53 protein-coding genes, 4 tRNA genes, 1 other RNA gene and 1 pseudogene (1 of these 59 only partly in view) are annotated in these 55770 nt (G+C 73.1%); 27 read left to right on the top strand and 32 right to left on the bottom strand.

From position 1 onward, the window contains the following. From ACGFMM_RS29005 to ffs, 4 genes are all read right to left on the bottom strand, one after another. Positions 1–1555: the 5' portion of a hypothetical protein gene (locus ACGFMM_RS29005; protein ID WP_393649416.1), read on the bottom strand. It extends 200 nt beyond the left edge of the window; the window shows 1555 of its 1755 coding nt (coding positions 1–1555); the start codon lies at positions 1553–1555; the stop codon falls past the left edge of the window. A gap of 285 nt (positions 1556–1840) precedes the next feature. Continuing rightward, positions 1841–3091 carry a phosphoribosylamine--glycine ligase gene (gene purD / locus ACGFMM_RS29000; RefSeq protein WP_393649415.1) on the bottom strand — a complete coding sequence of 417 codons (1251 nt, stop codon included), beginning with the start codon at positions 3089–3091 and terminating at the stop codon, positions 1841–1843. 61 nt (positions 3092–3152) lie between these two features. Further along, positions 3153–5258: a DNA polymerase III subunit gamma and tau gene (locus ACGFMM_RS28995; RefSeq protein WP_393649414.1), complete on the bottom strand. Its 2106-nt coding sequence runs from the start codon at positions 5256–5258 to the stop codon at positions 3153–3155. A gap of 43 nt (positions 5259–5301) precedes the next feature. Next, an RNA gene (gene ffs / locus ACGFMM_RS28990) (signal recognition particle sRNA small type) lies at positions 5302–5400 on the bottom strand. A 107-nt stretch (positions 5401–5507) separates the two neighbouring features. Between ffs and ACGFMM_RS28985 the strand changes: the two genes are divergently transcribed. Then, a tRNA-Ser gene (locus tag ACGFMM_RS28985) sits at positions 5508–5595 on the top strand. A gap of 66 nt (positions 5596–5661) precedes the next feature. Here the strand turns inward: ACGFMM_RS28985 and ACGFMM_RS28980 are convergent. Together ACGFMM_RS28980 and ACGFMM_RS28975 are read right to left on the bottom strand one after the other, a co-directional pair. Beyond that, on the bottom strand, positions 5662–6057 hold the full coding sequence (locus ACGFMM_RS28980) for a peptidase inhibitor family I36 protein (RefSeq protein ID WP_393649413.1): 396 nt from the start codon (positions 6055–6057) through the stop codon (positions 5662–5664). Between the two features lie 39 nt (positions 6058–6096). Then, on the bottom strand, positions 6097–6954 hold the full coding sequence (locus tag ACGFMM_RS28975) for a hypothetical protein (protein WP_393649412.1): 858 nt from the start codon (positions 6952–6954) through the stop codon (positions 6097–6099). Positions 6955–7181: 227 nt separating this feature from the next. Here ACGFMM_RS28975 and ACGFMM_RS28970 point away from each other — a divergent pair, with 227 nt between their 5' ends. The 4 genes from ACGFMM_RS28970 to ACGFMM_RS28955 all read left to right on the top strand — a co-directional run bounded on the left by ACGFMM_RS28970 (position 7182) and on the right by ACGFMM_RS28955 (position 10096). Then, positions 7182–7556 carry a YciI family protein gene (locus ACGFMM_RS28970; protein WP_393649411.1) on the top strand — a complete coding sequence of 125 codons (375 nt, stop codon included), beginning with the start codon at positions 7182–7184 and terminating at the stop codon, positions 7554–7556. A 5-nt stretch (positions 7557–7561) separates the two neighbouring features. Further along, on the top strand, positions 7562–8812 hold the full coding sequence (locus ACGFMM_RS28965; RefSeq protein ID WP_393649469.1) for an RNA polymerase sigma factor: 1251 nt from the start codon (positions 7562–7564) through the stop codon (positions 8810–8812). 156 nt (positions 8813–8968) lie between these two features. After that, on the top strand, positions 8969–9529 hold the full coding sequence (locus ACGFMM_RS28960; protein ID WP_393649468.1) for a DUF5937 family protein: 561 nt from the start codon (positions 8969–8971) through the stop codon (positions 9527–9529). Positions 9530–9679: 150 nt separating this feature from the next. Beyond that, complete coding sequence (locus ACGFMM_RS28955; RefSeq protein WP_393649410.1) at positions 9680–10096, top strand: YciI family protein; 417 nt, start codon at positions 9680–9682, stop codon at positions 10094–10096. An 18-nt stretch (positions 10097–10114) separates the two neighbouring features. On the opposite strand, the gene ACGFMM_RS28950 is transcribed toward ACGFMM_RS28955, so the two are convergent. Beyond that, on the bottom strand, positions 10115–10726 hold the full coding sequence (locus tag ACGFMM_RS28950) for a rhodanese-like domain-containing protein (protein WP_393649409.1): 612 nt from the start codon (positions 10724–10726) through the stop codon (positions 10115–10117). Positions 10727–10808: 82 nt separating this feature from the next. On the opposite strand from ACGFMM_RS28950, the gene ACGFMM_RS28945 reads away from it, so the two are divergent. Next, entirely contained in the window at positions 10809–11096 is a 288-nt protein-coding gene (locus ACGFMM_RS28945; RefSeq protein ID WP_393649408.1) for a metal-sensitive transcriptional regulator, read from the top strand. A 32-nt stretch (positions 11097–11128) separates the two neighbouring features. On the opposite strand, the gene ACGFMM_RS28940 is transcribed toward ACGFMM_RS28945, so the two are convergent. From ACGFMM_RS28940 to wrbA, 3 genes are all read right to left on the bottom strand, one after another. Beyond that, complete coding sequence (locus ACGFMM_RS28940; RefSeq protein ID WP_393649407.1) at positions 11129–11932, bottom strand: sulfite exporter TauE/SafE family protein; 804 nt, start codon at positions 11930–11932, stop codon at positions 11129–11131. After that, positions 11926–13290, bottom strand: coding sequence for a rhodanese-like domain-containing protein (locus tag ACGFMM_RS28935; protein ID WP_393649406.1), 1365 nt, complete (start codon positions 13288–13290; stop codon positions 11926–11928). Before ACGFMM_RS28935 ends, ACGFMM_RS28940 begins: the two co-directional genes overlap by 7 nt. Before the next feature lie 173 nt (positions 13291–13463). Continuing rightward, the gene (gene wrbA / locus ACGFMM_RS28930) at positions 13464–14075 is read right to left on the bottom strand and encodes an NAD(P)H:quinone oxidoreductase (protein ID WP_393649405.1); all 612 of its coding nucleotides are present in this window, start codon (positions 14073–14075) and stop codon (positions 13464–13466) included. A gap of 196 nt (positions 14076–14271) precedes the next feature. On the opposite strand from wrbA, the gene ACGFMM_RS28925 reads away from it, so the two are divergent. The 5 genes and pseudogenes from ACGFMM_RS28925 to ACGFMM_RS28905 all read left to right on the top strand — a co-directional run bounded on the left by ACGFMM_RS28925 (position 14272) and on the right by ACGFMM_RS28905 (position 18389). After that, complete coding sequence (locus tag ACGFMM_RS28925; protein WP_393649404.1) at positions 14272–14919, top strand: TetR/AcrR family transcriptional regulator; 648 nt, start codon at positions 14272–14274, stop codon at positions 14917–14919. 125 nt (positions 14920–15044) lie between these two features. Then, entirely contained in the window at positions 15045–15632 is a 588-nt protein-coding gene (locus tag ACGFMM_RS28920) for an RBBP9/YdeN family alpha/beta hydrolase (RefSeq protein ID WP_393649403.1), read from the top strand. Positions 15633–15635: 3 nt separating this feature from the next. Next, positions 15636–16121, top strand: a pseudogene (locus ACGFMM_RS28915) (prolyl aminopeptidase); the annotation flags it as partial. Further along, entirely contained in the window at positions 16118–16711 is a 594-nt protein-coding gene (locus tag ACGFMM_RS28910; protein WP_393649402.1) for an HhH-GPD-type base excision DNA repair protein, read from the top strand. The pseudogene ACGFMM_RS28915 and the gene ACGFMM_RS28910, both read left to right, overlap by 4 nt. A 115-nt stretch (positions 16712–16826) precedes the next feature. Then, on the top strand, positions 16827–18389 hold the full coding sequence (locus ACGFMM_RS28905) for a M28 family metallopeptidase (protein WP_393649401.1): 1563 nt from the start codon (positions 16827–16829) through the stop codon (positions 18387–18389). Between the two features lie 51 nt (positions 18390–18440). Here ACGFMM_RS28905 and ACGFMM_RS28900 read toward each other — a convergent pair whose 3' ends face one another. Then, the gene (locus tag ACGFMM_RS28900; RefSeq protein WP_393649400.1) at positions 18441–20021 is read right to left on the bottom strand and encodes a helicase HerA-like domain-containing protein; all 1581 of its coding nucleotides are present in this window, start codon (positions 20019–20021) and stop codon (positions 18441–18443) included. A gap of 107 nt (positions 20022–20128) precedes the next feature. Here ACGFMM_RS28900 and ACGFMM_RS28895 point away from each other — a divergent pair, with 107 nt between their 5' ends. Continuing rightward, positions 20129–20425, top strand: a complete 297-nt coding sequence (locus tag ACGFMM_RS28895) for a type II toxin-antitoxin system VapB family antitoxin (protein ID WP_393649399.1) — start codon at positions 20129–20131, stop codon at positions 20423–20425. Positions 20426–20540: 115 nt separating this feature from the next. Then, positions 20541–21173, top strand: coding sequence for a LytR C-terminal domain-containing protein (locus ACGFMM_RS28890; RefSeq protein ID WP_393649398.1), 633 nt, complete (start codon positions 20541–20543; stop codon positions 21171–21173). Between the two features lie 46 nt (positions 21174–21219). On the opposite strand, the gene upp is transcribed toward ACGFMM_RS28890, so the two are convergent. Continuing rightward, a complete protein-coding gene (gene upp / locus ACGFMM_RS28885; RefSeq protein WP_393649397.1) occupies positions 21220–21855 on the bottom strand; it encodes a uracil phosphoribosyltransferase in 636 nt (211 codons plus the stop codon). 113 nt (positions 21856–21968) lie between these two features. Here upp and ACGFMM_RS28880 point away from each other — a divergent pair, with 113 nt between their 5' ends. The 9 genes from ACGFMM_RS28880 (at position 21969) to ACGFMM_RS28840 (ending at position 27334) form a co-directional block, all read left to right on the top strand. Further along, complete coding sequence (locus ACGFMM_RS28880) at positions 21969–22142, top strand: hypothetical protein (protein ID WP_393649396.1); 174 nt, start codon at positions 21969–21971, stop codon at positions 22140–22142. A gap of 243 nt (positions 22143–22385) precedes the next feature. Further along, entirely contained in the window at positions 22386–22919 is a 534-nt protein-coding gene (locus tag ACGFMM_RS28875; RefSeq protein ID WP_393649395.1) for a hypothetical protein, read from the top strand. Positions 22920–22921: 2 nt separating this feature from the next. After that, positions 22922–23458, top strand: a complete 537-nt coding sequence (tadA, locus tag ACGFMM_RS28870; RefSeq protein WP_393649394.1) for a tRNA adenosine(34) deaminase TadA — start codon at positions 22922–22924, stop codon at positions 23456–23458. Positions 23459–23568: 110 nt separating this feature from the next. Beyond that, positions 23569–23653, top strand: a tRNA-Ser gene (locus ACGFMM_RS28865). A 166-nt stretch (positions 23654–23819) separates the two neighbouring features. Beyond that, positions 23820–23984 (top strand): hypothetical protein, encoded by a 165-nt coding sequence (locus ACGFMM_RS28860; protein ID WP_393649393.1) that lies wholly within the window; start codon positions 23820–23822, stop codon positions 23982–23984. 22 nt (positions 23985–24006) lie between these two features. Beyond that, positions 24007–24300 (top strand): Dabb family protein, encoded by a 294-nt coding sequence (locus tag ACGFMM_RS28855; protein WP_393649392.1) that lies wholly within the window; start codon positions 24007–24009, stop codon positions 24298–24300. 212 nt (positions 24301–24512) lie between these two features. Further along, entirely contained in the window at positions 24513–25367 is an 855-nt protein-coding gene (locus tag ACGFMM_RS28850; protein ID WP_393649391.1) for an RNA polymerase sigma factor SigF, read from the top strand. 236 nt (positions 25368–25603) lie between these two features. Continuing rightward, positions 25604–26461 (top strand): RNA polymerase sigma factor SigF, encoded by an 858-nt coding sequence (locus ACGFMM_RS28845; protein WP_393649390.1) that lies wholly within the window; start codon positions 25604–25606, stop codon positions 26459–26461. 126 nt (positions 26462–26587) lie between these two features. Next, positions 26588–27334 (top strand): hypothetical protein, encoded by a 747-nt coding sequence (locus ACGFMM_RS28840; RefSeq protein WP_393649389.1) that lies wholly within the window; start codon positions 26588–26590, stop codon positions 27332–27334. A 13-nt stretch (positions 27335–27347) separates the two neighbouring features. Here the strand turns inward: ACGFMM_RS28840 and ACGFMM_RS28835 are convergent, their stop codons facing one another. After that, positions 27348–27566: a hypothetical protein gene (locus ACGFMM_RS28835; protein ID WP_393649388.1), complete on the bottom strand. Its 219-nt coding sequence runs from the start codon at positions 27564–27566 to the stop codon at positions 27348–27350. Between the two features lie 168 nt (positions 27567–27734). On the opposite strand from ACGFMM_RS28835, the gene ACGFMM_RS28830 reads away from it, so the two are divergent. Both ACGFMM_RS28830 and ACGFMM_RS28825 read left to right on the top strand, forming a co-directional pair. After that, the gene (locus ACGFMM_RS28830; protein WP_393649387.1) at positions 27735–28178 is read left to right on the top strand and encodes a MarR family winged helix-turn-helix transcriptional regulator; all 444 of its coding nucleotides are present in this window, start codon (positions 27735–27737) and stop codon (positions 28176–28178) included. 15 nt (positions 28179–28193) lie between these two features. Further along, positions 28194–29777 (top strand): MDR family MFS transporter, encoded by a 1584-nt coding sequence (locus ACGFMM_RS28825; RefSeq protein ID WP_393649386.1) that lies wholly within the window; start codon positions 28194–28196, stop codon positions 29775–29777. 111 nt (positions 29778–29888) lie between these two features. On the opposite strand, the gene ACGFMM_RS28820 is transcribed toward ACGFMM_RS28825, so the two are convergent. From ACGFMM_RS28820 to ACGFMM_RS28770, 11 genes are all read right to left on the bottom strand, one after another. After that, the gene (locus ACGFMM_RS28820; RefSeq protein WP_393649385.1) at positions 29889–30671 is read right to left on the bottom strand and encodes a TetR/AcrR family transcriptional regulator; all 783 of its coding nucleotides are present in this window, start codon (positions 30669–30671) and stop codon (positions 29889–29891) included. A gap of 37 nt (positions 30672–30708) precedes the next feature. After that, positions 30709–32247: a DHA2 family efflux MFS transporter permease subunit gene (locus ACGFMM_RS28815; RefSeq protein WP_393649384.1), complete on the bottom strand. Its 1539-nt coding sequence runs from the start codon at positions 32245–32247 to the stop codon at positions 30709–30711. 108 nt (positions 32248–32355) lie between these two features. Next, on the bottom strand, positions 32356–34536 hold the full coding sequence (locus ACGFMM_RS28810; protein WP_393649383.1) for an ArnT family glycosyltransferase: 2181 nt from the start codon (positions 34534–34536) through the stop codon (positions 32356–32358). Beyond that, positions 34533–35795, bottom strand: coding sequence for a glycosyltransferase (locus ACGFMM_RS28805; protein ID WP_393649382.1), 1263 nt, complete (start codon positions 35793–35795; stop codon positions 34533–34535). The genes ACGFMM_RS28810 and ACGFMM_RS28805 overlap by 4 nt, the downstream gene beginning before the upstream one ends. 26 nt (positions 35796–35821) lie before the next feature. After that, positions 35822–37483: a sensor histidine kinase gene (locus ACGFMM_RS28800; RefSeq protein ID WP_393649381.1), complete on the bottom strand. Its 1662-nt coding sequence runs from the start codon at positions 37481–37483 to the stop codon at positions 35822–35824. A gap of 75 nt (positions 37484–37558) precedes the next feature. Then, entirely contained in the window at positions 37559–38299 is a 741-nt protein-coding gene (locus tag ACGFMM_RS28795) for a response regulator transcription factor (RefSeq protein WP_393649380.1), read from the bottom strand. A 40-nt stretch (positions 38300–38339) separates the two neighbouring features. Further along, the gene (locus tag ACGFMM_RS28790) at positions 38340–39242 is read right to left on the bottom strand and encodes an amidohydrolase family protein (RefSeq protein WP_393649379.1); all 903 of its coding nucleotides are present in this window, start codon (positions 39240–39242) and stop codon (positions 38340–38342) included. After that, complete coding sequence (locus ACGFMM_RS28785; protein WP_393649378.1) at positions 39232–39579, bottom strand: antibiotic biosynthesis monooxygenase family protein; 348 nt, start codon at positions 39577–39579, stop codon at positions 39232–39234. The genes ACGFMM_RS28790 and ACGFMM_RS28785 overlap by 11 nt, the downstream gene beginning before the upstream one ends. 109 nt (positions 39580–39688) lie before the next feature. After that, positions 39689–40417 (bottom strand): DUF2797 domain-containing protein, encoded by a 729-nt coding sequence (locus ACGFMM_RS28780; protein ID WP_393649377.1) that lies wholly within the window; start codon positions 40415–40417, stop codon positions 39689–39691. Positions 40418–40736: 319 nt separating this feature from the next. Beyond that, positions 40737–40809 (bottom strand) — tRNA-Arg (locus tag ACGFMM_RS28775). A gap of 173 nt (positions 40810–40982) precedes the next feature. Continuing rightward, positions 40983–41073, bottom strand: a tRNA-Ser gene (locus ACGFMM_RS28770). 197 nt (positions 41074–41270) lie between these two features. Here ACGFMM_RS28770 and ACGFMM_RS28765 point away from each other — a divergent pair. Together ACGFMM_RS28765 and ACGFMM_RS28760 are read left to right on the top strand one after the other, a co-directional pair. Then, positions 41271–41726 (top strand): SSI family serine proteinase inhibitor, encoded by a 456-nt coding sequence (locus ACGFMM_RS28765; protein ID WP_393649376.1) that lies wholly within the window; start codon positions 41271–41273, stop codon positions 41724–41726. A gap of 251 nt (positions 41727–41977) precedes the next feature. Further along, positions 41978–46114, top strand: a complete 4137-nt coding sequence (locus ACGFMM_RS28760; RefSeq protein ID WP_393649375.1) for a PAS domain-containing protein — start codon at positions 41978–41980, stop codon at positions 46112–46114. A 61-nt stretch (positions 46115–46175) separates the two neighbouring features. Here the strand turns inward: ACGFMM_RS28760 and ACGFMM_RS28755 are convergent, their stop codons facing one another. The 8 genes from ACGFMM_RS28755 to ACGFMM_RS28720 all read right to left on the bottom strand — a co-directional run bounded on the left by ACGFMM_RS28755 (position 46176) and on the right by ACGFMM_RS28720 (position 54021). Beyond that, positions 46176–47822 carry a long-chain fatty acid--CoA ligase gene (locus ACGFMM_RS28755; protein WP_393649374.1) on the bottom strand — a complete coding sequence of 549 codons (1647 nt, stop codon included), beginning with the start codon at positions 47820–47822 and terminating at the stop codon, positions 46176–46178. A 159-nt stretch (positions 47823–47981) separates the two neighbouring features. Then, a complete protein-coding gene (locus ACGFMM_RS28750; protein WP_393649373.1) occupies positions 47982–48548 on the bottom strand; it encodes a SigE family RNA polymerase sigma factor in 567 nt (188 codons plus the stop codon). A gap of 213 nt (positions 48549–48761) precedes the next feature. After that, on the bottom strand, positions 48762–49931 hold the full coding sequence (locus tag ACGFMM_RS28745; RefSeq protein ID WP_393649372.1) for a lipid-transfer protein: 1170 nt from the start codon (positions 49929–49931) through the stop codon (positions 48762–48764). Next, positions 49928–50311, bottom strand: coding sequence for a MaoC family dehydratase (locus ACGFMM_RS28740; protein ID WP_393649467.1), 384 nt, complete (start codon positions 50309–50311; stop codon positions 49928–49930). Before ACGFMM_RS28740 ends, ACGFMM_RS28745 begins: the two co-directional genes overlap by 4 nt. A gap of 32 nt (positions 50312–50343) precedes the next feature. Continuing rightward, complete coding sequence (locus tag ACGFMM_RS28735) at positions 50344–51390, bottom strand: acyl-CoA dehydrogenase family protein (protein WP_393649371.1); 1047 nt, start codon at positions 51388–51390, stop codon at positions 50344–50346. A gap of 2 nt (positions 51391–51392) precedes the next feature. Beyond that, positions 51393–52349 (bottom strand): bifunctional MaoC family dehydratase N-terminal/OB-fold nucleic acid binding domain-containing protein, encoded by a 957-nt coding sequence (locus tag ACGFMM_RS28730; protein ID WP_393649370.1) that lies wholly within the window; start codon positions 52347–52349, stop codon positions 51393–51395. Then, positions 52346–53572 (bottom strand): acyl-CoA dehydrogenase family protein, encoded by a 1227-nt coding sequence (locus ACGFMM_RS28725; RefSeq protein ID WP_393649369.1) that lies wholly within the window; start codon positions 53570–53572, stop codon positions 52346–52348. Before ACGFMM_RS28725 ends, ACGFMM_RS28730 begins: the two co-directional genes overlap by 4 nt. 140 nt (positions 53573–53712) lie before the next feature. Continuing rightward, positions 53713–54021 carry a hypothetical protein gene (locus ACGFMM_RS28720; RefSeq protein ID WP_393649368.1) on the bottom strand — a complete coding sequence of 103 codons (309 nt, stop codon included), beginning with the start codon at positions 54019–54021 and terminating at the stop codon, positions 53713–53715. 370 nt (positions 54022–54391) lie between these two features. On the opposite strand from ACGFMM_RS28720, the gene ACGFMM_RS28715 reads away from it, so the two are divergent. Next, a complete protein-coding gene (locus ACGFMM_RS28715) occupies positions 54392–55264 on the top strand; it encodes a bifunctional DNA primase/polymerase (protein ID WP_393649466.1) in 873 nt (290 codons plus the stop codon). Positions 55265–55770: the final 506 nt, after the last annotated feature.

Below are 55770 nucleotides of genomic sequence, written 5' to 3'. Positions count from 1 at the left end.
AGACCATGGCCGTCACGTGATCGGCGAGCAACTCGCGCCCGGTGCGGGGCGGCTGCAGCGGGAAGAGCGGGAGCGCGTCGTAGCCGGAGACGGCGTGCGAGGAGCCGGGTGCGCCGGGCAGGGCGACGGGCGCGGGGGCGGGCCGGCGGGCCTCCTCCCGCGCCGCCTCGGCGGTGAGCGCGGCGGCGAGCACGTCGGCGGGGGGCGCGTCGGCAGGCGGATCGACGGGGGACGCGTCGGCGGGGCGCGCGTCGGCGGGCGGGTCCGCGGGGCCCTGGGCGCCTCCCGCGGTCGAGAGGTGGCCCAGGACCCGGGACAGGGTGGGGCCGTCCACCGCATCGGCGGGGGCCGGGGACGCCTCCAGGACACCGAGCCGGTCCAGTACGGCGAGCAGACGCGCCGCGTCCGTACGCCACTTCCGGTCCACGACCTCGTCCGGGTACTGCTCCCAGTCCACCGGCGACCAGTCGGGTCCGGGCTCCGCCGGGCCGCCGTGGAAGAGCCGGGCAGCCAGCAGCGAGGCGGCCTCGTCGACGGTGCCGGGTTCTTCGAGCAGGTCGCAGGCCGGGCGCTCGCCGAGCCGTGACGTGAAGCTGTCCGCCAGCCGGTCGCGGCGGGACAGCTCGGTCAGCGCCGAGACCACGCCCGCGTCCAGCCGGGAGGGCCAGCGGCCCATCCGCCAGGCGGGCAGCGCCACCCGGGTCAGCAGCCGGTCCCAGCCCGCGTACGCGAGCCCGACCTGCTCCTGGGCGACGATCCGCACCCCGTAGTCCACCGCCTGGGCCCGCTCCGAAGCGGCGGCGGCGACGCCCCGCTCCATCTCGGCGGCATGACCGCGGCAGCTGCGCAGCAGCACCCGGGCGACCGCGCCGACCCCGCGCGCGCCGAACCGGCGGACCGGGTCGAGACCGGGGTGCCGGGGCGCGGCCACCGCCGCGTCCAGGCCCTGCACGAAGCGCCGGGCCGCGGCTATGTCGGGATGCGCGGACGGCCCCGTGCCGGCGACCACCGGCGCGAGCACCGCGCGCAGTTCGCCGACCCTCATCCACCAGAGAAACGGCGAGCCGATGACCAGCACCGGCGCGTCGGGCGATCTGCGCAGCCCGTTGCCGCGCCCGCCGCCGTGCGCCGGGTGCGTACGGTCCTCCAGCCAGCTGTCGCAGTCCGGCGTGAGGGCTATCGCGGACGGCGCGGGGACCCCGAGCCGGTCGGCCAGGTCCTGCACCATCCGGTACAGATCGGGGGCGGCGGACTCGGCGAGCTCGACCGTCGGCGTGACGGCGGGCCGGGACCGCGCGATCACCAGCGCGACCACACCGGCCGCGAGCAGAACGAGCACCGCCACCGCGGTCACCGTCCAGCGGACCGCGTCCCAGCCGGCGCCGGTGAGATGCCCTGCCGGGGCTGCCGCGAGCAGGACGACCGCGGCGGCCGCGGGGAGCAGCGCGAGGGCCGTGGCCCACGAGCGGATGCGCAGAACGGCGAGGGCGCGCAGGCGCGCGGCGCGCGCACCCCGCTCCTCTGCCGCGAAAGAACCGGTACCGATGCCGGACATGGCCCTACCTCACCCCCCTCGTACCCTCGTCGGGACTGCCTGTGGCGGTGTAGCTCACTCCCCCACTGTGGCACCCGCCACCGACATCGCAATGTCGGTGGGCCAAGTGCCGGACCGCCTCCGCGGCACCCTAGTAAGGGCTTCGGCGGGCGTCATCCGGATGGCTCAGTCGTCACTCGATGGAATGGCTTTGGGCAAAGGTGATGACAGTGGGGCGGGAGGGAAGCACACCTCTCGGTGCGCGACCCTCCCGCCCCGGTCAGGCTCGTTCCCGGACCGCCGGCGTCACTCCCCGGCGGCCTTGCGGGCGATGTCCGTACGGTGCTGCGAACCGTCAAGCCGGATACGGCCGACCGCCGCGTACGCCCGCTCCCGGGCCTGCGCCAGGTCCGTACCGGTGGCGGTGACCGACAGGACGCGGCCGCCCGCGCTCAGCACCCGCTCGCCGTCCCGCTTCGTGCCGGCGTGCAGCACGTACGCGTGCGGTGCGTCCTCGGCGGCGACCTCGGCCAGGCCCTCGATCGGGTCGCCGGTGCGCGGCGTCCCCGGGTAGTTGTGCGAGGCGACGACGACGGTGACCGCCGCGTCCTCGCTCCAGTGCAGCGGCTCCTGGTCCTCCAGCGTGCCGTTCGCCGCGTGCAGCAGGACGCCCGCGAGCGGGGTCTGCAGCCGGGCCAGCACGACCTGCGTCTCCGGGTCGCCGAAGCGGGCGTTGAACTCGATCACCCGCACCCCGCGGCCGGTGATCGCCAGACCGGCGTACAGCAGACCGGCGAACGGGGTGCCGCGGCGGCGCAGTTCGTCGACGGTCGGCTGCAGGACGGTGTCCATCACCTCGTCGACCAGCTTCGGGTCCGCCCACGGCAGCGGCGTGTACGCGCCCATGCCGCCGGTGTTGGGGCCCTCGTCGCCGTCGAGCGCCCGCTTGAAGTCCTGGGCGGGCTGCAGCGGGAGCACGGTGACGCCGTCGGTGATCGCGAAGAGGGAGACCTCGGGGCCGTCCAGGTACTCCTCGATGACCACACGGTCGCAGGCGAGCGCGTGCGCGCGGGCCTGCTCGACGTCCTCGGTGACCACGACGCCCTTGCCGGCCGCGAGACCGTCGTCCTTCACGACGTACGGGGCGCCGAACGCGTCCAGCGCCTCGTCGATCTCCTCGGGCGTGGTGCACACGTACGAGCGGGCCGTCGGCACACCGGCCCCTGCCATCACGTCCTTGGCGAACGCCTTGGAGCCCTCCAGCTGCGCCGCCTCGCGGGACGGGCCGAAGCAGGGGATGCCGGCCGCGCGCACGGCGTCGGCGACGCCGGCGACGAGCGGCGCCTCCGGGCCTACGACGACCAGGTCGGCGCCGAGCTGCCGCGCGAGCGCGGAGACGGCGTCGCCGTCCAGCTGGTCGACGGGGTGCACCTCGGCGACCTCCGCGATTCCGGCGTTGCCGGGCGCGCAGTGCAGAGCGGTGACGTCGGGATCGAGAGAGAGGGAGCGGCACAGGGCGTGTTCGCGGGCGCCGCCGCCGATGACGAGGACCTTCACGCCAGCCAGGGTAGCCCGCGCGGCGGCGTGCCCTTTGTGCGGGCCACCGAGCGGGACGGCCCTATTCGTTCGTGTATTCCTCCACCACGGTGGCTCCGAGCTCGCGCACGATCAGGTCGTGCCCGGAGAGCGCGGACTCCACGAGGTCGGGATCGTCCTCCTCGGGGATGTCGTCCTCGGGCGCAACGGGCGGCGGAGCCTGGACGGGCGCGGGGGCCTGAGGCTGGGACTGGTGCTGTACGGATGCCGGGGCCTGGGCCTGCGGGGCCGCGGGGGGCGGCGGCGTCTGCTGGACCGGCGGGGCCGGCTGGTGGCTCGGGGAGGCGGGAGCCACCGGCGGCGGAGTGGGACGGCCGCCGCCGAAGCCGGACGCGGCCGGGGGCGGGGCGGAGCCGCCGGAGGGGTCGACGATCGCCTCGATCTTCCACTGCACATGGAACTGGTCGGCGAGCGCCTGCCGCAGCACCTCCTCGCTGCCGCTGCTCGCGAAGTTGTCGCGGGCGCCGGCGTTGAGGAAGCCGAGCTGGAGGGTGGTCCCGTCGAAGCCGGCCACCTGCGCGTTCTGCGAAAGCAGGATCCACGTGAAACGGCGGCGGTTCTTGACGGCGTCGAGGATCGACGGCCACATGTTCCGCACCTGAGCGGCGCCCTGCGCCGACTCGCCGGACGGCGCGGGGGCCGGGGCGGCGGCCTGCGGCTGGGGCGCGGCAGGCGCGGGCGGCGTCGGCGCGGCCGCACCGGGCCACGCACCGGGAGCCGCACCACTGCCGGGCGCGGCAGCCCCGGGCCAGGCGCCTGGCCGTGCGCCGGCGGGAGGCTGCGCGGGGGCGGGGGCGGGAGCCGGGGCGGGAGCCGGCGTAGGAGTAGACGTAACCGGGGCCGGGGCCGGGGCAGGGGCAGGCGGCGGAGGCGGAGCCATCGGCGTATGCGCTTCGGGCCCGGGCACGTACCCCATCGCGGGCGCGGGCGGCGGCCCGGGCATCACCATGGGCGCGGCAGGGGCGGACGCGGCCCCGCGCTCCAGCCGGTCGAGCCGGGCCAGCAGCGACCGCTCGTCGTCGAAGGCCGCGGGCAGCAGCACCCGCGCGCAGATCAGCTCCAGCTGCAGCCGCGGCGAGGTGGCCCCGCGCATCTCGGTGAGCCCGGTGTTGACGAGGTCGGCAGCCCGGCTCAGCTCGGCGCCCCCGAACACGGAGGCCTGCGCCTGCATCCGCTCGACGACGTCGACGGGCGCGTCGATCAGCCCCTTCTCGACGGCGTCGGGCACGGCGGCGAGGATGACGAGATCCCGCAGCCGCTCCAGCAGATCGGCGACGAACCGCCGAGGGTCGTTCCCCCCTTCGACGACCCGGTCGACCACCTCGAAAGCGGCCGCCCCGTCCCCCGCGGCGAAGGCGTCGACAACGGAATCGAGCAGCGACCCGTCCGTGTACCCGAGCAGCGCGGTCGCCATGGCATACGTCACACCGTCGTCGGCGGCGCCCGCGAGCAGCTGGTCCATGACGGACATCGAGTCACGCACGGACCCGGCGCCGGCCCGCACGACGAGCGGCAGCACGCCGTCCTCGACGGGAATGCCCTCCCGGCCGCACACCTCGCCGAGGTACTCCCGCAGGGTCCCCGGCGGCACGAGCCGGAACGGATAGTGATGGGTCCGCGACCGGATGGTCCCGATGACCTTCTCGGGCTCGGTCGTGGCGAAGATGAACTTGAGATGCTCCGGCGGCTCCTCGACCACCTTCAGGAGGGCGTTGAAGCCCGCCGAGGTGACCATGTGCGCCTCGTCGATGATGTAGATCTTGTACCGGCTGGAGGCGGGCCCGAAGAAGGCCTTCTCCCGCAGGTCACGGGCGTCGTCCACGCCGCCGTGCGAGGCGGCGTCGATCTCGATCACATCGATGGACCCCGGCCCGTTCCGGGCGAGATCCCGGCAGGACTGGCACTCGCCGCACGGCGTCGGCGTGGGGCCCTGCTCACAGTTCAGACACCGCGCGAGGATCCGCGCGCTGGTCGTCTTGCCACACCCGCGCGGCCCGCTGAACAGGTACGCGTGATTGACCCGGTTGTTCCGCAGGGCCTGCTGCAACGGGTCGGTGACATGCTCCTGCCCGATGACCTCGGCGAAGGACTCGGGACGGTAGCGGCGGTACAGCGCGAGAGACGACACGTATACGAGGTTATAGGCGCACACCGACAACCCGGTGCCCGAGAACGCAAGCGCCCCCCACGCACCCGCCAGAGCCGACCTACCCTTGCTGCCTTCCGGCCCTGGGGGAGTTCAGTCAGATAGCGCCACGTGAGGGGCTCCGCCCAGAGTACCCGATCCCCACCCCTCCCCCGCCACCCCCACCGACCTCCCCGAACCCCGAAACATCGAGTTCGCGAGCACCCCCCTCGGTCATGTAATGTTCCCGGCGGAGGATTCGCCTAGAGGCCTAGGGCGCACGCTTGGAAAGCGTGTTGGGGGCAACCCCTCACGAGTTCGAATCTCGTATCCTCCGCCAGCCCAGAGGGCCGGACCGCACAGCGGTCCGGCCCTCTGGTCGTTCCACGGTCAACGGGTCACCACATCAGCAGGCGCTGCCCCAGGAGTGGGAGGAGGCTCGGTCGTTCCAGCCGGAGGGCATGGACTCCCAGTAGGCGCCGTTGGGGAGGCAGACGAAGGAGCCTCGGCGGTCGATGTTCTCGTAGAAGAGGACGTCCTCGTAGGCGCCCGTGTAGCCGCTGTTGCGGGCCGAGGAGACCTTGTCGTTCATGTCGCCGCAGCCGGTGTTGAAGCGGTAGTCGCTGTCGTCGCCGCTCCAGCGGCAGGTCGCGCCGCCGGCGCCGGTGTGCTCCCAGACGTGGACGTAGCCGTCGGCCATCGCCAGGGAGGGGGCGGAGGCCTGGGACTGCGGGGTCGTCGTCAGGGTGGCCAGCAGGGCTACGGCGGCTGCCGCCAGGGTCCTCGTCATCGTCTTGCGCATCTGTCGTGGTTCCTTTCTCCAACGCCACGGAGCTCGTGCTCACGGGCGGTTCGTGAGGACCTCGCGGGCCCTGGGCAGTGCGGCGCGTTCCAGGCGGGCCTTCGTGGCGAGCGGGGCCGCGTGGGCGCGGCGGGCCGCCGCGCCGTACCGCGCGTCCAGCGCCTTCGCCGTGGCCGCCAGGCCGGAGTCCGCCGCGCACTCCGCCTCCGCCACGGCCAGTTCGCGCTCGCCGGTCCCGGGGAGCGCGGCGCGCAGGGCCTCCGGGGTCGGGTACGCGTGGCCGCGCCGCGTCATGCACGCCGACCAGTCGCGTACCGCCGTCCGGTAGGCCGGGTCGGCGCGGACCCGCGGCACGTACAGGGGCGTCAGGTTCGCCGCCGTCAGCCGGGCCTCGAACCAGGCCGGCAGATCGCCGTACAGGCGGCGCTGCGCCTGCGCCGTGCAGCCCTCGTCGCTCGCCGCCACCGTCCCCCCGCCCGGCATCCGCGCCCTCAGGCCGACCGGGCGCGGGCCGTTCAGGGCCGCGAGCGCGGCCCGCTGCCGGGCGGGCGGCAGGGTGCGGAAGTACCGCTCGTTCGGGTCGGCCGCCTTCGCCGCCGCGAGCCGGCGCTCCTCGTCCCGGCCGAAGCCGTGCGCCCGCGCCCAGCCGACGTCGTCCACGACGTACGGGAAGCGGCGCGGTGGCGGCGACTGCGGGACCCGTACCTCGTAGCGGAAGCCCCGCGCGGTCAGGCACCGCGCGATCAGCGTCTGCTCCGCGCGGGCGAGCAGTTGCTGCTGCGGCCGGGTGAGGGGTTCGCCGGCGCCGGGGGGAGTTCCAGGAGTCCCCGGAGTTCCGGGGTCGCAAGCCGTCAGGGTCAGGAGGAGCAGTACTGCCAGGGGAGCCGACCTTCGCACGCGGCCAGGCTGCCCGACCCCGCTCGGTGGGATGCGCGTCGACGCAGGTGAAACGTTGTCTCCTCGCCCGGATGGGTGGTGCCGGACTGCGATCGACCGTCAGAATCGGCCAAGATCCAGAAGTCGGTGAGAAAAAGTCGGGCGGCGATGTCGAACGTGCTCTTCTCGCTCCGACCCCAGGGTGAGAGCGCGCACCGCCGGTGCGCCCGAAGGGGAGGACACCCGAGATGAAGTACGTCGCGATGATCTACGGCAACCAGGCCAAGTGGGACGCCTTCCCCGCCGACGCCTGGCCCGAGGCGATCGCCCGGCAGGACGCCTTCAACCGCAGGTACCGCGAGACCGGAGAGCTGATCGGCGCGTACGGGCTCGCCGACGCGGCCAACGCGCAGCTGGTCCGGCGCACCGGCGAGGGCGCACCGGCCGTGACCGACGGGCCGTACCTGGAGACCAAGGAGTACCTCGCCAGCTTCTACCTGCTCGACTGCGACAGCCTGGAGCGGGCGCAGGAGATCGCCGCGGACATGCCGTTCGCCGACGTCGAGCCGGTCGAGCTGTGGCCCGTCCTGCACGAGGCCCCGACGGACGCGGCGGGGCTGTGAGCGGCGTGCCCCAGAACGTCGAGGACCTGCTGCGCGCGCTCGCGCCGCAGGTCCTCGGCGTGCTCGTGCGCCGCTACGCGAGCTTCGACGAGGCCGAGGACGCGGTGCAGGAGGCCCTGCTCGCCGCCGCCCTGCAGTGGCCGAAGGACGGCGTCCCCGACAACCCGCGCGGCTGGCTCGTCACCGTCGCCGCCCGCCGGCTCGTCGACCAGGTGCGCAGCGAGGCCGCGCGGCGGCGCCGCGAGGACACCCTCGCCCTCGCCACCCCGCAGTCCGCGCTGCTCGCCCACCCCGCCGACGAGCGGCCCGAGTCCGACCGCGACGACTCGCTGGCCCTGCTCTTCCTCTGCTGTCACCCCGACCTCTCGCCCTCCAGCCGGATCGCGCTCACCCTGCGCGCGGTCGGCGGTCTGACGACCGCGCAGATCGCGGCGGCGTTCCTGGTCCCCGAGGCGACCATGGCGCAGCGCATCAGCCGCGCCAAGCAGACGATCAAGGGCGCCGCCCTCGCGCTGCCCGAAGGCGCCGACCGCGCCGAACGGCTCGGCGCGGTACGGCACGTGCTGTACCTCGTCTTCAACGAGGGCTACACCGCCTCCGCCGGCGCCGACCTCACCGCGCCCGAACTGTCCGCCGAGGCGATCCGGCTCACCCGGCTGCTGCACCGGCTGGTCCCCGACGACTGCGAGACCGCCGGGCTGCTCGCCCTCATGCTGCTCACCGACGCCCGTCGCCCCGCCCGCACCGGGCCGCTCGGCGAACTCGTGCCGCTCGCCGAACAGGACCGCGGGCTCTGGGACGGCGCGCTGATCGCCGAGGGCGTCGAGCTGATCAGCCGTACGCTGCCGCGGGGCCAGGTCGGGCCGTACCAGGTGCAGGCCGCCGTCGCCGCCGTCCACGACGAGGCGACGGACGCGGACGCCACCGACTGGCCGCAGATCCTCGCCCTGTACGAACTCCTGGAACGCTTCGGGCCGAACCCGATGGTCACCCTCAACCGCGCCGTCGCCGTCGCGATGGTGCACGGACCGGCCGCCGGGCTCGACCTGCTGGCCACGCTGGAGGGCGACAAGCGGATGGCCCGGCACCACCGGCTGCTCGCCACCCGCGCGCATCTGCTGGAGCTGCGCGGCGAGACCGGGCCGGCGGCGGAGGCGTACCGCGAGGCCGCCCGGCGCACGACGAGTGCGCCGGAGCGGCGTCATCTGACGGAGCGGGCACGGCGGTTGGAGGGCGGGGAGCCGGCCGGGCCGTGAGGCCCGGTGCTCGACCACCGGGCCGCCGATGTCATGCGGCGGCGGCCGGCTCGCGGGTCCCGGCCGTCGACGGCTGCGGCTCCGACGCCTGTGCCTCCGGCAGGCCGGGCTTCGGCTTGTCCTCCGCCACCACCCGCTCCTCCGCCGTAGTGGGAGCTGGCGCTAGCGCCGTACTGGGCCCGGATCCGCGACGTCCTGGAGGCGGACGTCTTCCACCGGGCCCGGCAGGTCGCCGAGCACGGTGTGGCGCAGGTCCTCAACGAGCTGCACAAGTCGGTGACCTGGGACACCGGCAGCCTGCGGCTGGTGCGCCGGCAGTGCACGCTGAGCCGCGCCGAGACCGGGGCCGGGCTGCTGCTGGTGCCGTCCGCGTTCGCCTGGCCGCGGGTGCTCACCCGCTCCGTAGCGCCCGAGCCGCCCCAACTCGCCTACCCGGCACGGGGGATCGGGACGCTGTGGGAGCCGCGGACCACGGCCGCGGCGGAGGCGGTGGCCGCGGTCATCGGCAAGTCCCGGACCCTGCTGCTGACGGAGCTGGACACCCCCGCCTCCACCACCCAACTCGCCCGCCACGCAGGCCTGTCCGCCGCCGGCGTCTCCCAACACCTCACCGCCCTGCGGGACGCCGGCCTGGTCACCGCACACCGTGCGGGCCGCTCGGTGCTCTACGCACGAACGGCGGTCGCGGACGCCCTGCTGTGCGCGGGAACGGCCTGAGGATCGAGTAGGCGTCGAGCAGGCGAGGGAGGGGTGGGCCTCCCGGGTGGAATCGCGGCCCGGCGGGCGCGCTGACGGGCACTACCCAGGAGTACGGCGTCCCCTGGAAGGACCAGAAGGAGCACAGAGAGCAGAGAGGGAGCGTCTGTCGTGAAGTACATGGTGATGGTGCTGGGCTCGCAGGCGGACTACGACGCGATGAAGGGCGAGGGTTCCTCGGGCTCCCCGGCGTGGAGCCAGGACGACGTGCGCAAGATGATCACGTTCATGGACAAGCTCAACGGCGAGCTGAGCGCGACCGGCGAGATGCTGGACGGACAGGGCCTCACCGAGCCCGCCCGCACCCGCTTCGTCACGGCGAACCCGTCCGGCGGCGCCCCGACCGTCCGGGACGACCCGTACGACCGCGGCCGGGAGCTCCTGGCCGGCTACTGGATCCTCGAGTGCGCCTCCCTCGACCGCGCCACCGAGATCGCCGCCCGCATCACCGAATGCCCGGTCCCGCCCGGCAGCAAGGACTACCCGGTCGTCATCCGCCAGATCGACGAGGCCGGCCCCGGGGAGTGACCGGCCTTCGTCGTCGTCTCAGCCGCGGCGCAGGCGTTCCAGCGTCGCGTCCAGGGGGAGGCCGCAGGTGGTGGTGCGGTTGTGGGGGAGCCTGCCGAGCATCGCGGCCATGCCGCAGGTGTCGGTGAGCGCCGAGAAGACGAGGCCGCCCGCGATGCCCGCCGCGAGAAGCTGGAAGGCCGGGTGGACGAGGAGTCCGAGGGCGAGCCCGATCAGGACCAGCGAGCCGGCGGTCAGCCGGACCTGCCGGTCCATCGCCCACACCGGCTTCGCGGGCGCGCCCGCCGGGCGGTCCAGCGAGTGGCCGCGGGCTGCCCAGGCGGAGGTGCCGCCGGTGAGGTTCAGCGCGGGGACACCCTGCGCGGCGAGCTGGGTGCGGGCTGCGGCGGAGCGGTTGCCGGACTGGCAGACCACGAGCAGTTCGCCGCGCGCGGCCGCCTCCCGCAGGGCGGGCACGGCCTGCGCGAGCCGGTCGAGCGGCACGTTCAGCGCGCCGGGGACGTGGCCGGAGGCGTACTCGGCGGGGCTGCGGACGTCGACGACGGTCAGCGAGCCGAGACGGCCGTGGGCCCGGTCGGCGTCGAGGTCGGTGGGGGTAGCGGGGGAAGCGGGGGAAGTGGGGTGGTGCATGGAGGGTGTCATCCTTGGGTTTCGGCGGAGCCCCGTACGAGGGAGTAAATTACCCCCTGGGGTATCTGTTGGAGGAGTGGTTGTGGAACTCGATCTCGCGGGCGCGGAACTGAAGGCGGTCCTGAACCGGCTCCGCCGGGCACAGGGCCAGATCTCCGGTGTGATCAAGATGATCGAAGAGGGCCGGGACTGCGAGGAGGTCGTGACCCAGCTCGCCGCCGCGTCGCGCGCCCTGGACCGCGCGGGCTTCGCGATCATCGCGACGGGCCTGCAGCAGTGCCTCACCGACATGGAGAACGGCCGCAAGGACGGGGAGGACCCGGAGCAGATGCGCGCCCGCCTGGAGAAGCTCTTCCTGTCGCTGGCCTAGGCCTGGGCCTGGGCCTGCGCCTCTTCACCCGTTCACCACACCGCGTCCGCCAGCATCAGCGCCGCCACCGCCAGGAGCGCGACGCCGAAGACGCGGCGGAGGGTGTCGGCCGGGATCTTGGCGGAGAGCCGGCGGCCGTCCCAGGCGGCCAGGACGGCCGCGCCGGTGAAGGGGGCGACCACGGACCAGTCCAGCGGAACGGACGAGCCTGCCCGGGCCAGCAGGGCGACCAGGGCGTTCGCGGCGACGACCAGCAGGCTCGTGCCCACCGCCGTACGCATCCGCAGGCCGACGACCTGCACCAGCGCCGGGACCGTCAGGAACCCGCCGCCCACCCCCAGGACACCCGTCACCGCGCCCAGGCCCGCCCCGGCAGCGGCGACCGCCCCGCCCGAAGCCGAAGCCTGAGTCGGAGCCGAGGCCGAGGCCGAGGCCTGAGCATGAGCCTGAGTCGGACCCTGCGCCTGAGCCGTCCCCGCCGGAGCCGGCCCGCGGCGGATCATCCGGACCGCCGCAAGCCCCGCCACCGTCGCGAACCCCACCGTCAGCAGCGCCTCCGGCAGGCGCGTGGAGAGCAGGCCGCCGAGCGCGGCCGGTATGAGGCCGGCCGCCGCGAACAGCGCGCCCGTCGCCCAGCGCACCCGGCCGTCCCGGGCGTGCCCGTACAACGCGGTCGCCGAGGTCGCGAGCACGATCAACAGGCTCGCGGTCGCGGCCGCCTGCGGACTGAAGCCGAGCAGGTAGATCAGCGCGGGCACGGCGAGCACGCTGCCCCCGCCGCCCAGCGCGCCGAGCGCGAGCCCGACGACCGCGCCCGCCGCGAGCGCGATCAGCATCGGGGCGGCACGGGCGCGTTCGCGAACGAGTCGTCGACCGCCACCACGTCGTGCCCCGCGGTCGCCAGCATCGACGCGGCGATCGAGGCCCGCATCCCGCCGGCGCAGTGCACCCAGACGGTCCGGCCCTTGGACAACTCCGCCGTCCGGCCGCGCAGTTCGTGCAGGGGGATGGACAGCGAACCCGGTATCACGCCGGTCGCCTTCCGCTCCGAAGCGCGCCGGACGTCCAGGATCACCACCCCCGCGCCGTCCTCCGCCTCCAGCTCCGCGAACGTCGCCCGGCGGTACGACTCGGGCCGCTCCCCCGCCCGCAGCCAGTCCTCCGGCCCGCCGGTCGCCGCGGCGGCCGGGCGGTCGATGCCGACCCGTGCCAACTCACGCTGCGCCTGGGCCAGTTGCTCCGGACTCTCGGCGAGCAGGGTCACCGGACGGCCCCACGGGATCAGCCAGGCGAGGTACACGGCGAGCTGGCCGCCCGCCTCGATGTTGTACGAGCCGGCGACGTGTCCGGCCGCGAAGGCGACCCGGCTGCGCAGGTCGACCACCCACTCGCCGGCCTCGAGCCGGGCCGCGAGCTCGCCGGGATCGGCGACGGCGGGCGGGGTGAGGTCCACGGGTGCGGGGCCGGCGGTGTTGATCGGGCCCATGTGGGCGTAGTACGCGGGGGCGTCGTCGAGGGCCGCGAGCAGTTCGGCGACGAAGTCGTCCGCGTCCTTCAGCAGCGCCTCGTTGACCTTCGTCTGTTCGCCGATGGTCGTCGGCGAGGCGTCCGCCCCGGCGGCGGAGGCGCCGGCGGAGCAGAAGGAGCCGAAGCCGTGCGTGGGCAGGACGGCGGTGTCGTCGGGGAGTTCGGCGGCGAGCCGGTGCGCGGAGGCGTGCTGGGCGTGCGCCAGCGCCTCGGTCAGCCGGGGTTCGACCAGGTCGGGGCGGCCGACGGTGCCCACGAGCAGGGAGCCGCCGGTGAAGACGGCCACCGGGCGGCCCGCCTCCGCGAGGACGTACGCGGTGTGGTGCGGGGTGTGCCCGGGGGTGGCCATGGCGCGCAGCACCAGGCCCTCGTCGACGGGGAGTTCGTCGCCGTCGGCGATCGGCAGCCGCTCGTACGCGACGGAGGCCGCGGCGGGGACGACGTACCGCGCTCCGGCGATCCGCGCCAGCTCCAGTCCGCCGGACACATAGTCGTTGTGCACATGGGTCTCGACCACATGGGAGATCCGCACACCGCGGCGCGCGGCGGCCTCCAGCACACGGTCGATGTCGCGGGGCGGGTCGATCGCCACGGCGGTGGCGGGACCGCCCGCCAGATAGCTGCGGTTGCCGAGACCCGGCACCGCGACGGTGTCCACGAAGAACACGGCCGCTCCTTCCAGAGAAATCCGATTACCCCCCGGGGTATACATTCGACCCTAGCAGAATTACCCCCGGGGGTATCCAGTCGCTTGCCGGAACGGCAAAAGGGCCGGGACTCCGCGCGATGCGGAGTCCCGGCCCTCCCGGGGTCGGCCGTCGGTCGGCGGCCGGTCGGTCGTCAGTCGACCGCGATGCCCTGCAGGCGCTTCGCGATCTTCGTCAGCCGCTCGCCCTGGTAGCGGGCGGCCTGCAGCACGTTCTCCTCCGGGGCGCCGTTGGCGCCCGGGTGCGCGGTGCCGTACGGGTTGCCGCCGGCCGCGTACACGGAGGGGTCGGTGAAGCCGGGGGAGACGATGACCGAGCCCCAGTGGTGGAAGGTGTTGTAGAGCGCGAGCAGCGTGGACTCGTTGCCGCCGTGCACGTTGTGGGCGCTGGTGAAGGCGGTCGCGGGCTTGTCCGCGAACACGCCGCCCTGCCACAGGCCGCCGGTGGTGTCGATGTACTGCTTCAGCTGCGCGGCGATGTTGCCGTACCGGGTCGGGGAGCCGAACGCGTAGGCGTCCGCCCACTCCAGGTCGGCCAGCGTGGCGACCTCGACCTTGTCGCCGGTGGCGTCCACGTGGGCGCGCCAGGCGGGGTTCCCGTCGATGGCCGCGTCGGGGGCCAGCTCGGGAACGCGGCGGAGACGGACCTCGGCACCGGCCTTCTCGGCGCCTTCGGCGACGGCCTGGGCCAGCTGGTGGACGTTCCCGGTGGCCGAGTAGTAGACGACTGCAACCTTGACGGACATGTTCAGGCCCTCCACAGACCGCTCAAACGGATTGGTTTCCGTTTCTTCCCTGCCCGAGCTTAAGCGGATAGTGTTCCATTTCGCAAGGGCGGCCCCCGGAGAGGCGGAAAGCGCTCCCGATATGCTCGGAAGACGGACACGACAAGGGGGCATCCAGGGGCATCCGGGAAGGACCCACGGAAGGGCGGCGACACGGATGAGCACCGACGAACCCCAGGCGATCCCGGCGATCCCGCTGGGGACCCCCCAGTCGATCCCGCTGCTCCCCTCCGGGGACCGCCCCGCCGCCGAGCGGGCCGACGCCGCCCGCAACCGCCGCAAGATCCTGGACGCGGCCGCCCGCATCGTCAGCGAGCAGGGCCCCGAGGCCGTGACCATGAACGCGGTCGCGCACGCGAGCTGCATCGGGGTCGGGACGGTGTACCGGCGGTTCGGCGACGTGTCGCAGCTGCTGTGGGCGCTGCTCGACGAGCGGGAGCGCCAGTTCCAGGAGGCCTACCTCGCGGGCCCGCCGCCGCTGGGGCCGGGCGCGCCGGCCGAGGAGCGGCTGCCCGCCTTCCTCGACGCGCTGGTGGACCGGGTCATCGAGCAGCGGGAGATCCTGCTCGCGGCCCAGGCGGCCGCGCCGAGCGCGCGGTACACCTCAGGCGCGTACCTGGCGATGCACGCGCATCTGACGATGCTGCTCGGCCGGGTCCGCCCCGGCGCGAACGGCGCACTGCTCGCGCACCTGCTGCTCGCCCCGTTCTCGCCGAGCCTGATGCACCACCTGTCGGTCGAGCGCCGGCTGACGGCGGACGAACTGAAGGCCGGGATCGCGGAACTGCTGAGACTGGGCGCCTAGGGCCTGTCCGGTGGATCAGGGTCGGATAGGCCCTGAGCGCACCGCGCGCATACTGGGGGCCGCGCGCGGTCCACCCCTCAGACACGCTCTGGACCCGACCGCCGGACCTGCCCGACGATCACGCCATGACGACCAGCGGCGCGCCGAAGACCTTCCTCATCCTTCACGGCTACGAGAACCACCGCCCCGAGGGCCACTGGCAGCATTGGCTGGCCGGCGAACTGCGGGAGCGCGGGCACGAGGTCCGCTACCCGCAGCTGCCGGAACCGGACGCCCCGGTCCTGGAGGACTGGCTGTCGGCCCTGGAGGAGCACGGCGCCCGCCCGGAGCACGGCGAGTTCGTCGTCCTGGCCCACAGCCTGTCCGTACTCCTCTGGCTCGGCGCGGGCGACCGCCGCCCCGACGCCGACCGCGTCCTCCTGGTGGCCCCGCCGTCACCTCCGGTGACGGCCGGCATCCCGGACATCGCCGCCTTCGCGCACCGCCTCGACCTGGCGCGCACCGTCCTGAAGGCCCCGAGCCGCCTGGTCTACGGCGACGACGACCCGTACTGCCCCGAGGGCGCCGACGTGCACTACGCCGACCCGCTGTCCCTGGACACCGACCACATCCCGCCGGGCGGCCACCTCAACCCCGACTCCGGCTACGGCGCGTGGCCCTCGGTCCTCGACTGGTGCGAGAACCCGGGGACGCGGGTGAGCGGCAACCGGTAGCGCGAACTGATCACCGCGTACGCGGCCCGCATGAACGACCCCGAGCCGGCCGTCCGCGCGCGGGCCGCCGCGGACTGGTGTGCCTGGGAGGACGCCGTGCTGTCCGGGGAGGGGCAGGGAGCGCCGTACACGGCCCGTGTCGACGACGCGCGGCTCGCCTTCGTCCGCGTCTGCGCGCACTGCTTCGCGCACGGAGCGTGGCTGGAGGAGGACGCGCTGCTCCGCGACGCGCACCGCCTCGCCGGCATCCCCGGAGTGCTGATCCACGGCCGTCAGGACATGAGCAGCCCGCTGATCACCGCCTGGGAGCTGGCCCGGGCGTGGCCGGACGCCGAGCTGCACGTCGTCGAGGCGGCCGGACACCTCGGCGGCGCCGAGACCCGGGACCTCATCGTCGAGGCCCTCGCCCGCTTCGCGTCCCCGGCGCACGTCCCCGACGCGCGTCCCGCTTCGCGTCCCGCGGCGGGCGGCGGGATCATCGAAGCATGAGTACTGAGATCCATCTCGCCCAGCAGCCCGAGGCCGACGCGCTGCTCGGACGGTCCTCGCTCGCGGCGCTCGTCGGGATGCTCCTGGACCAGCAGGTGCCCATGGAGTGGGCGTTCGCCGGGCCGTACACGATCACGCAGCGCCTCGGGACGGAGGACCTCGACGCCGGGCAGATCGCCGCGTACGACCCGGAGGCGTTCGCGGCGCTGCTGTCCGAGAAGCCGGCCGTGCACCGCTACCCCGGGTCGATGGCCAAGCGGATCCAGCAGCTCTGCCGGTTCCTGGTCGAGGAGTACGGCGGGGACGCCACGGCCGTCTGGGCGGACGCGGAGAGCGGCAAGGAGCTGCTCGCCCGGCTGAAGGCGCTGCCCGGTTTCGGGACGCAGAAGGCGCAGATCTTCCTCGCCCTGCTGGGCAAGCAGTACGGGGTGCGGCCCGAAGGGTGGCGCGAGGCGGCCGGTCCGTACGGCGAGGCGAACTGCTACCGGTCCGCCGCCGACATCACCGGGGCGGAGTCGCTGGCGAAGGTGCGGGAGTTCAAGCAGGAGGCCAAGCGAGCGGCAAAAGCCGCAAAAGCATCCGGGGCTTGACGAATCCATATGTCAATTCTGCTAAATGCCGCAGGAATTGACGCCGAGATGTTCACAGATTGCCCCGGAGATCGCTAACTTCCCTTCAACCTCGTTCGCACCGGGAAGGACCTCTGTGAACGCAACCCATCGCAGAGCCGCGGCCACCCTGGCCGCAGCCGCACTCGCTACCCCGCTCCTGCTGGCAGCCGCTTCCCCCGCCACCGCTACCTCGGATCCGGGGAAGGCAGCGTCCAAGGACGCGACCAAGCTGGCGAAGAAGCTGGTCCGCGAGGCGTCCGCGAAGGACGCACGCAAGCACCTCGAGCGGTTCCAGGCGATAGCCGACTCGACCGGCGGCCACCGCGCCGCCGGCTCGCTCGGACACGACGCCTCCGCGGCGTACGTGTACCAGCTGCTCAAGAAGGCCGGATACAACGTCTCGTACCAGAAGTTCGAGTTCCAGTACACCGAGACCCAGGCCCAGAAGCTCTCCGTCGTCTCGCCCGCGCCCCGTGACATCGAGGTCGCGGCGATGACGTACACCAAGTCGACCCCGGTCGGCGGCATCAAGGCCGAGCTGGCCGCCGCCCCGGTCGACGCCGACGGCACGAACGGCTGCGAGCCCGGCGACTTCGCCTCCGGCACGTTCACCGGCAAGATCGCCCTGATCAAGCGCGGCGGCTGCACCTTCGCCGCCAAGCAGGAGAACGCCGCCGCCGCCGGCGCGGTCGGCGCGATCATCTACAACAACACCGCAGGCGCCCTCTCCGGCACCCTCGGCGACCCGGCCGCCGGCAAGCTGCCCACCGGCGGCATCACCCAGGCCGAGGGCGAGAAGCTCGCCGCCGACCTGGCCAAGGGCCCGGTCTCGCTCTCCTACGAGATCCGTCAGCTCCAGGAGAAGCGCACCACCAACAACGTCATCGCGGAGACGAAGACCGGCAACGCGGCCAACACCGTGATGCTCGGCGCCCACCTCGACTCCGTCACCGCCGGCCCCGGCATCAACGACAACGGCTCCGGCTCCGCCGGCATCCTCGACGCCGCCCTGAAGCTGGCCAAGGCCGAGAAGAAGCCGACCAACAAGGTCCGCTTCGCCTGGTGGTCCGCCGAGGAGAACGGCCTGCTCGGCTCCGAGCACTACGTCGCGAACATGAGCGAGCTGGACAAGAAGGAAGTCAAGCTCTACCTCAACTTCGACATGATCGCTTCGCCGAACTACGGCCTGTTCGTGTACGACGGCGACAACTCCGACGGCGTCGGCGCCCCCGCCGGCCCGGAGGGTTCGGCCCAGCTCGAGCGCGACATCACCGACTTCATGGACAGGCGCGGTGTGCCGCACGCGGGCACCGACTTCAGCGGCCGCTCCGACTACGGCCCGTTCATCGAGATCGGCATCCCGTCCGGCGGTACCTTCACCGGCGCCGAGGGCCTCAAGACGGCGGCCGAGGCGGAGAAGTTCGGCGGCGAGGCGGGTGTCGCGTACGACGTGAACTACCACGCCGTGGGTGACGACATCACCAACATCAACATGGCGGCGTTCGACGCCAACATCGACGTCATCGCCAACGCCGTGGGCACCTACGCCCACGACATCAGCTCGCTGAAGCGCCCGGTCGTGTCCACCCCGACCGACGGCGGCTCGGGTGGCGGCGGCGGTCTGCACGAGGGCCACGACCACGAGGTCACCGAGTAAGCACCGCGACACCCGTAGGACCCGGCTCTCCGCTCCGCGGGGGGCCGGGTCCTACCTTCTTCTCCTGGACGTGCCGAAGAGCGAGCGGGTGATCTCGCGGCCCAGCTGGGTGCCGACCGAGCGGGCCAGCGACCTGAACACGCCGCTGCCGACGACCTGCTCGACCAGGGACTCCTCGTCGTCCGCCGCACGCTCCGGGGCGGGGGCCTTCTCCTGCCGCCGCGGTGCCTCCTCCTGCGGCTTCGCCGCCGTCAGCCGCTCGTACGCCGACTCCCGGTCCACCGCCTGCGCGTACCGCCCGTACGCCTCCGATCCCCGCACCGCCGCGTCCAGCGCGGCCGCCTCGACCGGGCCCATCAGCGACTCCGGGGCCCGCAGCCTGGTGACCGCCACCGGCGTCGGCGCGCCGGTCTCGGCGAGCACCGTCACCACCGCCTCGCCGGTGCCGAGGCCGGTCAGGACCTCCTCCAGGTCGTACGCCGAGTTCGGGAACGTCCGCACGGTCGCCTTCAGCGCCTTCGCGTCGTCCGGCGTGAAGGCCCGCAGCGCGTGCTGCACCCGGTTGCCCAGCTGCGCGAGCACGTCGCCGGGGACGTCCTTCGGGGTCTGGGTCACGAAGAACACGCCGACCCCCTTCGAGCGGATCAGCCGCACCGTCTGCGTGATCGACTCCAGGAACGCCTTCGACGCCCCGTTGAACAGCAGATGCGCCTCGTCGAAGAAGAACACCAGCTTCGGCCGGTCCAGGTCGCCGACCTCGGGAAGATCGTGGAACAGGTCCGCGAGCAGCCACATCAGGAACGTCGAGAACAGCTGCGGTTTGTCCTGCACCGCGGGCAGTTCCATCACGGACACCACCCCGCGCCCGTCCTCCGCCGTTCGCAGCAGCTCCGCCGTGTCGAACTCCGGCTCCCCGAAGAACCCACTCGCACCCTGCTGCTCGAAGGCCGTGATCGACCGCAGGATCACCCCGGCCGTCGCCGTCGACAGACCGCCGATGCCCTTCAGCTCCGGCTTGCCCTCGTCCGAGACGAGGAAGGCCGCCACCGCCCGCAGGTCCTTGAGGTCCACCAGCTCCAGACCCTTCTGGTCCGCGTAGTGGAAGATCAGGCCGAGCGACTGCTCCTGCGTCTGGTTGAGCTGCAGCACCTTCGACAGCAGCACCGGACCGAAGCTGGTCACCGTGGCCCGTACGGAGATGCCGGTGCCGAAACCGCCGAGGCCGAAGAACGCGCAGGGGAAGCCGGTGGCCGTCCACTCCTGGCCGACCTGCGCGGCCCGTTCCCGTACCTTCTCGCCGCCCTGCCCGGGCGCGGAGAGGCCGGACAGGTCGCCCTTCACGTCCGCGAGGAACACCGGGACGCCCTGCGCCGAGAGTTGTTCGGCGATCAGCTGGAGGGTCTTGGTCTTGCCGGTGCCCGTCGCGCCGGCGACCAGTCCGTGCCGGTTGAGCATGCCGAGCGGGACGCGGATCCGCGCGTCCGGGTGACAGGCGCCGTCCCAGAGCAGGGCCCCCAGATCGAGTGCGTCGCCCCGGAAGGCGTAACCGGCCGCGATGCCTGCGGCGGGACCGTCCGGTACGGCCTCCGGCACCGCGTCCGCGGTGGTCGGCGGCTGGTCGCTCGCGCTCATCACGGGACCCCTCAGTCCGGGTTCACGGCGTTTCTGCTGGTTTGACCCAGCATCGCACCGCCTCCGCGTGGCTGCGCCGGGGACCGGTCGCCCGGTAGGCTTTCCGTGTGATCTTCAAGCGCATCGGTACCGGGAAGCCGTATCCCGACCACGGCAGGGAAAGCACCCGCCAGTGGGCGGACGTCGCGCCGCGCCCGGTCCGCCTCGATCAGCTCGTGACCACCAAGGGCCAGCTGGATCTGGAGACCCTGCTCGCCGAGGACTCGACCTTCTACGGCGACCTCTTCGCGCACGTGGTCAAGTGGCAGGGCGACCTCTACCTGGAGGACGGGCTGCACCGCGCCGTCCGCGCCGCGCTCCAGCAGCGCCAGGTGCTGCACGCCCGCGTGCTCGAACTCGACTGACGCGCGGCCGCCCCCGGCCTCTCGCCGTCGCTCCGGCCGCCGTTATTGGTCCATCCGGACGCGATCACATGATCATCAAGTAGGCAACTCCCCCGGCCCGCATTACGCTGCGCCCATGAGCATGCTCACTCCACCCGGTATGGGCGGAAAGTACCGCATCACGGGGGACGTCTACCCGCGGATGCGCCGCCCCCGCCGCCGGGGCCGGATCGTCCTCGCCTCGCTCGCCGCCGTGGTCGTGCTGGGCGCGGCCGGCTGGGGAACGATGCAGCTGATCGACGTCTTCTCCGGAGGCGACGACACCGCGACCGCGGCCGCCCGCAGCGGCGCCGACTGCAAACCCGTCGCGAAACCCACCGTCCCGCCCGCGGCCGCGTTCCCCAAGCCCGCGCAGATCACCGTGAACGTCTACAACGCGACCCCGCGCGGCGGACTCGCGAAGGCGACGGCCGACGAGCTCAAGAAGCGCGGCTTCGCCATCGGCAAGGTGGGCAACGCCCCGGCCGCGTACGACAAGAAGGTCCCCGGCGCCGCGATCCTGCTCGGCGCACCGGGGGCGGCGAAGGGCGCGTTCCCGGTCCTGGGCACCCAGCTCAAGGGGGCGGCGACCAAGACCGACACCCGGGCCACGCCCGACGTGGACCTGATCATCGGCACGGCCTTCAAGACCCTCGACCCGAAGACGACGGCGGACGCGGCCCTGGTCGCGCTGAACACTCCCAAGGCCGCGCCCGCGAAGAAGTGCTGAGCGCCTCCGCCGGCTCCCCCGGGAGCCGGCGGTCGGGTGGGTACGGCTACTCCGCCGCCCCGTACATGCGGTCGCCCGCGTCGCCGAGGCCCGGCACGATGTAGCCGTTCTCGTTGAGCCGCTCGTCGACGGAGGCCGTCACGACCGTGACCGGCGTGCCCGCCAGCTCGCGCTCCATCAGCTCGACGCCCTCCGGGGCGGCGAGCAGCACGACCGCGGTCACGTCGTCGGCGCCGCGCTTGATCAGCTCGTGGATCGCGGCGACCAGCGTGCCGCCGGTGGCCAGCATCGGGTCCAGGACGTACACCTGGCGGCCCGAGAGGTCCTCCGGCATCCGCGTGGCGTAGGTCGACGCCTCCAGCGTCTCCTCGTTGCGGATCATGCCCAGGAAGCCCACCTCGGCGGTCGGCAGCAGCCGCACCATGCCGTCGAGCATGCCGAGGCCGGCCCGCAGGATCGGGACGACCAGGGGCCGCGGGTACGACAGCTTCACGCCGGTGGTCGGCGTGACGGGGGTCTCGATGTCGACCTGCTCGGTGCGCACGTCCCTGGTGGCCTCGTAGGCGAGCAGGGTGACCAGTTCGTCGGCGAGCCGGCGGAAGGTCGGGGAGTCGGTGCGCTTGTCGCGCAGAGTCGTGAGCTTGTGGGCGACCAGCGGGTGATCGACGACGTGGAGACGCATGCGCCCACAGTAGCCCGCACTGGCGTGCAGCCACGCCCTGGAGGGAAGGTGGGGTCGTACACGGTTCCGTACACGGAGTCGTACACGGAACCCTGCCGGTGGGGTGGTGGGCCATGCCGCGACAGCACGAGGAACCTCCCGAGACCGACGCCGAGCGCCGGCGGCGACGCGCCCAGTTCCTGCGCGACCTGAACGAGGCGCGGGCGCTGCGCGAGCGCGTCCAGCCGCGCCGCGCCCGGGCGGCCCGGATGCGCCAGGCCATGCGCATGCGCACCTTCCGTTGGTGACGCCGGTGACACAGGCGCGACACCGGCGACACGGGCCGTCGGTGACCCCTGTGACGTGCGCGACACGCGCGAGGCGCGGAGGGCGCGCGACGGCGTACGAAGTGCGTCCGGAGGTCAGACTGATGCACGACGCAAGAGCCGAAGACCTCTCCTGAAGCCGCTCTTTCTGCCACGATGCCGATTGGGCGGGGCAACGGAGCGCACCGCCGGATCGACACACCTCTGATCAGTGGGAGAGTCACGGTGTACTTCGCCGCACTGCTCGCGCGCACCGAAGACGGGTGGGAAGCGAGCGACACGGAACTCGACGACGTGGAGACCCTGTCCGACCTGACCGAGCTCGCCCGCGAGGCGTCGGTCGACGAGGACACGGTGGTCGTCTACATGGAGCAGGAGGACTCGTGGTTCGCCATCGTCCGCGTGGACGGTGAGGACGACGCCCGGATCTACGTCTCGGACGGAGCAGCCGCCGCCCGCTCGTCCTACGGGGAGATCCTGACCAAGGAGATCCTGGGCACGGACCGGGACGACGACGCCGACGACCTGGACGCGCTGGACCTCGACGGCACCGAGGACGGCGAGCCGGAGGCCGAGGACGACGGGGACGACGACGGCGCGGCCGCCGACGCGGCGCCCTCCGGTCCGGTCGGCGACCGGCTGATCCTGGAGGACCTGGGCGTGTCGGAGCGCGACCTGCGGTCGCTGGAGCCGGGAGACGCGCTGTCGGATCTGGCCGAGGCGCTCGGCGCCGCGGAAGTGCTGGAGACCGTCCGCTAGTGATGCAGTCCGTACCACCCGGATCGGGACCGGCCTGGGCCGGTCCCGATTCCGTTCCGACCCCCGCTCCGGGCGCCCACGACCCGGTACGGGACCCCTGGCGCGCGGCGATGCGTCTCGCGCTGGCCGAGGCCGACGCGGCCGCCCTGGGCGGCGACGTGCCGGTCGGCGCGGTGCTGCTCGGCCCGGACGGCGCGGTGCTCGCCGCCGGGCACAACGAACGCGAGGCGACCCACGACCCGACCGCGCACGCGGAGGTCCTCGCCCTGCGCCGGGCGGCGGCGCTGCGCGGCGAGTGGCGGCTGACCGGCTGCACGCTCGTCGTCACCCTCGAACCGTGCGTGATGTGCGCGGGCGCGCTGGTGCAGGCGCGGGTCGACCGGGTCGTCTACGGCGCGGTGGACGAGAAGGCCGGCGCGGCCGGCTCGCTGTGGGACCTGGTGCGCGACCGCCGGCTCAACCACCGTCCCGAGGTGATCGCGGGCGTGCTGGCCGAGGAGTGCTCGGCGCAGCTGACGGCCTTCTTCCGCGACCGCTGACCGCGTACGACCTGCGTGTGACCCGCTTATGACCCGCGTATGACCCGCGCAGGACGTGCCCGGGGATACGGATTTCATCGCAGGGGCACCTTTGGGCTAAGCTCTCTCTCGGTAGCGTGTCCGAGCGGCCGAAGGAGCTCGCCTCGAAAGCGAGTGTGGCGCAAGTCACCGAGGGTTCAAATCCCTCCGCTACCGCTTCTGTACGAAGGGCCCGGTGCATCGCACCGGGCCCTTCGTCGTGTCCGGCCGCGGCCCCCTCCGGCGGCCCGGCAAAGGGCCTCGAAAGCCGGGTCATTGGTCTTCAGGAACGGGGTAGGGGCTCGGCTAGACTCACGCGACCACGCCGGGGAGGGCAGAACTGATGGTCGAGGCGAAGAAGGTCGCACTCTGGATCGTCATCGTCTTTGTGCTGTACACGATCGTCGTCTCTCCCAAGCGGGCCGCCGAGCTCGTCGGGGTAGGGTTCGAGGGCATATCGTCCGCCGCACAGGGCGTCGGCGAGTTCATGACCGAACTCGTCAACTAGAGCACCGACGAGGAGTCCTGCTGTGATCCGCCATCTGGTCCTGTTCAAGCTCAACGACGGGGTGGAGCGTGACGAGCCGCGCGTCGTGGCCGGCGTCGAGGCCTTCAAGGCCCTGGGCGGCGTCATTCCGGAGCTGACGTTCTGGGAGTGCGCCTGGAACATCACCGACCGCCCCATCGCCTACGACTTCGCCATCAACTCGGCGGTCGAGGACACGGACGCGCTGAAGCGGTACATCGAGCACGCCGACCACCAGGCGGCCGCCGCCCAGTGGCGTGAGTTCGCCACGTGGGTGATCGCGGACTACGAGTTCTGACCGGCCCACCGACCGGCCCACCGGGCCCGGATCACGGCCCCTCGCCTTCGCGGCGGGGGGCCTTCTGGCATCTATGCCCGTCCAACTTGCCCTCAACACGTGGTTATACGGTGCTTGCACACAGTGGACATGTCTTGTGATGCTATGACCGCTTTTGACGGATGAGTTGACCGTAGTTGACCAGCAAGACCAGTCAGAGGGGTGGCGTGAACGTGCCGGCCAGTACTGCGCCTCAGGTGCCGCCCCAGCCCGAGTCCTCGGGCGAGCAGGAGCCCGACGCCCCCCGACCGCGGGAGCGCAGCAGTCGCGGGGCCGACACCCGGGCGCTCACCCAGGTGCTCTTCGGGCAGCTGAAGAACCTGGAGCCGGGCACCCCCGAGCACGACCGGATCCGCGGCGCGCTGATCGAGGCCAACCTGCCTCTCGTGCGGTACGCGGCGGCCCGCTTCCGCTCCCGCAACGAGCCGATGGAGGACGTGGTCCAGGTCGGCACCATCGGACTGATCAACGCCATCGACCGGTTCGACCCGGACCGGGGCGTGCAGTTCCCGACCTTCGCCATGCCCACCGTCGTCGGCGAGATCAAGCGATACTTCCGCGACAACGTGCGCACCGTCCACGTACCGCGCCGCCTCCACGAACTCTGGGTCCAGGTCAACGGCGCCACGGAGGACCTGACCACCGCCCACGGGCGCTCCCCCACCACCGCCGAGATCGCCGAACGCCTGAAGATCGGCGAGGACGAGGTGCTGGCCTGCATCGAGGCCGGCCGCTCGTACCACGCCACCTCCCTGGAGGCGGCGCAGGAGGGCGACGGACTGCCCGGACTGCTCGACCGGCTCGGCTACGAGGACCCGGCGCTCGCCGGCGTCGAACACCGCGACCTCGTCCGGCACCTGCTCGTCCAGCTGCCCGAGCGCGAGCAGCGCATCCTGATGCTCCGTTACTACAGCAATCTGACCCAGTCTCAGATCAGCCAGGAGCTCGGGGTTTCACAGATGCACGTGTCAAGGCTCCTCGCCCGTAGCTTCGCCCGGCTGAGATCCGCAAATCGGATCGACGCGTAACCGGAACGGGTAGACCGGTTCGGAGCAGTTCTGACGCTCCCCAAATGCCGTACACCCCTTGTTTCCTGCGGATATCCGCCCCCACCTTGTCGACAAGTCACTACAGCGTGTTGCCGACATGTGACATTCTGCTGGAACCGCGTTTGGCACGGCCCAGCCTCCGGTATTCAGGTGGAGGCTGCGTTCCACCGATGGTCGCGGCCACCGCGACCGTCCCGCGACCTCAAGGGGGTGGCATGTCCGCAGAACAGGGCAGCTCGAAGGTGCTCACGCTCACGAAGAACGAGCCCGCCGAGCCGCTTCACGTGCCTTCGGAAGCCATCGACACCCGCACGCTGTCCCGCTCCCTGTTCCTCAGGCTGCGCGCCCTCGACGCCGACGGCGCGGCGGCGGACAGCCCGGAGCGGACCTATGTCCGCGACACCCTCATCGAACTCAACCTCCCGCTGGTCCGGTACGCGGCCGCCCGCTTCCGCTCCCGCAACGAGCCGATGGAGGACATCGTCCAGGTCGGCACGATCGGTCTGATCAAGGCCATCGACCGTTTCGACTGCGAACGCGGCGTGGAATTCCCGACGTTCGCGATGCCGACCGTGGTCGGCGAGATCAAGCGCTTCTTCCGCGACACCTCGTGGTCGGTGCGGGTGCCGCGCCGGCTGCAGGAGCTGCGCCTGGCGCTGACGAAGGCCAGCGACGAGCTGTCGCAGAAGCTGGACCGCTCCCCCACCGTCCCCGAACTCGCCGCAGTGCTCGGGGTGTCGGAGGAGGACGTCGTCGACGGCCTCGCCGTCGGCAACGCGTACACCGCCTCCTCGCTCGACTCCCCGTCGCCCGAGGACGACGGCGGCGAGGGCTCGCTCGCAGACCGGCTCGGCTACGAGGACACCGCGCTCGAGGGCGTGGAGTACCGCGAGTCGCTGAAGCCGCTGCTGGCCAAACTCCCGCCCCGGGAGCGGCAGATCATCATGCTGCGCTTCTTCGCCAACATGACCCAGTCGCAGATCGGCGAGGAGGTCGGCATCTCGCAGATGCACGTCTCGCGGCTGCTCACGCGCACGCTGGCCCAGCTGCGCGAGGGCCTGATCGCGGACTGATCGCGGCCCGATCGCGGCCCGATCGCAGCCTGATCGCGGACTGATCCGGTAGCACATCGCGCCGGGCCGCACAGGAAGTTCGCTCTTCCGCTTCCTTGTTGACGGGTCGTCAGACACACTGGCGCGATGCGACGGAGGCGGCTGGGGCTACTCACGGCGGCGCTCTGCCTCGGCGGGGCGCTGACCGCGTGCGGCGACGGGAACGACGGCGAGGGCTACGCGGCGGTCGGCGCGCGCGGCGGAGCCTCGCCGGGCGGCGCGGCGGCGCCCTCGGGCCCGGTGCGCCTGGTCCCCCTGGACGGCCCGTCGGCGAGCGGGACGACGTCGAGCACGTCGCGCCCGCAGCCGGAGGGGACGGAGGGCGGCGAAGCCCCCGGTACGGGTACGCGGACGGGCTCGGCGACCGTGACGCTGCCGGGCGCCGAAGCCACGGGCCCCACGGTCCCCGGCGCGACGGCACCGCCCCTGCCCGCCCCGGGTACGCCCGGAAGCCCCGGCGCCCCGCCGAGTACCCCGAACAGCCCGCCGGCGCCCCGCCCGCCCGGGACGACCCCGCCGCCGCCCGGCCCCGCCCTGCTGACGCTCTCCGTGCCGCAGCTCGCCGACGGCGACCGCCGGTGGTGCGAGCGGGTGACCCTCACCTTCCGCAACACCGGGGGCATGGCCGCGGCCTCGGGAACCGTGGCCTTCGAGACGCACATCATCGGGGCGCTCGGCGTCGACTGGGCGACCATCGGGTCGACCCAGCCGCTGCCCTCGCCGATCGCCGCGGGCACGGCGAAACAGCACACCTACACGGTGTGCGTGGAGTCCTGGCGCGTTCCCCTCGGCATGCGCATCGACACGCAGAAGGTCACGGCCACCTGGAAGTGAGGAGCGCGGGCGGTCAGCCCAGCGCGAGCCAGGCCACCGCGGCGACGACCGCGATCGCGGCGACGATGCCGACGATCAGGCCCACCCGCGGACCGGAGGACGGCGCGGCCTGCGGCTGCCGGCTCTGCGGGGCGGCCTCGTCGACGAAGGCGCGGAACATCTGGGTGCTGCCGGCCGGGTCGTAGCTGCCCTCGGGGCCCTGACCCTGCGGTGCGTGGGGGTTGTGTGCCATGAGGCAGGACCCTAGCGAACGGGGGGTTGCGGCCCCAACCCCCGGCACCGGTCCCGCACACCGCCTCCCCCTTTGCCGATTCTTTAGCGCCGTTTGACCGATTTAGTTTGCCTGAAGCAACCATCCATCTCTATGGTTGCCCTAAGCAACAAGATGTCTGGGGTAGCCGTGGACCAGCCGAACCGGTACGAGAACCTCACCCGCCAGGTCAGCGCCATCGGCGCGGTCAAGCGCGGCATGGCGCGCTCCCTGCCCGCCGACTGCCCGCCCGGCACCGCGGGGGTGATCGCCCTGGTCCACCGCCACGGCGACCTGCGCATCGGCCGGATCTCCGAGCTGATGGGCGTCGACATGTCGGTCAGCAGCCGGCACGTCGCCCATGCCGTCGAACGCGGCTGGGTCGAGCGGCTGCCCGACCCGGACGACCGGCGCTCGCGCATCCTGCGCCTCACTCCCGAGGGCGGGGACAAGCTCGCCGAGCTGGACCGCCGGCTGACCGCGATGCTCGCGCAGAAGCTGGCGGACTGGTCCGACGACGACATCGAACTGCTCACCCGTCTGCTCACCCGTTTCCGAGACGCCTTCGGGGACTGCCGCGCCCACCACGCCTGACGACGAAGGAAGTTCATGGCCACGACCACCTCCGCCCCCGCGACACACGCGGGCGGACCCCCCTCCGGCGGGGCGCCCATGTCCCACCGGCAGATCATGGAGGCGCTCTCCGGGCTGCTGCTCGGCATGTTCGTCGCGATCCTGTCGTCGACGATCGTCTCCAACGCGCTGCCCCAGATCATCACCGACCTCGGCGGCGGCCAGTCCGCGTACACCTGGGTCGTCACCGCGGCCCTGCTGTCGATGACGGCGACCACGCCCCTGTGGGGGAAGCTGGCCGACCTCTTCTCCAAGAAGCTGCTCGTCCAGACCGCCCTGCTCATCTACGTGGCCGGTTCGGTCGTGGCCGGCCTCTCCCAGAACACCGGCATGCTGATCGCCTGCCGCGTCGTCCAGGGCATCGGCGTCGGCGGTCTGACCGCCCTCTCCCAGATCATCCTGGCCGCGATGATCGCCCCGCGCGAGCGCGGCCGGTACAGCGGCTACCTCGGCGCGGTCTTCGCCGTCGCCACCGTCGGCGGCCCGCTGCTCGGCGGTGTCATCACCGACACCGAGTGGCTCGGCTGGCGCTGGTGCTTCTACGTCGGCGTGCCGTTCGCGCTGATCGCTCTGTTCGTGCTGCAGAAGACGCTGAAGCTCCCGGTCGTGAAGCGGGACGTGAAGGTCGACTGGGCGGGCGCGTTCTTCATCAGCGCCGCGGTCTCGCTGCTGCTGATCTGGGTCACCTTCGCCGGCGACAAGTACGACTGGATGTCCTGGCAGACGGCCGTCATGGTCGGCGGCTCGGTCCTGCTCGGCGCGGTGTTCCTGTTCGTCGAGTCGCGGGCGGGCGAGCCGATCATCCCGCTCCGCCTGTTCCGCAACCGCACGATCACGCTGGCCTCGCTGGCCTCGCTCTTCGTGGGCGTCGCGATGTTCGCCGGCACGGTGTTCTTCAGCCAGTACTTCCAGCTGGCCCGGAACGAGTCTCCGACGATGTCCGGCGTCCTCACCATCCCGATGATCGCGGGCCTGTTCGTCTCGTCCACGGCCTCCGGCATGATCATCACCAAGACCGGCCGCTGGAAGGCCTGGCTGATCGGCGGCGGCGCGCTCACCACCGGCGGCCTCGGCCTGCTGGGCACCATCCGGTACGACACGGAGTACTGGCACATCGCCCTGTTCATGGCGGTCCTGGGTCTCGGCCTCGGCATGATGATGCAGAACCTCGTGCTCTGCACCCAGAACCAGGTCGACCCCTCCGACCTCGGCGCGGCCTCCTCCGTCGTCACCTTCTTCCGCTCCCTCGGCGGCGCGATCGGCGTCTCGGCGCTCGGCGCGGTCATGGCCCACCGGGTCACCGACTACGTCAGGGACGGCCTCGCCGCGCTCGGCCCGAAGGCCGCGGCGGCCATGGGCCAGGGCGGTAAGGGCGGCGGGATCCCGGACATGGACAAGCTGCCGGCCCCGATCCGCACGGTCATGGAGGACGCCTACGGGCACGGCGTCGGCGACGTCTTCCTCTACTCGGCGCCGTTCGCGCTGCTCGCCTTCCTGGTGACGCTGTTCATCAAGGAGGTCGCGCTGAAGAGCAACAGCGCGGCGGCGGAAGCGAAGTAGCGGGGCACGGGTCACAGGTCACGGGTCGCCGGAAAGACCCCCGGCCGCGCTCCGTAGCGGAGGCGCGGCCGGGTCCACGGAGCGGCGGGCAGGGGACGGCCCGCCGCTCCGTCATTGCTGCGGTTCTTCCGTACGGCTCCGCTCGACCATGACCTCGATGCCCGCGATCAGCACGTCCAGGGCGTAGTCGAAGTCGCGGTCCCAGATCGCCGTGACGTTGGCGTGCGAGGCCCGCTCGTCGAGGAGGTCGGTCATGTCCTCCAGGGCTTCCGTGAACTGCGGGTCCTCACGGAAGGTCTTGATCGCGTCCGAGTAGAAGTCGTCCTGCGACATGCCCGCCTGCTGGGCGCTGCGGCCGAACTGGGCCTCGATGGTGCCGTAGCCGTACACGAACTGGAAGACCGCCGACATCGCGCTCGGCTGACGGGTGATCGGCAGACCGGTGTCCCGGATCGCCTCCTGGATCTTGGAGCCGACGGCGATCGCGTGCGGGCCGATGTTCAGGTACTGGCCCGCGCACGTCGACATCCACGGGTGGCGGACCAGCATCCGGCGGTACTCCAGGGCGAGCACCCTGATCCGGTCCCGCCAGTCGCCGGCGGCGTCGACCGCCTCGACGTCGACCTCGCCGTAGCCCGTGTCGACGGCGTACTCGATGATGTCGTCCTTGGTGTCCACGTACCAGTACAGGGACATCGCGGTGACGTTCAGCTCGGTCGCCAGCTTGCGCATCGACAGCTTCGCCAGGCCCTCCTCGTCCAGCATCCGGATCGCGGCGGCCACGATCCGGTCCCGGTCGAGCCCGGCCGGGCCGCCCCCGCTGCGGGCGGCCCGCTGCTCCAGCCAGACGCTGGAACGCGCCGGGTTCTTGGCCCTGTCGGCTGCCTTCACCATCGCGCGCCCCTTCATCGGTCAGTGCTCCGTGACCATGCTAGGCAGCCACGGTCGGCTGCTCGGACTCCGCCGCCTTCTGCTCCGTCCGCTCGGCCCGCTTCAGCAGCGCCGCCGCCAGCAGGCCGCCGGCGAAGACCGCGACCGCGCCAACAAGCTGGCTGGTCTGCAGGCCGGAGGCGAAGGCGTCCGAGATCTGCTGCCGCTCCGCCTCGGTGCCCGCCGCGGCCAGGGCCGCCGGGAGCGAGGTCGCGGTGACGGTGACCAGCGCGGCGAACCGGGCGTTGAGGACCGCGCCGAGGATCGCGACGCCGAGGCCGTTGCCGAACTCCGCGAGCGTGCCGTTGACGCCCGCGCCGACGCCGGCCTTCTCCGGCGGGATGGCGCTCATGATGGCGTTGGCCATGGCCGGGTTGGAGAGCGCGATGCCCGCGCCCATCAGGACCAGGCCGAGCAGCATGCCGCTGTACGTGCCGTCGGTGCCGCCGCCGAGCAGGGCGATCGAGGTGAGACCGCCCGCGACCAGGGACAGGCCGAGCGCGACGGAGGGCGCGGTGCCGATCTTCATGACCAGCTTGGGGCCGATGCCGGACAGGTTGAGCACGACGATCGACAGCGCCAGCGGTGCCATCCGCAGACCGGCCTCCAGCGGCTCGTAGCCGAGCACGAACTGCAGGTGCTGGGTGAGCAGGAAGAGCGAGCCGCCCATGCCGAGCATGACCAGGATCGCGCCGGCGACCGCGCCGACGAACTTCTGGTTGCGGAAGAAGTGCATGTCGAGCATCGGGTACGGGATGCGCAGCTCCCACAGCACGAAGCCGGTGAGGACGGCGACGCCGATCGCGGCCGGGAGCAGCACCTCGGTCGAGGTCCAGCCGTGCTCGGGGCCGGTGATGATCGCGTACACCACGGAGGTCATGCCGATGGTGGAGAGCAGCGCGCCGAGCAGGTCGGGGCGCTCGCCCTGCGGGTTCTTGGACTCGGGGACCAGCTTGAGCACGGCGACCAGGCCGATCACCGCCACCGGGATGTTGATCAGGAAGATCATTCCCCACCAGAAGTGGTTCAGGATCGCGCCGCCGATCAGCGGGCCGGCGGCGAAGCCGAGCGAGCCGATCGTGGCCCAGATCGCGATGGCCTTGACCCGCTGGGACTCGTCGAAGATCTGCATGACGACCGCGAGGGTCGTGGTCATCAGGAGCGCGCCGCCGACGCCCATGCCCGCACGGGCGGCGATCAGCTGGGCGGTGGAGTCGGCCAGGCCGGCGGCGAGCGAGCCGAGGCCGAAGAGCGCGAGGCCCACGGCGAGGAGCTTCTTGCGGCCGTAGCGGTCGGCGGCGTTGCCGGCAGTGAGCAGCAGACCCGACTGGACCAGCGAGTAGGCGTTGATCATCCACTGGATGTCGCTGGTGGAGGCGTGCAGTTCGGTGGTGAGCGAGGGGATCGCGACGCTCAGGACGGTGTTGTCGAGCAGCACGGTGAGCTGGGCGAGGCAGATCACGCCGAGGATCAGCCAGCGCTGCGGGTGCCCGCCGGACTTCACGGCGGTGGGTTGGTTCTCGGCGGTCGTCGCCGTCATGGTTCCCCCTTGTACGGTGTACGGGACGTGACGTCGTACACCGTACAAGGGATCCTCGTACGCTGTATAGCGATTTCTCGGGGATGCTCGGCCGGGCCTTCGGAGGACCTACTTCCGCTTGGTCAGGTCGTAGAAGGTGGACCCGTCGAGGGTGACCTTCTCGAAGGTGGCCGCGACCCATGTGGCGATCGCGGAGCTGGTCCCGCCGCCCGGCCCCATCCGCATCCCGCCGCCCTCGCCGGAGCCGACGAAGTAGTGGATGCGGCCCTGGGCCACGTACTGCTTGAACTGGGCGAGGGTCGGCGACGGGTCGCTGCCGTTGAAGCCGCCGATCGCCATCACCGGCTTCCCGGTGGCGAGCTGGTAGCTGGCCGCGTTCTGCGCGCCGACCGCCGCGGCGACCCAGGTGTACGCGCCGGCGTCCGCCGAGAGCGCCGCCTTCGTCGCGCTGCCGACGCTCGCGCCGTTGAGGAGACCGCCGGCGCCGCCGGGCCCGCCGGGGGCGGTGGGAGCGCGTCGGGAACCGTCGCGGCCGAGGCCGCCGGCCTGTCCGTCCTGGCCGCCCTGTCCGTCCTGGCCGCCCTGTCCGTCCTGGCCGCCGCCCGGGAACTGACCTCCGCCCGGGAACTGGCCGCCGCCGGGTGCCGTGCCCGGGGCGGGGGGTGTGCCGCCGGGGTTGCCGGGGAGTGCCTGGTTGCCGGGGGCCGTGCCCTGGACGCCGCCCCGGCCGTCAGGCCCGTACGAGAGGAAACGCATTCCGCCCGGGCCGCCGCGGCCGCCCGCCGGGCCCGCGGTCACGATCGAGCCCTGGTGCCCCGCGTCCACCGTCGCCAGCGTGTACGCGACCGGCCCCGCGAGCCCCGCCGCGAGCCCGAGGCCCGCGAAAGCCAGGCCGAGCCTCCGGTCCGACCGGCCCGCGAACACCAGCCCCGCGGCGGCCACGAGCCCCGCCACCAGCACCGTCGTACGCAGCCACGGCAGCCAGTCCGGCGTGCGGCCCAGCAGCGTGTACGCCCACCAGGCCGTGCCGGCCACCGTCGCCGCCAGCGCCGCCGACGCGGCCCAGCGGCCGCGCTCCTCCCACAGCACCGCCGCGCCCATGCCGACGAGCGCCGCGAGGTACGGGGCCAGGGCGATGGTGTAGTACTCGTGGAAGATCCCCGCCATGAAGCTGAACACGGCCACGGTCGTCAGCAGCGCCCCGCCCCAGACCAGGAACGCGGCCCGCGCCGTGTCCGTGCGCGCCGCCCGCCGGGTGACGACCAGTCCGGCGACCAGCAGGATCAGCGCGGCCGGCAGCAGCCAGGAGATCTGCCCGCCGACCGAGTCGTTGAACATCCGCCCGAGACCGGTCTCGCCCCAGCCGCCACCGCCACCCATGGCGCGGCCGCCGCCGGGCAGCTGCTCGACGCCCTCGGGCAGACTCATGCCTCCGCGAGCCGCGCCCCCTCCGACGCTGCCGACCTCGTCGCCGTTGAGCCGGCCGAGTCCGTTGTAGCCGAAGGTCAGCTCCAGGAAGCTGTTGTTCTGCGAGCCGCCGACGTACGGCCGCGAGGACTTCGGCCACAGCTCGACCACGGCCACCCACCAGCCGCCGGACACCACCAGCGCGAGCCCCGCGAGGGCGAGTTGCCCGAGACGGCGGCCGATCCGGACCGGGGCGCACACCGCGTACACCACGGCCGGCGCCGGCAGCACCAGGAACGCCTGCAGCGTCTTGGCGAGGAACGCGAGACCGAGCGCCACCCCCGCCCACACCAGCCACTTCGTCGCGCCCTGCTCCAGCGCCCGCAGTACGCAGTACACGGCGACCGTCGACAGCAGCGCGAGGAGCGCGTCCGGGTTGTTGAACCGGAACATCAGCGCCGCCACCGGCGTGAGCGCCAGCACCGTGCCCGCGAGCAGTCCCGCCCCGGCCCCGAACCGCCGCCGCACCGCGGCGTACAGGACGGCGACCGTCGCCACGCCCATCAGCACCTCGGGCACCAGGATCTGCCACGAGCCGAGACCGAACAGCCGCACCGACAGCGCCATCGGCCACAGCGCGGCCGGCGGCTTGTCCACGGTGATGGCGTTGCCCGCGTCGAGCGAGCCGAAGAAGAAGGCCTTCCAGCTCTCGCCGCCCGCCTGCGCGGCGGCGGAGTAGAAGGAGTTGGCGTAGCCGGAGGCGCTCAGGTTCCACAGGTAGAGCAGGCCGGTGGCCAGCAGCAGGGCGAGGAGGGCGGGCCGCGCCCAGGGGGCGTCGTCGGCCCGCCCGCGCCACAGCCGTCGGAGCACAGTCGTCGTCATCGGTCGTCCTTGGAAGTGGATCGCTCCGGAAACACCCAGAGCCGGAAGAGAAGGAACCGCAGCACCGTCGCCGCGAGGTTGGCGGTGATCAGCACCGCGAGTTCGGCGGAGTGCCCCGGGGCGCCGGTCGCGGCGCTCAGCGCGGCGAGCGAGCCGCTGGTCAGGGCCAGCCCGATGCCGAAGATCACCAGCCCCTGCGCCTGGTGGCGCAGCGCGCGGGCCCGGCCCCGTACGCCGAAGGTGAGCCGCCGGTTCGCGGCGGTGTTGGCGATCGCGGAAAGCAACAGGGCGGCGGCATTGGCAAGTTGAGGACCGACACCGAGCCGGAAGCCGGAGTACAACGCCAGGTGCAGCACCGTGGACAGCACCCCCACCGCGCAGAACCCGACCAGCTGCCGGGTCAGCCCGCGCGGCACCCCGGACAGTTCGCGGTCCCGCGGGTCGTCCCCGAACGGCCGGGACAGCCGCTCCAGCGGCAGCGAGCCGGTCGCGAGCGCCCGCCCCACGCGCCAGACGCCCTTGAGGTCCTCGGTCGCCGTCCGCACGATGTGCACGGTCGAGTCCGGGTCGTCGACCCAGTCGACCGGCACCTCGTGGATCCGCAGCCCGGCCCGCTCGGCCAGCACCAGCATCTCCGTGTCGAAGAACCAGCCGGTGTCCTCGACCATCGGCAGCAGCCGCTCCGCGACCTCCCGCCGGATCGCCTTGAACCCGCACTGCGCGTCGGAGAACCGCGCGGCCAGCGAGCCGCGCAGGATCAGGTTGTACGCCCGGGAGATCAGCTCCCGCTTCGGCCCGCGCACCACCCGCGAGGAGCGGGCCAGCCGGGAGCCGATCGCCAGATCGGAGTGGCCCGAGATCAGCGGGGCGACCAGCGGGAGCAGCGCGTTCAGGTCGGTGGACAGGTCCACGTCCATGTACGCGAGGACGGGCGCGTCCGAGGCGGACCACACGGTCCGCAGCGCCCGCCCCCGGCCCTTCTGCTCCAGGCGCGCCGAGCGCACCTCGGGCACGGTCGCGGCCAGCCGGGCCGCGATCTCGGGGGTGCCGTCGGTCGAGGCGTTGTCGGCGACCGTGATCCGGAAGGCGTACGGGAACGTGGCGGCGAGGTGCGCGTGCAGCCGCCGGACGCAGGGCTCGAGGTCCTTCTCCTCGTTGAACACGGGGATCACGACATCGAGTACGGGCGGCCGGCCGGCGCCGCCCACGGGCAGGTGCTCGCGGGCGGGGAGGGCCCCCGCCAGGGTGTCGGTTCGCATGCCCCAGACGGTTCCGGGGCCCGCTGTCACACCTGTGTGATGAGGCTGTGCACCGGCTGTGAGCTGCGATCCTCCGGCGTCCTGGGCGTCCTGGGCAGCCGCACGGAGAACGTCGTCCGCCCGGGGACTGACTCGACCGTCGCCTCGCCGCCGTGCGCGGCGACGACGGCCCGCACGATCGACAGCCCGAGCCCGGTGGAACCGGCGTGCCGGGACCGGGAGGCGTCGCCGCGGGCGAACCGCTCGAACACGTGCGGCAGCAACTCGGCCGGCACGCCCGGCCCCTCGTCCTCCACGTCGACCACCGCCCACGCCCCCTCGGTCCGCAGCCGCGCGGTCACCTTGGTCCCGGGCGGCGTGTGGGCGCGGGCGTTGCCGAGCAGGTTGAGCAGGACTTGGTGCAGCCGGGCGGCGTCACCGTGGACGGTGACGGGGGAGAGGGAGTCGGGGGACTCAGGGGGCTTGGGGGGCCCGGTGGACTCAGGGGACTCGGGGTGCCCCGTGGACTCGTCCGGAACGGCGTACTCCGCCGGCCCCGCAGGCAGTTCGAGGCGCCAGCCGTGGTCCGGCCCGGCCGCACGCGCGTCGCTCACCGCGTCCACGACCAGCGACGCCAGATCGGTGTCCCGCAGATCGAGCGGGCGGCCGGCGTCCAGCCGGGCGAGCAGCAGCAGGTCCTCCACCAGCCCGGTCATCCGGACGGCCTCCGACTCGATCCGGCCCAGCGCGTGCCGGGTGTCGGGCCCGCACTCCTCCGGGCCGCGCCGGGTCAGCTCCGCGTACCCGCGGATCGAGGCGAGCGGCGTGCGCAGCTCGTGGCTGGCGTCGGCGACGAACCGCCGGACCCGCGTCTCGCTCTGCTGCCGGGCGTTCAGGGCCGCGTCGACGTGGTCGAGCATCCGGTTGATGGCCGCGCCGACCTGCCCGACCTCGGTGCGCGGATCGGCCTCCGGCACCCGCTGGTGCAGGGCCGGTTCGCCGCTGTGCAGGGGGAGTTCGGCGACCTGGGTGGCGGTGGCAGCGACTCTTCTGAGAGGCCGGAGTGCGATGCGTACGAGGGCGGTGCCGGCCAGGGAGGCGGCGACGAGTCCGGCGCCGGTGACGCTCAGCTCGACCACGATCAGCGTGGACAGCGCGTCCTCGACCTCGGCGATCGGGATGCCCACGAGGTACTCGCCGTGCGCCCCGACCGCGTACGCGATGCGGTAGGAGCCGAGCCCGGGCAGCTCGGCGGTGTGCGGCTCGCCGTCGCGGGGGACGTCGTCGAGCGCGGTGCGCTGCGCCTCGTCCAGGGCGCGCAGCCGGTAGCGGGGGCGCTCCTCGTCGTCCGCGACCTCGCTGGAGACCGCGGCGGTGCGCAGCTCCCCGTCCAGGAGCAGCGCGCCGAGCGTGCCGAGCGGGGCGCCGGGACCGCTGAGGAAGCCCATCGGGTCCTTCTGCCGCAGCCCGTCGAACCCCGGCACGCCGCTGCCCGGGTCCGGGAGCATCGCGACGGGCGGCGGCCCGGCGGCCCGTCCGGCCACCTCCCCCAGCCGGCCGTCGGCCTGGTCGTACAGGTACGACCGGAACGCGATCGTGGTCACCGTGCCGATCACGGCGGCGACCACGGCGATCAGGACGACGGCGGAGACGACGAGCCGCGTCCGCAGGGACAGGGGCCCCCGAAAACGCCCGAGGACCGCTCGCACCCCTGTCCCCGCTCGCACCGCGCTCCCCGCACTCCCACCTCGCACCGATCTCCCCGCACGCACCCCGCTCACCTGCTACTCCGCGGGCTTGATGAGATACCCGGCCCCGCGCCGCGTGTGGATCATCGGCGCCCGTCCGGCGTCGATCTTCCGCCGCAGATAGGAGATGTACAGCTCGACGACGTTGGCCTGGCCCCCGAAGTCGTAGGACCACACCCGGTCCAGGATCTGCGCCTTGCTGAGCACCCGCCGCGGGTTGCGCATCAGATACCGCAGCAGCTCGAACTCGGTCGCGGTCAGGTGGATCGGCTCGTCGCCGCGGGACACGTCGTGGCTGTCCTCGTCGAGCCGCAGGTCGCCGACGACGAGGACGGAGTCGTCGCGGGCGGCCACCGCCGCGCCGGAACGCCGGATCAGGCCGCGCAGCCGGGCGACGACCTCCTCCAGGCTGAACGGCTTGGTGACGTAGTCGTCGCCGCCGGCGGTGAGCCCGGCGATCCGGTCCTCCACGGCGTCCTTCGCGGTGAGGAACAGCACCGGCACGTCGGGCAGTTCGCGGCGCAGCCGGCCGAGGACGGCGAGCCCGTCCATGTCCGGCAGCATCACGTCGAGCAGCACGGCGTCCGGCCGGAACTCGCGCGCGGTGCGGAGCGCCGAGGCGCCGTCGCCGACGCTGTGCACCTCCCAGCCCTCGTAGCGCAGGGCCATGGAGAGCAGTTCGGTGAGCGACGCCTCGTCGTCGACGACGAGCACGCGTACGGCCGTACCGTCCGGTCTGAGCATGTCGGTTCGCCCCCGGGGCGTCGTGGCGGTCATGGGACCACGCTCTTCGGGGGTGCTGAGAGCGTCCTTGGCGCTATCTGTGAATTCCCTGAGAAACCGACGGAAGCGGAAGCCCGAAGAGGCGGGCCGCGTTGTCGTGGCAGACACCGCGCAGCCAGTCGTCCCCCAGGTCGAGACGGGCGAGGGCGGCGAGCTGGTGCCCGTAGGGGTAGGGGATGTTCGGAAAGTCGGAACCGAGCAGGACGCGGTCCCCGAGGTCGAGCAGCCGCTTGAGCCCGGTGGCCGCGGGAAACGGCGCGAGCCGCTCGGCGAAGTCCGTGAAGGCCATCGTGGTGTCGAGATGCACCCCGTCGTACCGCTCGGCGAGCCCGAGGAAGTCGGCGTACTCCGGCATCCCCATGTGCGCGACGATCACCTTGAGCCGGGGATGCCGCGCGAGCAGCCGCCGCATGGGCTCCGGCCCGGTGTACCGCCCGGGCGCGGGCCCGGAACCGCAGTGGACGACGACGGGCAGGCCGGCGTCGGAGAGCTCCCCCCAGACCTCACGGAGGCTTTCGTCGTTCGGGTCGAAGTCCCCCACCTGAAGGTGCACCTTGAACACCCGCGCCCCGGCGTCGATCGCCTCCCGCACATAGGCGGGGGCGCCGGCCTCGGGATGGAAGGTGGCGGTGTGGAGGCAGTCGGGGGTCCGCGCGGCGAAGCCGGCCGCCCACTCGTTGAGCCAGCGGGCCATGCCGGGCTTGTGCGGGTAGAGCATGGCCGTGAACGCCCGCACGCCGAACCCGCGCAGCAGGTCGACCCGGCGGTCCTCCTCCTCGCGGTAGGCGATGGGCCAGGCGACGCCGGTGAGCGGCCCGACGGAGTCGAAGTACGCCCAGACCTTGTCGAGCACGTTCTGCGGCATGAAGTGCGTGTGCACGTCGACGAGCCCGGGCAGCCCGAGCGCCCGGGCGAAGGCGACAGGATCAGTGCTCATCGGCGGCGCGGTCGTAGGAGTAGCTCTGCTCGACGCGCCCGATGTGCACGCTGTACCGCTCGTACCAGTGCTCGCGGCCGTGCGCCTTCGCGGCACGGTGCTCGGCGTCGTCCCGCCAGGCGCTCAGCGACTCCAGGTCCCGGAAGTAGGCGACGGTGATCCCGATCCCGCCGGGCGTCCGGGCGGACTCGTACCCGAGGAACCCCGGCACGTCCTGGACGCGCTTGTGCATCCGCTCGACGGTCTCGGCGTACCCCTCGGGGTGCTCGGGCCGGACGGAGGTGAAGACAGCGGTGTAGTAGGGCGGTTCGAGCCCGGAGACGAGAGTGTGGGTCATGTGGATCACGATGCGCGGCGGGAAACGGGCCTGTCCAGGGCAGCATCCAAAAGGGATCCATCCCTTTACCTTCGGGCTCCGGCCGCCCTCGCCCCGCACGCTCCGCCCCTCAGAACAGCCCGCCCTGCTCCCCCACGGCGGCCCGCAGCACGGGCACGGTGACGTCCGCGTCGGCGGGAGCGGAGGCGAGTTCCCAGCCGCTGAGCAGCCGGGTGTCGAGCACCAGACACCGCCCGTCGCCGGCGAGCAGATGCAGATCGGGCCCGGCGGCGGCGAGCAGCCGCCCGGCGACGACCCCGCCGTCGACGAGCCCGGCGACGACACCGGACGGCGCGGGCAGACCGTCGAGCCCGAACACGGCCCCATGGTCGTACGCGGCGAACTCCACGGCCTCCAGGGTCTCCCCCCACCGGGGCACGGCACGGGCGAGCCGGTACAGGTCCTCGACCTCCCGCCCCCGCACCTCGGCCCCCGGCAGCGCATGCCGCACCGCCCGCTTGCGGGCGTACGGCACCCGGTCCGGCACCGACAGCGCCTGCCGCAGCACTTCCTCGGTCCTCCGGGCCGCCATCAGCGCCCCCCGCCCGAGCCAGCAGAAGGCGACGGCCCCCTGCTCCAGCAACCGCGCGGCCCCGCGCTCCTCGGCGGTGATCCCCACCTTCACCATCCCGGGCCCGAACCAGGCGAGGTACACCCGATAGACCCGCGGATCGTCGACGAACGTGTCCGCGGCAACGGAATGCACCCGCTCAAGCCGCGCACACTCGCCACACCGCCCCCCGGTGGAGGACGCGGAAACCCCGGCGCCCAAGGGACAGGGATTCCCCCGAGCCCCCACACACCCCCGCCGCCCGACCCCCCGAACGACCACGGCCTGCCCGTAACCCAGCCGCGAAACCCGCCCCCCGACCCACCGCAGAACGGGCCCGTCCGCGTCCCACCGCAGCCCGTCACAACGCCAGGTGGGCACGGAGGAACCGGCAGCGGATCGATACGGCGAACTCACACCCCGATGGTCCAACCTCAACCCCCCGAACCAAAACCGACCACCCCGGCCCCGTCCCGCCGAAGGAGTGTCCGGCCCGGCCCTGTTACACGGAGGCAATGCGCACAACAACGCAAGAGGCCCGGACTCTCGTCCGGGCCTCTCACCTGTGTGCACTCGGCAGGATTCGAACCTGCAACCTTCTGATCCGTAGTCAGATGCTCTATCCGTTAAGCTACGAGTGCTTGTTCTGTTGTTGTCTTCGCTCCCCGGCCTTTCGGCCCGCTCGCGGCGACAGGAAGAACATTACATGACTGCCGCCGCCATGTGAAATCCATTAGGTACACCCGTTGTGACCTGCGGAAACGTCCCAGGAACGGCGGAAGCCCCGGCCGTGGGGCCGGGGCTTCCTGTGGGGCGGAGGCGGAGGGATTTGAACCCTCGATGGGCTTTAAGGCCCAAACCGCATTAGCAGTGCGGCGCCATAGACCGGACTAGGCGACGCCTCCTTCACGCACTCGCGCGGGCGCGGGTGGTGCGTGCAGATGATGACACAGCCGAGCCGGGTGTCACCAATCGGTTCCCACCGTACTAGGCCGCGCGGCCGCAGGGCAAAGCCCTGCGCTTGCGCAACGACCGGGCGTGCGGAGCGTTAGAGCAGTCGGGGCCCTCACCCTCGCACCCTCCGCACCTCCCGGGAGTTCGCATGCTGCGCCGCCTCGTCCTCACCACGGCCACCGCCGCCCTCGCCCTCTCCGCCGCGCCGGCCGCCGGCGCGCTCCCCGTGCTGTCCGGGCTGCCGCCGCTGCCGTTGCTGTCGTCCACCCCCGACCGCCTCACCGTCACCGTCTCCAAGAGCGCCGACCCCGCCGCCAACGGGACCTTCGAGCTGGAGTGCGGCGCCGCCGGGGCGAGCGGCAACCACCCCGCCGCCGAGGACGCCTGCGCCCGGCTCGGGCAGCTCGACCGTGCGGGCGGGGACCCGTTCGCCGCGCCCGCCGACGGGCGCATGTGCACGATGCAGCACGGCGGCCCGGCCGTCGCGCGGATCACCGGCACCTGGCAGGGCCGCAGCGTCGACGCCCGCTTCAGCCGGACCGACGGCTGCGAGATCGCACGGTGGCAGAACCTGGAGCCCGTGCTCCCCAGCGTGCGCCGCTGAAACCCGACGGGCGCCCGGCGGGGCCCCTCCGGGGGGCGCACACCGCGCGGATCCGCAGGTCAGCGTGCGGATCATGTGCCCATGCCGTACGCCGGCCGCACACAACCTTGCGAAGTGCTCCCCCGCATCCGCCGTCGCGGCCGACGTCCCAGCCCTTAGACTCCTGCAGTGACAGGCTGAGGTCCGCGGGGCAAGATGGGGGCCCCGCCCGTCTGCAGGGGCAAGGCAGTGGTCAGGGAGGAACCGTCGTCGTGAGCAGCAGGCCATCCCGAGGCGCTGCTCGCCTCGCAGCGATACTCGACGCCCTCCCCGACGGCCTGGTGCTGGTCAACTGCAACGGCACGGTCGTCAACGCCAACACCATCGCGCTCGGGCTCTTCGAGTCCCCCGGCACCGCGCTCGTCGGCCGCGGTCTGCTCGATCTGCTGCCCGAGTTCGACTCCCGGCTCATCCCGGGCTCCATGCGCCGCCCCGACCCCGCGGACGACCACGGCCGGACGAGGCCCGCCCGGATGGTCGCGCGCCGCACCGACGGCAGCGAGTTCCCGGTCGAGGTGACCAGCGCGAGCCTGGAGGACGGCCGCGAGGCGTACGACTCGTCGTACTCGTCCTACACCGGCGACGAGCTGCTGATGCTCGTCGTCCGCGATCTCACCGGCACCGTCGACACCGAGGTCGAACTGGCCCGGTCGCAGCGGCAGACCGAGATGATCCTGCGCGCCGCGTCCGAGGGCGTCGTCGGCACCGACACCGACGGCCGTGTCGTCCTGGTCAACCCGGCCGCCGCCCAGATACTGGGCTTCCGCGCCGGCGACCTGGGCGGCAAGGAGCTGCACCCGCTGATCCTGCACTCGCGGCCGGACGGCGAACCGTTCCCGTACGCCGAGTCGCCGCTCGCCGACACGCTCCGGTCCGGCCGCAAGCACCGGGTCCGCGGCCAGGTGCTGTGGGCGAAGGACGGTTCGAAGGTCCCCGTCGACCTCACCACCGCGCCCGTCCGCGACGGCGACCAGCTCGTCGGCGCGGTCATGACCTTCACCGACCGGCGGCCGTACGAACAGCTGGAGGAGGAGCGCGCCTCCGAACTCACCCGGCGCGAGGAGCGGCACGCCGCCGAGCTGAGCGAGCGGGACGAGCGGTACGCCGCGGAGCTCGCCGAGCGCGAGGAGCGGTACGCCAAGGAGCTGGCCGAGCGGCAGGAGCGGCTGGAGGAGCTGGAGAAGCGGCACACCGAGCTGGCGTCCCGGCAGAAGCAGCTGACCGCCCTTCTCGACGAGTCGCTGCGCGGCCCGCTGGAGGACCTGCGCGCCGAGCTCTCGGGTCTGGCCGCGGACGACGCCGGCCAGCTGTGGCCCGAGGCCAACCAGCTGCTGCACCATCTCGCCGCGGGCTACGGCCGGATGACCACGCTCGTCGACAACGTCCTCGGATACCAGAGGCTGAACAGCGGCGCCGACGCGCTGGCCAAGGCGCCGGCGCTGCTCGACGGCGTCGTGACCGCCGGCATCGACGGCGCGGTCGAGCTCATCGGCCCCGGCCGGGCGCAGTTCGCGGTGCACGCGCCGCCGATCGAGGCGGAGGTGGACGCGCCGCGTCTGATCACCGCGCTCGCGCATCTCGTCGCGGACGTCGCCGGCGTCGACGCGACCGGCAAGGCGAAGGTGACCCCGGTCCCGGGCGGCGGCTACGTCGACTCGACCATCGTGGTCGCGGCCGCGCAGCGCGGCGACGTCGTGCGCATCGAGGTGCGCGGGCCGTCCGCCGGGGGCGACGCCGTGCACCAGCCCGTCGTGCGCGGGATCGTGGCCGCCCACGGCGGGGTGCTGCAGACCCACGAGGTGCCGGGGATGAGCGGCAGCGCGTACGTGCTGGAGGTGCCGATCGGCGCCGGGCGCGGCATGGTCGCGCCGGTACCCGTCGCCGAGGAGCCCGACGCCGCCCCCGCGCTGCCCGCGCAGCAGAGCGGCGACACCACCGGCGGCGGGCGGCGGCGCGCCCGGCGGTCGTCCACCGACGCGTTCCTGGAGAGCCCGATGGCTCCGGAGGACGGCCCGGCCGGCGATGTCGGTACCGGCACTGGCGTCGGCGTCGGCGTCGGCGTCGGTACCGGTGTGGCCGTCGTCGAGCCGAGCGGGCGTCGCCGTGGCCGTACGGAGGAGGCACCCGCGGCCGCCGAACTGATCCCGGCCCAGAACGCCGGCGCGGTCGAGCCCACGGGGCGCCGGCGCGGCCGTCCGGCCGAGGGCGCCGTGGTGACGGCGGCGGAGGGCGCCCAGGCGCGGCCCGCGCTCGGCGACACCGTGCCGCCGCAGGGCGTCCCGGCGGACGCCGCGGCCGTCCCCGCGACCCGCTCCGGCCGCCGCGCCCGCCGCGCGGCCCCGGAGGCGCTCCCGGCCCTGCCGTCCGCCGCCCCGTCGAACGCCCCCGGCCCCGCAGCGCTGCCCCCGGCCACCGCCCGGAGCGGCCCGGAGGGCCCCCACGCGACCCAGGTCCCGGCCCCGACGTCCGGCGTCCCCGCTCTGCCTGCTGCCGGTACGCCGGCAACGGGCGTACCGGGCCCGGGCGTCGGGCTGACGCCCGTCGGCGCACAGGGCGCGGCCGTGCCGCCCCCGACGGGCCTGCCGGCTCCCACAGGCGGGGTGCCCACGGGTCCCGTGCCCTTGGGCGCCGTCGGCAGCTCGACGCCCGCCGCCGGCGTGCCGGCCGGTGTACCGGCCCCGGCCGCCGCCGCGATGCCCACCGGACCGGTCCCCACCGCGCCCGACCCGAGGGTGCCCACCCCGTCCGACCCCCGGGTGCCCATGCCGCCCGCCCACGGCGTGCCCGACGGCGCAGCCGTCGCGGCGGCAACCGGCGTGCCGGGCACCGCCGTCGGGCTCGTGCCCGTGGCCGCCCACGGCCACCCCGACTCCGATGCCCCGGCTCCCGCCGACGGCACCCCGCCGCACGGCACCGACGCCTCGCGCCCCACCGGGCGGCGGCGTCGGGCGCTCGGCGGGGCGACGGCCGAGGGCGAGGAGGCGCGGGCGCCGTTCGCGCTGCCGCCCGCCGAGGCGGACCGGCAGGACGCGGAGGACGAGGGCCGGCACGACGCCGCGCGCGACGAGCCCGACGCGGACCACACCCCGCCGCAGCCGCACCCGCTGCCCTCCGGCCGCCGCCGCGCGGCCACGGCGACGCCCACGCCCGCAGCCACGCCCACCGTGCAGGAGAGCGGCACCGGTTCCGTACCGCTGCCGCCCGAGCTGCCCATGCCGCCCGCCGCCGCCCGCGCCGCGCAGCCGCTCCCCGCGGAGGCCCCGGCCGGCGAGACCACGCAGGGGCGGGCGTTCAGCGTGCGCACCCTCGGCCAGGGCGTGCCGTTCGCGCAGCAGATCGCCACGCAGCAGAACGGCTCCGGCCGCCGCCGCAAGCTGGCGACCCCGCCCGCGGACGACCGTCCCCTGCCGCTGCCCGCCGCCGAGCCGCCGGCCCCCGCGGCCAAGGCCCCGGCCGCCCCGCAGCCCGTGCCGCCGCCCAAGCTGATTCCGCCCGCGGAGGGCCGCTCCTACGCCATAGGGGCGCCCGACGAGGACGCCGACGAGGGCCCCGAGCCGCTGGACGGGCCCGGCGGCGCGGTCGAGATCGCCAACCAGCCGGCCCCGCAGCCCGTCGACGACGAGCTGCCGCCGGAGCCGCTCGACAATCCGCGCCGGCTGCTCGTCTGGCCCGCGCCGGACGTCGCCACGCAGCAGGCGCTGAGCGACCGCGGCTACCGGCCGGTGATCGTGCACTCCCGCGAGGAGGTCGACGCGCAGATCGCCGCCTTCCCGGCCGCGCTGTTCGTCGACCCGCTGACCGGCCCCATCACCCGTACCGCGCTCCAGTCGCTGCGTCAGGCGGCCGTCGCGGCCGAGGTGCCGGTGCTGCTGGCGGCCGGGCTCGGGCAGGCGACGCGGGAGGCCGCGTACGGCGCCGATCCCGCCGTCCTGCTCAAGGCGCTCGCGCCGCGCGACAGCGAGCAGCACCCGTCCCGCGTGCTGCTCATCGAGGAGCACGACGACATCGCGCACGCGCTGACGGCGACCCTCGAACGGCGTGGGATGCAGGTGGCGCGGGCCGCCGCGGACACCGACGCGGTCGCGCTGGCGACGCAGACCCGGCCGAACCTCGTGGTGATGGACCTGATGCAGGTGCGCCGCCGGCGCGCCGGGATCATCGACTGGCTGCGCGCCAACGGCCAGTTGAACCGCACTCCGCTGGTCGTCTACACGTCCGCCGGGCTCGACGAGGAGGAGCTGCCGAAGCTGTCCTCGGGCGAGACCGTGCTCTTCCTGGCGGAGCGGTCCACGAGCGACGAGGTCCAGGCCCGGATCGTCGACCTGCTGGCGAAAATCGGCACGAACTGAGCTCAGCGCGAAGGGGGTTCACCGTCCCGGACAGTGAACCCCCTCGTACGTACTGCGCTTCCTACAGCGTCGTGACGTCCAGCTCCCCGTCCGCGTACTGCTTCCGGATCACCTTCTTGTCGAACTTGCCGACGCTCGTCTTCGGCACGGCCGGGACCAGCGCCCAGCGCTCGGGCAGCTGCCACTTGGCGATGCTCTCGCCGAGGAACGTCCGCAGCGTCTGATAGTCGGCCGTCGCGCCGTCCTTGAGGACGACGGTCGCCAGCGGCCGCTCGCCCCACTTGTCGTCCGGCACCGCGACGACCGCCGCCTCGGCGACCTCCGGGTGGGCCATCAGCGCGTTCTCCAGCTCGACGCTGGAGATCCACTCGCCGCCGGACTTGATGACGTCCTTCGCCCGGTCGGTGAGCGTGAGGTAGCCGTCCGCGCTGATCACGCCGACGTCGCCGGTGCGCAACCAGCCGTCCGGGCTGAACTTGTCCTCCGGGACGAGCGGTTCGCCCTCGGTGCCGCCGTAGTACGCGGCCGCGATCCAGTTGCCGCGCACCTCCAGCTCGCCGGCGGACGTGCCGTCCCAGGGCAGCACCGAGCCGTCGGGGGAGATCAGCCGGGCCTCGACGCCGGCCGGGAAGCGGCCCTGCGAGACGCGGTACGGCCACTCCTCCTCGGGGGTGAGGCCGGCCGGCGGGTGGCCGACGGAGCCGAGCGGGGAGGTCTCCGTCATGCCCCAGGCGTGGACGACCCGGACGCCGAGCTTGTCGTACGCCTCCATCAGGGCCGGCGGGCATGCCGCGCCTCCGATGGTGACGGTCTTCATGCAGGAGATGTCGCGGCTGTTCGCGGTGACCTCGGCGAGCAGGCCCTGCCAGATGGTGGGGACGGCGGCGGCGTGGCTGGGCTGCTCGCGCTCGATCATCTCGGCGAGCGGGGCGGGCTGCAGGAAGCGGTCGGGCATCAGCATGTTGATGCCGGTCATGAAGGTGGCGTGCGGCAGGCCCCAGGCGTTGACGTGGAACTGCGGGACGACGACGAGGGTCGTGTCGCGGTCGTTCAGGCCCATCGACTCGGTCATGTTGACCTGCATGGAGTGCAGGTAGATCGAGCGGTGCGAGTAGACGACGCCCTTGGGGTCGCCGGTGGTGCCGGAGGTGTAACACATGGCCGCGGCGCGGCGTTCGTCCAGCTCCGGCCAGGCGTACGCGGTCGGGCGGCCGGCGATCAGCTCCTCGTACTCGTGCACGCGCGCCGTCGCGCCGTCCAGGACGGAGCGGTCGCCGGGGCCGGAGACGACGACGTGCTCGACGCTCGGCAGGTGCGGCAGGATCGGGGCGAGCAGCGGCAGCAGGGAGCCGTTGACGAGCACGACCTTGTCGGCGGCGTGGTTGACGATCCAGACCAGCTGCTCGACGGGGAGGCGGAGGTTCAGGGTGTGCAGGACCGCGCCCATGGACGGGATGGCGAAGTACGCCTCCACGTGCTCGGCGTTGTTCCACATCAGGGTCGCCACGCGGTCGTGGTCCCGGACGCCGAGCTCGTCGCGCAGGGCGTTCGCCAGCTGGGCGGCGCGGGCGCCGGCCTCGGCGAAGGAGCGGCGATGCGGCTCGGCCTCGCCGGTCCACGTGGTGATCGTGGACTTCCCGTGGATCGTCATCCCGTGCTGGAAGATGCGGGTAACGGTCAGCGGTATGTCCTGCATGGTGCTCAGCACGGCGTCCTCCCGGTGGGCGCTACGTGGCTTGAAACGGTGTGCAGATTCTGCGCACATACCACGCGGTATGTCACTACCCGGGAGCAGGGAAAACGAGAGAAGTGCCAGTGATCGCTGGCTGTGTGGTGCGGGGCGGCAAGCTGTACCCGTCCGCGTCCGTCAGCGGACCGGCGCCAGCTCCGGGTCCTCGCGGAGCTTGCCCAGCGCCCGGGAGACCGCGCTCTTCACCGTGCCGACGGACACCCCGAGCACCTCGGCCGTCTGGGCCTCGCTGAGGTCCTCGTAATACCTGAGGACGACCATCGCCCGCTGGCGGTCGGGGAGCTTCATCACCGCGCGCCACATCGCGTCGTGCAGCACCTGCTGCTCGGCCGGGTCAGGCGCGGGCAGCCCGAGCGGCTCCGGCACGTCGTCGCAGGCGAACTCGTCGACCTTGCGCTTGCGCCACTGCGAGGTACGGGTGTTCACCAGGGCGCGGCGGACGTAGCCGTCCAGGGCGCGGTGGTCCTCGATGCGCTCCCAGGCGACGAACGTCTTGGCCAGCGCGGTCTGCAGCAGGTCCTCGGCGTCGCTCGGGTTCGCGGTGAGCGAGCGGGCGGTGCGCAGCAGCACGGGTCCCCGGGCTCGTACGTACGACGAGAACGAGGCGTAGGCCGAGGGTCCGGCGGCGGAATGGGGCTTGGGCTTGGAGGCCCCGGCGCAGACGGGACCGGGTCGCGGAGTCATGCCTCCACGCTAGGAGCGGGTGCCGTACCGGGGGATCGGCCCCAGGTCCCGAACCCGGATCCGCCTCAGGTTGTAGGGGTGGGGACGGCCGGACCTCCTGAAGGTGGAGGGCGGAGTCAGGGTCGTCGGGGTCGGACGGGGAGCGGCCCCCGCCCGACGCCGTACGCGGCCCCCGCCCGACGCCGTACGCGGCCCCCGCCCGACCCCCGCGGCTCACGTCCCGTCCGGTCCCAGAATGAGGCCCGACGTGGGCACGCCGGTGCCCGCGGTCACCAGGGTGTGGGCCGCGCCGGGGACCTGGTTCACGGAGGTGCCGCGCACCTGCCGCACCGCCTCCGCGATGCCGTTCATGCCGTGCAGGTACGCCTCCCCCAGCTGCCCGCCGTGCGTGTTCAGCGGCAGCGCGTCCGCCGCGACGAAGTCCGCCGCCTCGCCCGGGCCGCAGAAGCCGAACTCCTCCAGCTGCATCAGCACGAACGGCGTGAAGTGGTCGTACAGGATGCCGACGTCGATGTCGCCGGGCCCGAGCCCCGACGTGCGCCACAGCTGCCGGGCCACCACGGCCGACTCCGGCAGCCCGGTCAGACCGTCGCGGTAGAAGCTGGTCATCGCCTCCTGGTTGCGCCCCGCCCCCTGCGCCGCCGCGACGACCACGGCCGGCGGCTGCGGCAGGTCGCGGGCCCGCTCGACCGAGGTGACGACCAGCGCCTGGCCGCCGTCGGTCTCCTGGCAGCAGTCGAGCAGCCGCAGCGGTTCGGCGATCCAGCGGGAGGCGGCGTGGTCGGCGAGCGTGATCGGCTTGCCGTGGAAGTACGCGGCCGGGTTGGTCGCCGCGTACCGCCGGTCTGTCACTGCCACGTGCCCGAACGCCTCCGGCGTCAGCCCGTACGCGTGCAGGTATCGCTGCGCGGCCATCGCGACCCAGGACGCCGGCGTGAGCAGCCCGTACGGCAGCTGCCAGCCGAGTGCCGCACCCTCGGCGGACGGCTCGCGGCGCTGCACCCCGGAGCCGAAGCGGCGGCCGGAGCGCTCGTTGAAGGCCCGGTAGCAGACGACGACGTCGGCGATGCCGGCCGCCACGGCGAGGGCGGCCTGCTGGACGGTCGCGCAGGCGGCGCCGCCGCCGTAGTGGATGCGGGAGAAGAAGGACAGCTCGCCGATGCCGGCCGCCTGCGCGACGGTGATCTCGGGGCTGGTGTCCATCGTGAAGGTGACCAGGCCGTCGACGTCGGCGGGGGTGAGCCCGGCGTCGTCCAGGGCCGCGTGGACGGCCTCCACGGCCAGCTTGAGCTCGCTGCGCCCGGAGTCCTTGGAGAACTCGGTGGCCCCGATGCCGGCGATCGCCGCCCGCCCGCCGAGCGCGTCCCTGTGCCGCAGGCTCATCGCGGCACCTCCACGGTGACCGTGCCGGTGACGTGGTTCCCGAGCCGGTTGGCGCCGACGATCCGCACCTGGACGGTGTCCCCGTCGGCCTCGGTGACGGTGCCGGTCAGCGTCATGGTGTCGCCGGGGTGGTTGGGCGCGCCGAGCCGGATCGCCACCTTGCGGAGCACGGCGCGGGGGCCGAGGCGGTCGGTGACGTACCGGCCGACCAGGCCGTTGGTGGTCAGGATGTTCATGAAGATGTCCGGGGAGCCCTTCTCGCGGGCCAGTTCGGCGTCGTGGTGCACGTCCTGGTAGTCGCGGGAGGCGATCGCGCCGGCGACGATCAGGGTGCGGGTGATGGGGAGGACGAGGGGCGGCAGCTCGTCGCCGGGCTTCAGCTCGTCGCCGGGCTTCAGCTCGTCGCCGGGCTTCATGAGGACTCTCCGATCGCGGTCGTCGCATGGTCGTCGGTGGCCAGCAACTCGCCCAGTTCCTGCAGCAGTTCCGCCCCGGGGCCGAGGTACGCGTCAAGCTGCCGGCCCCACAGGAAGTGCCGGTGCACCGGATGGTCGAGGTCCGCGCCCGCCCCGCCGTGGAGGTGCTGACCGGCGTGGACGACCCGCGTGCCCGCCTCGGACGCCCACCACGCCGCCGTCAGCGCCTGCTCGGCGCACGGCAGCCCCTCGTCGTACCGCCAGGCCGCCTCGTACGCGGTGACCCGGATCGCCTCCGTGTCCATGTACGCGTCCGCCGCCCGGAGTTGGACGCCCTGCCGGGTGGCCAGCGGCCGGCCGAACTGCTCGCGCCGGTTGACGTGGTCGACCGCGCGGGCGAGGGAGCCCGCGCAGACGCCCGCCTGGAGGCCGGCGAAGGCGATACGGGCGACGGCGAGCACGTCCTCGTACGCCCCGGGCCCGTCGCCGAGCCGTTCGCCGGGCGCGCTGTCGAGGAGCAGCCGGCCGGCCGACCAGGGGGCGGTGAGCTCGACGGGCTCGACGACCGCGTCCGCGGTGCGGACGATCCACAGGTTGCGTTCCTCGTCCGGTACGAGGACGTGGGTGGCGTCCCGCAGCCAGGGCGCCCAGGGGACCTCGCCGGTGAGCCGGCCGCCGGAGAAGTCCACGGGTACGGGGAAGGCCCCCGTCGCGATCGCCGAACCGTCGCGCAGCGCGGGCAGCAGCCGGGCACGCTGCTCGTCGGCGCCGTGCCGGGCGACGGCGAGGATCCCGTACACGGCGCTCGCCGCGAACGGCGTCTGCGCGGTGGTCCGTCCCTGCTCCTCCAGCATCAGGACGAGGCCGAGCAGCCCCAGCTCCTCGACGGCGGCGGGCAGTCCGGCCGCGCACAGCGCCTTCCACAGCTCGGCGTCCGTGCCGGTCCCGGCGGCGGCGAGCCGTTCGGGCGTGGCGAGGTCGCCGAAGATCCGTGCGGCCAGCTCCCGGGCCGCGGTCTGTTCCTCGGTGGGCGTGAAGTCCATGGTCACCCCTCGCTCCCCGGCAGCGCCCGGAACACCGGGAGCTCCAAGTCCTCGTCGTACCGCTGGAATTCGAGCCGTACGGGCATGCCGATCCGCACCTTGTCGTACGGCGCTCCGACGACGTTGCTGATCATCCGCACGCCCTCCGCCAGCTCGATCAGCCCGACCGCGTACGGGGGGTCGAACGCGGGGAAGGGCGGGTGGTGCATGACGACGTACGAGTGGACGGTCCCGTCCCCGCTCGCCTCGACGGTGTCCCAGTCCTGGCCGCCGCAGGCGTTGCAGCCGGGCAGCCACGGGAAACGGAGGGTTTGGCAGCCGGTGCAGCGCTGAATGAACAGCCGGTGCTCGGCGACGCCCTCCCAGAAGCCGGCGTTGTCGCGGTTGATCACGGGGCGGGGGCGAAGCGGCGCCGGCTCCGGTTTCGGTTTCGACTCCGGCTTCCTGCCTGCACGGGCAGGGGCGTACTTGAGCACCCGGAAGCGGTGCGTGCCGGCGAGTTCGCCGTCGACGCGGACGTCCATCCGGGTCGTGACGAAGTACCCGGTGCCGAGTTTCGTCGTCTTGCGCGGCGAGACGGACTCGATCAGGGAGTCGAAGGTGATCACGTCCCCGGGGCGCAGCGGCCGCAGGTACTCCTGCTCGCAGTCGGTCGCGACGATCGAGGTGCAGCCCGCCGCGTCGAGCAGGGCGGACATCTCGTCGTACGCGGAGGAGAGGCCGGCGTGCCCGGAAAGGCCGCCCATCGTCCAGGCCTGGAGCATGGTCGGCGGCGCGACGGCGTCCGGGCCGGCGTACGCGGGGTGGGCGTCGCCCATGGCCTCGCACCAGTGCCGGATCATGGGCTCGTTGACGGGGTCCTTGCCGCGCCCGCCGGTGGTGTTGGCCCGGCCCTCGAAGGTCTTGAGCCGCTCGTACAGCGGGTCGGAAGAAGCATCGTCGTGGTCACCTCGGCTCATCGCCGCCCCCTCGTCCGCATCCCGAGCCGCATGGTGGCGACGAGTTCCCGCTGGACCTCGCTGACCCCGCCGCCGAAGGTGTTGATCTGGGCCGCGCGGTTCATCCGCTCCAGCGCGCCCTCGCCGAGCGCGCCGTCGCCGAAGGCGCCGGGGGAGCCGGCGCGGACGAGTCCCGCGTCGCCGGCGATCTCCTGGCAGATCCGGTACACCTCGACCGCGGACTCGGTGCCCGCGAACTTCACCCCGCTCGCGTCCCCGGGCAGCAGCCGGCCGGCGCCGACGTCGCCGACCAGCCGCCAGTTGAGCAGCCGGGTGGCGGCGAGCCGGGCGTGCGCCTCGGCGGCCCGGGCCCGTACCCAGGGCTCGTCGATGCGGCGGCGGCCGGTGACGGGGTCGGGGGCGCGGGCGGCGGCGAGGGCGGCGGCGTAGAAGTCCTCGGCCTGCATGCCGATGGCGGCGAGGGCGACGCGCTCGTGGTTGAGCTGGTTGGTGATGAGCCCCCAGCCGCCGTTCTCCGCGCCGACGAGGTTGCCGGCGGGGACGCGGACGGCGTCGTAGTACGTGGCGGTGGTCGTCTGTCCGCCGACGGTCTCGATCGGCGTCCAGGAGAAGCCCGGGGCGTCGGTGGGCACGAGGACGATGGAGATCCCGCGGTGCGGGGCGGCGTCCGGGTCGGTGCGGCAGGCGAGCCAGATCCAGTCGGCGTTCTGGGCGTTGGAGGTGAAGATCTTCTGCCCGTCGACGAGCCAGTCTCCCCCGCTCCCGGCTTCGCTCGAGCGGGAGGTGCCCCCACCGTCGCGGACGGCCCGGGTGCGCAGGGAGGCGAGGTCGGTGCCGGCCTCGGGCTCGCTGTAGCCGATGGCGAAGACGAGCTCGCCGCGCAGGATGCGGGGGAGGAAGTACTGCTTCTGCGCGTCGGTGCCGTACTTCATGAGGGTCGGGCCGACGGTGTTGAGGGTGACCATGGAGACGGGCGCGCCGGCGCGGTACGCCTCGTCGAAGAACACGAACTGCTCGTCGGGGCCGCGGCCCCGGCCGCCGTACTCCTCCGGCCAGCCGAGCCCGAGCAGGCCGTCGGCGCCGATGCGGCGCAGCAGCCGGCGCTGGGCCTCGGGGGCGGCCGGGTCGCGGGGGTCCGGGGGGCCGTCGGGCATGAGCACGGCGAAGTACGCGCGGAGCTCGGCGCGCAGCCGGAGCTGCGGTGCGGTCGGGGCGAGGTGCACGGCGAGGGCCTCCCGGGATGCGCTCTCCGATCAGGACGTCAGGGTTTCTGACTGTCCGTCAGATACGAGGGCCCTGTCAAGGTGCCGGCGCGAGTGGCCCGCGTCGTCGTCCCGCACAACGGCGACGGCCCGCGGGCCGGTCACCACCACAGCGGGAAGAACGTCACGGAGGTGTTGTCCTGATCGATCGCGGTGAACGCGGAGCCGTTCACGCTGGCGTTGTTGCTCTGGTTGGAGGCGCCGGAGCCGGTGGCGACCTGCTGGCTGGTGGTCGAGTTGCCGAAGTTGTCGCCGCCCGCGCCGCTGCCGACGATCGAGGCCACGCTCGTGTTCGATCCGTCGTCCGCGAAGCCGCCGTTGTCGGCCTGGGCCACGCCGCCGAAGACCGCGACGGCGAGGGGGAGGGCGGCGACAGCGGCGACGACGCGGGCGGTACGGATGCCAGTCATGTTCATTTCCTCCAGAAACGCGGTGCAGACCTGCCTGCACCGGCAGAAGTACGGCTGTTTCCAAGGCAGTTGGCCGACCGCCTCGGTCGTTCTTCGCTGTTCACGACGTCGCGAGTCCAGAGTTGCCCAGCGAATCCCCGGCGAACCATCCCAGGGCGGTCGATTCCCCCTCAAGCGTGAGGACAAGTCGATAAACGTCCTTGATGAATGAAGCCGCAGGCAGAGGGCGAAACGAAACGCGAAACCGACCTGACGCCGAGTCGCCACAGGAGAGGAAAGGTTCCCCTGGATTCCCCCACTTCCCCGACAAATCGACATTCCCCCGACCCTGCGACTACCGATCTTCGAACGCATGTACGAAACTGGGGGCATGGCCTTCTCGGACCGGCAGACCGCCACCCTGGCCCTCGCCCACGCCCTGTCCGCGGCGGAGCGCGGGCTCCCCGTGATCCCCCTGTCCCCCACCAAGCTCCCGGCGCTGCGCTCCCCGCACCACGACGACGCCCCGGGCACCGCCCGCTGCCGCGGCGAGTGCGGCCTGCTCGGCCACGGCGTGCACGACGCGACCGCCGACCCGGCGGGCGTCCGGGCCCTGTTCGCGGCGGCGCCGTGGGCGACGGGCTACGGCATCGCCTGCGGCCGGCCGCCGCACCACCTGATCGGCGTCGACCTGGACACGAAGGGCGAGACGGACGCGGTGGCGGCGCTCCGCGAACTCGCGCTGCGCCACCTGTTCACGCTGCCGCCCACGGTCACGGTCCTCACGCCGAGCGGCGGCCGGCACCTGTGGCTGTCGGGCCCGCCGGACACGGTGGTCCCGAACTCGGCGAGCCGGCTCGCGCCCGGCATCGACATCCGCGGTACGGGCGGCTACCTGGTCGGCCCGGGCTCGGTCACCGCCCACGGCGCGTACCGCCTCGCCGAGGGCGCCGCCCGCCTGGACCCGGCGCCCTGCCCGCCGGCCCTCCTGGCCCTGATCGCCCCGCCGCGGCCCGCCCGCCACCGGGCGGGCGCCCCGCACGAGCCTCCGCCCCGCGGGGCGGGCCTGGTCCACTTCGTCCTGGCGGCGCACGAGGGCCAGCGCAACACCCGCCTGTTCTGGGCCGCCTGCCGCGCCTACGAGAACGGCCTGGGCGACAGCCTGACCGAGCAGCTGATCGTCGCGGCCGTCCGCACGGGCCTCACGGAGGAGGAGGCCCGTGCGACGGTGGCGTCAGCGGCCCGCCTGACGACCCGCGCCTGAGTGCTGCGCCCCGGAATGGGCGCCCCTCCGACCGTGCCGCCTGGGGGAAAACTGCCCGACGAGCTGCATCGCGAAAGGGCCGTACGGCAACCGGGTGACAGAACCCTCCGAACGAACGACACCCCCACAGCCCTCAAACGCTTGCCCGACAACCACACGGCCGCCGGGCCCACGCCTCGGGCTACATTCACCGGATGAACCTCGGGGAGCCAGTGAGCTGCGCATTCTGTATGGAAACCACCGACATCGACCCTTCCGGTGACGGCGTCACGTTGGAGATCACGCGGGCCGGGGAACCGTGCACGCAGTTCGTCTGGGCCCACCGGAGCTGCCTCGACGACCGACTTCACCGGCAGATCACCCGGGGCCCGTTGTTCGACGACTAGAAGCGTGCGAGCACGGCGCACGGACACGGAAGCGGGGGGGGGGGGGGGGGGGGGGTGGGGGGGGGGGGCGGGGGGGGGGGGGGGGGGGGGTGTTTTGAGAGCAGGGGTGGGAGACACCGC

This window comes from Streptomyces sp. NPDC048604 (assembly GCF_043199435.1).
Lineage (GTDB): Bacteria > Actinomycetota > Actinomycetes > Streptomycetales > Streptomycetaceae > Streptomyces.
The sequence above is the reverse complement of the archived record's forward strand: the minus strand, read 5'-3'. Positions and strand labels throughout refer to the sequence as shown.

What these genes read in the sequence shown, in the direction of transcription:
- ACGFMM_RS28980 (WP_393649413.1), bottom strand. Translation starts at nt 6,057, where the DNA reads ATGCGCAAGACGATGACGAGGACCCTGGCGGCAGCCGCCGTAGCCCTG.
- ACGFMM_RS28970 (WP_393649411.1), top strand. Translation starts at nt 7,182, where the DNA reads ATGAAGTACGTCGCGATGATCTACGGCAACCAGGCCAAGTGGGACGCC.
- ACGFMM_RS28950 (WP_393649409.1), bottom strand. Translation starts at nt 10,726, where the DNA reads ATGCACCACCCCACTTCCCCCGCTTCCCCCGCTACCCCCACCGACCTC.
- ACGFMM_RS28940 (WP_393649407.1), bottom strand. Translation starts at nt 11,932, where the DNA reads ATGCTGATCGCGCTCGCGGCGGGCGCGGTCGTCGGGCTCGCGCTCGGC.
- wrbA (WP_393649405.1), bottom strand. Translation starts at nt 14,075, where the DNA reads ATGTCCGTCAAGGTTGCAGTCGTCTACTACTCGGCCACCGGGAACGTC.
- ACGFMM_RS28925 (WP_393649404.1), top strand. Translation starts at nt 14,272, where the DNA reads ATGAGCACCGACGAACCCCAGGCGATCCCGGCGATCCCGCTGGGGACC.
- ACGFMM_RS28920 (WP_393649403.1), top strand. Translation starts at nt 15,045, where the DNA reads ATGACGACCAGCGGCGCGCCGAAGACCTTCCTCATCCTTCACGGCTAC.
- ACGFMM_RS28910 (WP_393649402.1), top strand. Translation starts at nt 16,118, where the DNA reads ATGAGTACTGAGATCCATCTCGCCCAGCAGCCCGAGGCCGACGCGCTG.
- ACGFMM_RS28900 (WP_393649400.1), bottom strand. Translation starts at nt 20,021, where the DNA reads ATGAGCGCGAGCGACCAGCCGCCGACCACCGCGGACGCGGTGCCGGAG.
- ACGFMM_RS28890 (WP_393649398.1), top strand. Translation starts at nt 20,541, where the DNA reads ATGAGCATGCTCACTCCACCCGGTATGGGCGGAAAGTACCGCATCACG.
- upp (WP_393649397.1), bottom strand. Translation starts at nt 21,855, where the DNA reads ATGCGTCTCCACGTCGTCGATCACCCGCTGGTCGCCCACAAGCTCACG.
- ACGFMM_RS28880 (WP_393649396.1), top strand. Translation starts at nt 21,969, where the DNA reads ATGCCGCGACAGCACGAGGAACCTCCCGAGACCGACGCCGAGCGCCGG.
- tadA (WP_393649394.1), top strand. Translation starts at nt 22,922, where the DNA reads ATGCAGTCCGTACCACCCGGATCGGGACCGGCCTGGGCCGGTCCCGAT.
- ACGFMM_RS28860 (WP_393649393.1), top strand. Translation starts at nt 23,820, where the DNA reads ATGGTCGAGGCGAAGAAGGTCGCACTCTGGATCGTCATCGTCTTTGTG.
- ACGFMM_RS28845 (WP_393649390.1), top strand. Translation starts at nt 25,604, where the DNA reads ATGTCCGCAGAACAGGGCAGCTCGAAGGTGCTCACGCTCACGAAGAAC.
- ACGFMM_RS28840 (WP_393649389.1), top strand. Translation starts at nt 26,588, where the DNA reads ATGCGACGGAGGCGGCTGGGGCTACTCACGGCGGCGCTCTGCCTCGGC.
- ACGFMM_RS28835 (WP_393649388.1), bottom strand. Translation starts at nt 27,566, where the DNA reads ATGGCACACAACCCCCACGCACCGCAGGGTCAGGGCCCCGAGGGCAGC.
- ACGFMM_RS28825 (WP_393649386.1), top strand. Translation starts at nt 28,194, where the DNA reads ATGGCCACGACCACCTCCGCCCCCGCGACACACGCGGGCGGACCCCCC.
- ACGFMM_RS28820 (WP_393649385.1), bottom strand. Translation starts at nt 30,671, where the DNA reads ATGGTGAAGGCAGCCGACAGGGCCAAGAACCCGGCGCGTTCCAGCGTC.
- ACGFMM_RS28815 (WP_393649384.1), bottom strand. Translation starts at nt 32,247, where the DNA reads ATGACGGCGACGACCGCCGAGAACCAACCCACCGCCGTGAAGTCCGGC.
- ACGFMM_RS28810 (WP_393649383.1), bottom strand. Translation starts at nt 34,536, where the DNA reads ATGACGACGACTGTGCTCCGACGGCTGTGGCGCGGGCGGGCCGACGAC.
- ACGFMM_RS28805 (WP_393649382.1), bottom strand. Translation starts at nt 35,795, where the DNA reads ATGCGAACCGACACCCTGGCGGGGGCCCTCCCCGCCCGCGAGCACCTG.
- ACGFMM_RS28795 (WP_393649380.1), bottom strand. Translation starts at nt 38,299, where the DNA reads ATGACCGCCACGACGCCCCGGGGGCGAACCGACATGCTCAGACCGGAC.
- ACGFMM_RS28790 (WP_393649379.1), bottom strand. Translation starts at nt 39,242, where the DNA reads ATGAGCACTGATCCTGTCGCCTTCGCCCGGGCGCTCGGGCTGCCCGGG.
- ACGFMM_RS28785 (WP_393649378.1), bottom strand. Translation starts at nt 39,579, where the DNA reads ATGACCCACACTCTCGTCTCCGGGCTCGAACCGCCCTACTACACCGCT.
- ACGFMM_RS28765 (WP_393649376.1), top strand. Translation starts at nt 41,271, where the DNA reads ATGCTGCGCCGCCTCGTCCTCACCACGGCCACCGCCGCCCTCGCCCTC.
- ACGFMM_RS28750 (WP_393649373.1), bottom strand. Translation starts at nt 48,548, where the DNA reads ATGACTCCGCGACCCGGTCCCGTCTGCGCCGGGGCCTCCAAGCCCAAG.
- ACGFMM_RS28745 (WP_393649372.1), bottom strand. Translation starts at nt 49,931, where the DNA reads ATGAGCCTGCGGCACAGGGACGCGCTCGGCGGGCGGGCGGCGATCGCC.
- ACGFMM_RS28735 (WP_393649371.1), bottom strand. Translation starts at nt 51,390, where the DNA reads ATGGACTTCACGCCCACCGAGGAACAGACCGCGGCCCGGGAGCTGGCC.
- ACGFMM_RS28730 (WP_393649370.1), bottom strand. Translation starts at nt 52,349, where the DNA reads ATGAGCCGAGGTGACCACGACGATGCTTCTTCCGACCCGCTGTACGAG.
- ACGFMM_RS28720 (WP_393649368.1), bottom strand. Translation starts at nt 54,021, where the DNA reads ATGACTGGCATCCGTACCGCCCGCGTCGTCGCCGCTGTCGCCGCCCTC.
- ACGFMM_RS28715 (WP_393649466.1), top strand. Translation starts at nt 54,392, where the DNA reads ATGGCCTTCTCGGACCGGCAGACCGCCACCCTGGCCCTCGCCCACGCC.